55 protein-coding genes (2 of these 55 only partly in view) are annotated in these 54920 nt (G+C 68.6%); 23 read left to right on the top strand and 32 right to left on the bottom strand.

Features of this window, described 5'->3' with window-relative positions:
* A protein-coding gene (locus LHU95_RS02940; RefSeq protein ID WP_248709886.1) for a class I SAM-dependent methyltransferase crosses the window boundary here: on the top strand, nucleotides 1-371 show its 3' portion. The gene continues 253 nt to the left of window position 1, outside the view; the window shows 371 of its 624 coding nt (coding positions 254-624); its start codon lies beyond the left edge, outside the window; the stop codon is at nucleotides 369-371.
* On the opposite strand, the gene LHU95_RS02935 is transcribed toward LHU95_RS02940, so the two are convergent.
* The 3 genes from LHU95_RS02935 to LHU95_RS02925 all read right to left on the bottom strand — a co-directional run bounded on the left by LHU95_RS02935 (nucleotide 350) and on the right by LHU95_RS02925 (nucleotide 3219).
* Nucleotides 350-1399, bottom strand: a complete 1050-nt coding sequence (locus tag LHU95_RS02935) for an alkene reductase (RefSeq protein ID WP_248709885.1) — start codon at nucleotides 1397-1399, stop codon at nucleotides 350-352. The genes LHU95_RS02940 and LHU95_RS02935 overlap by 22 nt on opposite strands.
* A gap of 133 nt (nucleotides 1400-1532) precedes the next feature.
* The gene (locus LHU95_RS02930; protein WP_248709884.1) at nucleotides 1533-2486 is read right to left on the bottom strand and encodes a tripartite tricarboxylate transporter substrate-binding protein; all 954 of its coding nucleotides are present in this window, start codon (nucleotides 2484-2486) and stop codon (nucleotides 1533-1535) included.
* Between the two features lie 16 nt (nucleotides 2487-2502).
* Nucleotides 2503-3219, bottom strand: coding sequence for a SapC family protein (locus LHU95_RS02925; RefSeq protein WP_248709883.1), 717 nt, complete (start codon nucleotides 3217-3219; stop codon nucleotides 2503-2505).
* A gap of 398 nt (nucleotides 3220-3617) precedes the next feature.
* Here LHU95_RS02925 and LHU95_RS02920 point away from each other — a divergent pair, with 398 nt between their 5' ends.
* The 3 genes from LHU95_RS02920 (at nucleotide 3618) to LHU95_RS02910 (ending at nucleotide 5949) form a co-directional block, all read left to right on the top strand.
* A complete protein-coding gene (locus LHU95_RS02920; RefSeq protein ID WP_248709882.1) occupies nucleotides 3618-3974 on the top strand; it encodes a hypothetical protein in 357 nt (118 codons plus the stop codon).
* 263 nt (nucleotides 3975-4237) lie between these two features.
* Nucleotides 4238-4684: a hypothetical protein gene (locus LHU95_RS02915; protein ID WP_248709881.1), complete on the top strand. Its 447-nt coding sequence runs from the start codon at nucleotides 4238-4240 to the stop codon at nucleotides 4682-4684.
* A 125-nt stretch (nucleotides 4685-4809) separates the two neighbouring features.
* Entirely contained in the window at nucleotides 4810-5949 is a 1140-nt protein-coding gene (locus LHU95_RS02910) for a cupin domain-containing protein (protein ID WP_248709880.1), read from the top strand.
* Nucleotides 5950-5979: 30 nt separating this feature from the next.
* On the opposite strand, the gene LHU95_RS02905 is transcribed toward LHU95_RS02910, so the two are convergent.
* Together LHU95_RS02905 and LHU95_RS02900 are read right to left on the bottom strand one after the other, a co-directional pair.
* Entirely contained in the window at nucleotides 5980-6792 is an 813-nt protein-coding gene (locus LHU95_RS02905; RefSeq protein WP_248709879.1) for a PhnD/SsuA/transferrin family substrate-binding protein, read from the bottom strand.
* A 216-nt stretch (nucleotides 6793-7008) separates the two neighbouring features.
* A complete protein-coding gene (locus tag LHU95_RS02900; RefSeq protein WP_248709878.1) occupies nucleotides 7009-7464 on the bottom strand; it encodes an Lrp/AsnC family transcriptional regulator in 456 nt (151 codons plus the stop codon).
* Nucleotides 7465-7576: 112 nt separating this feature from the next.
* On the opposite strand from LHU95_RS02900, the gene LHU95_RS02895 reads away from it, so the two are divergent.
* The 3 genes from LHU95_RS02895 to LHU95_RS02885 are packed head-to-tail and all read left to right on the top strand — an operon-like array spanning nucleotide 7577 to nucleotide 12434.
* The gene (locus tag LHU95_RS02895) at nucleotides 7577-10930 is read left to right on the top strand and encodes an indolepyruvate ferredoxin oxidoreductase family protein (RefSeq protein ID WP_248709877.1); all 3354 of its coding nucleotides are present in this window, start codon (nucleotides 7577-7579) and stop codon (nucleotides 10928-10930) included.
* On the top strand, nucleotides 10923-12059 hold the full coding sequence (locus tag LHU95_RS02890; protein ID WP_248709876.1) for an acyl-CoA dehydrogenase family protein: 1137 nt from the start codon (nucleotides 10923-10925) through the stop codon (nucleotides 12057-12059). Before LHU95_RS02895 ends, LHU95_RS02890 begins: the two co-directional genes overlap by 8 nt.
* 42 nt (nucleotides 12060-12101) lie before the next feature.
* Entirely contained in the window at nucleotides 12102-12434 is a 333-nt protein-coding gene (locus LHU95_RS02885; protein WP_248709875.1) for a hypothetical protein, read from the top strand.
* 3 nt (nucleotides 12435-12437) lie between these two features.
* Here the strand turns inward: LHU95_RS02885 and LHU95_RS02880 are convergent, their stop codons facing one another.
* From LHU95_RS02880 to pstS, 9 genes are all read right to left on the bottom strand, one after another.
* A complete protein-coding gene (locus LHU95_RS02880; RefSeq protein ID WP_248709874.1) occupies nucleotides 12438-13583 on the bottom strand; it encodes an acyl-CoA dehydrogenase family protein in 1146 nt (381 codons plus the stop codon).
* 6 nt (nucleotides 13584-13589) lie between these two features.
* Nucleotides 13590-14792 (bottom strand): acyl-CoA dehydrogenase family protein, encoded by a 1203-nt coding sequence (locus tag LHU95_RS02875; RefSeq protein ID WP_248709873.1) that lies wholly within the window; start codon nucleotides 14790-14792, stop codon nucleotides 13590-13592.
* A gap of 12 nt (nucleotides 14793-14804) precedes the next feature.
* On the bottom strand, nucleotides 14805-16889 hold the full coding sequence (locus tag LHU95_RS02870; RefSeq protein ID WP_248709872.1) for a 3-hydroxyacyl-CoA dehydrogenase NAD-binding domain-containing protein: 2085 nt from the start codon (nucleotides 16887-16889) through the stop codon (nucleotides 14805-14807).
* 130 nt (nucleotides 16890-17019) lie between these two features.
* The gene (gene phoB / locus LHU95_RS02865; RefSeq protein WP_248709871.1) at nucleotides 17020-17736 is read right to left on the bottom strand and encodes a phosphate regulon transcriptional regulator PhoB; all 717 of its coding nucleotides are present in this window, start codon (nucleotides 17734-17736) and stop codon (nucleotides 17020-17022) included.
* A gap of 12 nt (nucleotides 17737-17748) precedes the next feature.
* Nucleotides 17749-18471 carry a phosphate signaling complex protein PhoU gene (gene phoU, locus LHU95_RS02860; RefSeq protein ID WP_248709870.1) on the bottom strand — a complete coding sequence of 241 codons (723 nt, stop codon included), beginning with the start codon at nucleotides 18469-18471 and terminating at the stop codon, nucleotides 17749-17751.
* Nucleotides 18472-18482: 11 nt separating this feature from the next.
* Nucleotides 18483-19325 carry a phosphate ABC transporter ATP-binding protein PstB gene (gene pstB / locus LHU95_RS02855; RefSeq protein WP_248709869.1) on the bottom strand — a complete coding sequence of 281 codons (843 nt, stop codon included), beginning with the start codon at nucleotides 19323-19325 and terminating at the stop codon, nucleotides 18483-18485.
* Nucleotides 19326-19339: 14 nt separating this feature from the next.
* Nucleotides 19340-20251 carry a phosphate ABC transporter permease PstA gene (gene pstA / locus LHU95_RS02850; RefSeq protein WP_248709868.1) on the bottom strand — a complete coding sequence of 304 codons (912 nt, stop codon included), beginning with the start codon at nucleotides 20249-20251 and terminating at the stop codon, nucleotides 19340-19342.
* Nucleotides 20252-20255: 4 nt separating this feature from the next.
* On the bottom strand, nucleotides 20256-21173 hold the full coding sequence (gene pstC / locus LHU95_RS02845; RefSeq protein WP_248709867.1) for a phosphate ABC transporter permease subunit PstC: 918 nt from the start codon (nucleotides 21171-21173) through the stop codon (nucleotides 20256-20258).
* A gap of 106 nt (nucleotides 21174-21279) precedes the next feature.
* Nucleotides 21280-22338 (bottom strand): phosphate ABC transporter substrate-binding protein PstS, encoded by a 1059-nt coding sequence (gene pstS / locus LHU95_RS02840; protein ID WP_248709866.1) that lies wholly within the window; start codon nucleotides 22336-22338, stop codon nucleotides 21280-21282.
* Nucleotides 22339-22752: 414 nt separating this feature from the next.
* Between pstS and LHU95_RS02835 the strand changes: the two genes are divergently transcribed.
* From LHU95_RS02835 to LHU95_RS02820, 4 genes are read left to right on the top strand one after another with little or no spacing between them, the layout of a single operon-like run.
* Nucleotides 22753-23049, top strand: a complete 297-nt coding sequence (locus LHU95_RS02835) for an SH3-like domain-containing protein (RefSeq protein ID WP_248709865.1) — start codon at nucleotides 22753-22755, stop codon at nucleotides 23047-23049.
* On the top strand, nucleotides 23046-23357 hold the full coding sequence (locus LHU95_RS02830) for an SH3-like domain-containing protein (RefSeq protein ID WP_248709864.1): 312 nt from the start codon (nucleotides 23046-23048) through the stop codon (nucleotides 23355-23357). The genes LHU95_RS02835 and LHU95_RS02830 overlap by 4 nt, the downstream gene beginning before the upstream one ends.
* 2 nt (nucleotides 23358-23359) lie before the next feature.
* Nucleotides 23360-23968: a nitrile hydratase subunit alpha gene (locus LHU95_RS02825; protein ID WP_248709863.1), complete on the top strand. Its 609-nt coding sequence runs from the start codon at nucleotides 23360-23362 to the stop codon at nucleotides 23966-23968.
* Nucleotides 23965-25308, top strand: a complete 1344-nt coding sequence (locus tag LHU95_RS02820) for an MFS transporter (RefSeq protein ID WP_248709862.1) — start codon at nucleotides 23965-23967, stop codon at nucleotides 25306-25308. Before LHU95_RS02825 ends, LHU95_RS02820 begins: the two co-directional genes overlap by 4 nt.
* A 44-nt stretch (nucleotides 25309-25352) precedes the next feature.
* Here LHU95_RS02820 and ureG read toward each other — a convergent pair whose 3' ends face one another.
* The 7 genes from ureG to LHU95_RS02785 form a co-directional block, all read right to left on the bottom strand.
* The gene (gene ureG / locus LHU95_RS02815; RefSeq protein ID WP_248711489.1) at nucleotides 25353-26036 is read right to left on the bottom strand and encodes an urease accessory protein UreG; all 684 of its coding nucleotides are present in this window, start codon (nucleotides 26034-26036) and stop codon (nucleotides 25353-25355) included.
* A 128-nt stretch (nucleotides 26037-26164) separates the two neighbouring features.
* Nucleotides 26165-26920, bottom strand: coding sequence for an urease accessory UreF family protein (locus tag LHU95_RS02810; RefSeq protein ID WP_248709861.1), 756 nt, complete (start codon nucleotides 26918-26920; stop codon nucleotides 26165-26167).
* On the bottom strand, nucleotides 26847-27395 hold the full coding sequence (locus LHU95_RS02805) for an urease accessory protein UreE (protein WP_248709860.1): 549 nt from the start codon (nucleotides 27393-27395) through the stop codon (nucleotides 26847-26849). The genes LHU95_RS02810 and LHU95_RS02805 overlap by 74 nt, the downstream gene beginning before the upstream one ends.
* An 11-nt stretch (nucleotides 27396-27406) precedes the next feature.
* Complete coding sequence (gene ureC, locus LHU95_RS02800; RefSeq protein WP_248709859.1) at nucleotides 27407-29116, bottom strand: urease subunit alpha; 1710 nt, start codon at nucleotides 29114-29116, stop codon at nucleotides 27407-27409.
* 55 nt (nucleotides 29117-29171) lie between these two features.
* Nucleotides 29172-29477 carry an urease subunit beta gene (locus LHU95_RS02795; protein WP_248709858.1) on the bottom strand — a complete coding sequence of 102 codons (306 nt, stop codon included), beginning with the start codon at nucleotides 29475-29477 and terminating at the stop codon, nucleotides 29172-29174.
* A gap of 9 nt (nucleotides 29478-29486) precedes the next feature.
* Nucleotides 29487-29789 carry an urease subunit gamma gene (locus tag LHU95_RS02790; protein WP_248709857.1) on the bottom strand — a complete coding sequence of 101 codons (303 nt, stop codon included), beginning with the start codon at nucleotides 29787-29789 and terminating at the stop codon, nucleotides 29487-29489.
* A gap of 24 nt (nucleotides 29790-29813) precedes the next feature.
* Nucleotides 29814-30605, bottom strand: a complete 792-nt coding sequence (locus LHU95_RS02785; RefSeq protein WP_248709856.1) for an urease accessory protein UreD — start codon at nucleotides 30603-30605, stop codon at nucleotides 29814-29816.
* Between the two features lie 48 nt (nucleotides 30606-30653).
* Between LHU95_RS02785 and LHU95_RS02780 the strand changes: the two genes are divergently transcribed.
* The 6 genes from LHU95_RS02780 to LHU95_RS02755 all read left to right on the top strand — a co-directional run bounded on the left by LHU95_RS02780 (nucleotide 30654) and on the right by LHU95_RS02755 (nucleotide 38925).
* Nucleotides 30654-31490, top strand: a complete 837-nt coding sequence (locus tag LHU95_RS02780) for a peptidase (RefSeq protein WP_248709855.1) — start codon at nucleotides 30654-30656, stop codon at nucleotides 31488-31490.
* 60 nt (nucleotides 31491-31550) lie between these two features.
* Complete coding sequence (locus tag LHU95_RS02775; RefSeq protein ID WP_248709854.1) at nucleotides 31551-31709, top strand: hypothetical protein; 159 nt, start codon at nucleotides 31551-31553, stop codon at nucleotides 31707-31709.
* Nucleotides 31709-33277 carry a Na+/H+ antiporter gene (locus LHU95_RS02770; RefSeq protein ID WP_248709853.1) on the top strand — a complete coding sequence of 523 codons (1569 nt, stop codon included), beginning with the start codon at nucleotides 31709-31711 and terminating at the stop codon, nucleotides 33275-33277. The genes LHU95_RS02775 and LHU95_RS02770 overlap by 1 nt, the downstream gene beginning before the upstream one ends.
* Complete coding sequence (locus LHU95_RS02765) at nucleotides 33274-37554, top strand: DUF4011 domain-containing protein (RefSeq protein ID WP_248709852.1); 4281 nt, start codon at nucleotides 33274-33276, stop codon at nucleotides 37552-37554. Before LHU95_RS02770 ends, LHU95_RS02765 begins: the two co-directional genes overlap by 4 nt.
* 119 nt (nucleotides 37555-37673) lie before the next feature.
* Nucleotides 37674-38249 (top strand): peroxiredoxin, encoded by a 576-nt coding sequence (locus LHU95_RS02760; protein ID WP_248709851.1) that lies wholly within the window; start codon nucleotides 37674-37676, stop codon nucleotides 38247-38249.
* Nucleotides 38250-38394: 145 nt separating this feature from the next.
* Nucleotides 38395-38925 carry a carboxymuconolactone decarboxylase family protein gene (locus tag LHU95_RS02755; RefSeq protein WP_248709850.1) on the top strand — a complete coding sequence of 177 codons (531 nt, stop codon included), beginning with the start codon at nucleotides 38395-38397 and terminating at the stop codon, nucleotides 38923-38925.
* 163 nt (nucleotides 38926-39088) lie between these two features.
* Here the strand turns inward: LHU95_RS02755 and LHU95_RS02750 are convergent, their stop codons facing one another.
* The 3 genes from LHU95_RS02750 to LHU95_RS02740 all read right to left on the bottom strand — a co-directional run bounded on the left by LHU95_RS02750 (nucleotide 39089) and on the right by LHU95_RS02740 (nucleotide 42166).
* Nucleotides 39089-40096 carry an aldo/keto reductase gene (locus LHU95_RS02750; RefSeq protein ID WP_248709849.1) on the bottom strand — a complete coding sequence of 336 codons (1008 nt, stop codon included), beginning with the start codon at nucleotides 40094-40096 and terminating at the stop codon, nucleotides 39089-39091.
* Nucleotides 40097-40180: 84 nt separating this feature from the next.
* A complete protein-coding gene (locus tag LHU95_RS02745; RefSeq protein WP_248709848.1) occupies nucleotides 40181-40831 on the bottom strand; it encodes a trimeric intracellular cation channel family protein in 651 nt (216 codons plus the stop codon).
* A 105-nt stretch (nucleotides 40832-40936) separates the two neighbouring features.
* On the bottom strand, nucleotides 40937-42166 hold the full coding sequence (locus LHU95_RS02740) for an MFS transporter (protein ID WP_248709847.1): 1230 nt from the start codon (nucleotides 42164-42166) through the stop codon (nucleotides 40937-40939).
* A gap of 203 nt (nucleotides 42167-42369) precedes the next feature.
* Here LHU95_RS02740 and LHU95_RS02735 point away from each other — a divergent pair, with 203 nt between their 5' ends.
* Nucleotides 42370-42528, top strand: a complete 159-nt coding sequence (locus LHU95_RS02735; RefSeq protein ID WP_248709846.1) for a hypothetical protein — start codon at nucleotides 42370-42372, stop codon at nucleotides 42526-42528.
* Between the two features lie 9 nt (nucleotides 42529-42537).
* On the opposite strand, the gene tsaD is transcribed toward LHU95_RS02735, so the two are convergent.
* Nucleotides 42538-43587 carry a tRNA (adenosine(37)-N6)-threonylcarbamoyltransferase complex transferase subunit TsaD gene (gene tsaD, locus LHU95_RS02730; protein WP_248709845.1) on the bottom strand — a complete coding sequence of 350 codons (1050 nt, stop codon included), beginning with the start codon at nucleotides 43585-43587 and terminating at the stop codon, nucleotides 42538-42540.
* A gap of 25 nt (nucleotides 43588-43612) precedes the next feature.
* Here tsaD and hemC point away from each other — a divergent pair, with 25 nt between their 5' ends.
* From hemC to LHU95_RS02710, 4 genes are read left to right on the top strand one after another with little or no spacing between them, the layout of a single operon-like run.
* Complete coding sequence (gene hemC, locus LHU95_RS02725) at nucleotides 43613-44617, top strand: hydroxymethylbilane synthase (RefSeq protein WP_248709844.1); 1005 nt, start codon at nucleotides 43613-43615, stop codon at nucleotides 44615-44617.
* A gap of 1 nt (nucleotide 44618) precedes the next feature.
* A complete protein-coding gene (locus LHU95_RS02720; protein WP_248709843.1) occupies nucleotides 44619-45314 on the top strand; it encodes a uroporphyrinogen-III synthase in 696 nt (231 codons plus the stop codon).
* Nucleotides 45311-46414, top strand: coding sequence for a hypothetical protein (locus LHU95_RS02715; RefSeq protein WP_248709842.1), 1104 nt, complete (start codon nucleotides 45311-45313; stop codon nucleotides 46412-46414). The genes LHU95_RS02720 and LHU95_RS02715 overlap by 4 nt, the downstream gene beginning before the upstream one ends.
* On the top strand, nucleotides 46414-47664 hold the full coding sequence (locus tag LHU95_RS02710) for a heme biosynthesis HemY N-terminal domain-containing protein (RefSeq protein ID WP_248709841.1): 1251 nt from the start codon (nucleotides 46414-46416) through the stop codon (nucleotides 47662-47664). The genes LHU95_RS02715 and LHU95_RS02710 overlap by 1 nt, the downstream gene beginning before the upstream one ends.
* A gap of 103 nt (nucleotides 47665-47767) precedes the next feature.
* Here LHU95_RS02710 and groL read toward each other — a convergent pair whose 3' ends face one another.
* Nucleotides 47768-49414, bottom strand: a complete 1647-nt coding sequence (groL, locus tag LHU95_RS02705) for a chaperonin GroEL (RefSeq protein ID WP_248709840.1) — start codon at nucleotides 49412-49414, stop codon at nucleotides 47768-47770.
* Between the two features lie 101 nt (nucleotides 49415-49515).
* Nucleotides 49516-49830: a co-chaperone GroES gene (gene groES, locus LHU95_RS02700; protein ID WP_248709839.1), complete on the bottom strand. Its 315-nt coding sequence runs from the start codon at nucleotides 49828-49830 to the stop codon at nucleotides 49516-49518.
* A 292-nt stretch (nucleotides 49831-50122) separates the two neighbouring features.
* Here groES and LHU95_RS02695 point away from each other — a divergent pair, with 292 nt between their 5' ends.
* Nucleotides 50123-50410: an usg protein gene (locus tag LHU95_RS02695; RefSeq protein ID WP_248709838.1), complete on the top strand. Its 288-nt coding sequence runs from the start codon at nucleotides 50123-50125 to the stop codon at nucleotides 50408-50410.
* A 255-nt stretch (nucleotides 50411-50665) separates the two neighbouring features.
* On the opposite strand, the gene LHU95_RS02690 is transcribed toward LHU95_RS02695, so the two are convergent.
* The 5 genes in view from LHU95_RS02690 to LHU95_RS02670 are tightly spaced (at most 1 nt apart) and all read right to left on the bottom strand, a layout consistent with a single transcriptional unit that may run on beyond the window.
* Nucleotides 50666-51835, bottom strand: coding sequence for an MFS transporter (locus tag LHU95_RS02690; protein WP_248709837.1), 1170 nt, complete (start codon nucleotides 51833-51835; stop codon nucleotides 50666-50668).
* Nucleotides 51832-52503 carry a hypothetical protein gene (locus LHU95_RS02685; RefSeq protein WP_248709836.1) on the bottom strand — a complete coding sequence of 224 codons (672 nt, stop codon included), beginning with the start codon at nucleotides 52501-52503 and terminating at the stop codon, nucleotides 51832-51834. Before LHU95_RS02685 ends, LHU95_RS02690 begins: the two co-directional genes overlap by 4 nt.
* Nucleotide 52504: 1 nt before the next feature.
* Nucleotides 52505-53497 (bottom strand): oligopeptide/dipeptide ABC transporter ATP-binding protein, encoded by a 993-nt coding sequence (locus LHU95_RS02680; protein ID WP_248709835.1) that lies wholly within the window; start codon nucleotides 53495-53497, stop codon nucleotides 52505-52507.
* The gene (locus LHU95_RS02675) at nucleotides 53497-54474 is read right to left on the bottom strand and encodes an ABC transporter ATP-binding protein (protein WP_248709834.1); all 978 of its coding nucleotides are present in this window, start codon (nucleotides 54472-54474) and stop codon (nucleotides 53497-53499) included. The genes LHU95_RS02680 and LHU95_RS02675 overlap by 1 nt, the downstream gene beginning before the upstream one ends.
* Nucleotides 54471-54920: the 3' end of an ABC transporter permease gene (locus LHU95_RS02670; RefSeq protein WP_248709833.1), read on the bottom strand. The gene runs 459 nt beyond the window's last position; only the last 450 of its 909 coding nucleotides appear in the window; the start codon falls outside the window, past its right edge; the stop codon is at nucleotides 54471-54473. The genes LHU95_RS02675 and LHU95_RS02670 overlap by 4 nt, the downstream gene beginning before the upstream one ends.

Raw genomic sequence — 54920 nt, 5'->3', positions numbered from 1 at the left:
AGCAGAGCTGGCATCTGGGCGATATGCGGCATCTGGCCCTGGCACAGCGCTTTGAGGGCATCCTCGCCTGGAACAGCTTCTTTCACCTGGACCAGGCGGATCAGCCGGAGATGTTTGCCGTCTTTGCCCGGCACGCAGCACCCGGCGCCGCGCTGCTGTTCACCTCAGGCCCCGAGGCAGGCGTGGCCATGGGGGAATTCGAGGGCGAGCCCCTGTTCCATGCCAGCCTCAGCCCCGGCGAATACCGCGCCCTGCTGGCGCGGCATGGCTTCGAGGTGGTGGCCCACCGCGCCGAGGATCCGGAATGCGGCGGCCACACCATCTGGCTGGCCCGCCGCGCCGGGGCGGATCAGCCGGCCAGCACGGGATAATCCGTGTAGCCCTTGGCGCCACCGCCGTAGAAGCTGTCCTTGTCCGGTGTGTTCAGCGCCGCCCCTGTCGCAAGCCGCGCCGGCAGGTCCGGGTTGGCCAGGAACGGCACGCCAAACGCCACCAGATCAGCCAGGCCCGAGGCGATATCGGCATCGGCCCGCGCCCGGTCATAGCCGCCATTCAGGATCAGCGTGCCCTTGTAATGCGCGCGGATCAGGGCCGGCACGTCAAAGCCCGGGCTGGTGTTGAAGATGTGCAGGTAAGCGAGGTTCCGCTTCGCCAGCTCCGCCGCCACATAGGCATAGGTCGCGGGCGCATCGGGGTCATGGATGTCGTTGAAGACGCCGCCGGGCGAGAGCCGCACACCCACCCGACCAGCGCCGATGGCCGCCACCGCGGAATCCACCGCCCCCAGCAGGAAGCGGGCGCGGTTTTCCACGGTGCCACCCCATGCATCGCTGCGCTGGTTGACATTGGGCGCCAGGAACTGGCCCGGCAGATAGCCATTGGCGCCATGCACCTCCACACCATCCAGCCCGGCTTCCCGCGCGAGCGTCGCCGCACGGCCATAGGTGGCGATCAGGGCGGGGATTTCCGAAGCCTCGAGCGCACGCGGCTTGCCATGCGGCTTCATCCCCGCATGGGTATAGATCTCGCCAGGTGCGGCGATGGCCGAGGCCGAGACCGGCTGCGCGCCATCCAGGAAGTCGGGGTGCGAGATGCGGCCGGTGTGCATGAGCTGCACGAAGACATGCCCGCCCTTGGCATGCACGGCGCTCGCCACCTGGCGCCAGCCCTCGACCTGAGCGTGGTTGTAGAGGCCGGGGATGTCGATGTAGCCGCGGCCCGAGGCATCGGGCGTGGTGCCCTCGGTGACGATCAGGCCGGCGGTGGCGCGTTGGGCATAATACTCGGCATTCAGCGCGTTCGGGGTCTGGCCGGGCGTGCGGTTGCGCGTCATCGGCGCCATGACCACGCGGTTGGGCAGGTTCAGCGCGCCGAGGGTGACCGGGGAAAACAGGGACATGGTGGGAAATCTCCGTGGCATGGGGCGGAACATGCCGCCCCCTTGCAACGGAAGATGGGTACAAGAGGTTGCCGGGGGAAATCAGCGCTGGTGATGACGCTCATTCACCCCCGGTCATCGCCACTGGGGACCTTTACCCCGCCAAACCCAGTTCCTTCAGCACCGTCTCGGTCGCGGCCACATCCGCGGCCAGGAAGCGCTCGAAATCCGCACCGGCGAGAAAGGCATTGTCCCAGCCGCGGGTGGCGAGCAATTCGCGCCAGGCCGGCAGGGCATTCACCTCGGTGATCAGAGCCGTCAGGGCCGCGCGCTGGTTCGCGTTGATGCCGGGCGCACCGAAGACGCCCCGCCAATTGGCCGTCACCACATCCACGCCCGATTCCTTCAGCGTCGGGACGGCGGGGTCGCTGCGCGTTTCGCCGGTGGTGGCCAGGGCCCGCATCCGGCCGGAGCGGATCTGTTCGGCGAATTCGGAATAGCCGGAGATGCCCGCCCTCACCTGGGCGCCGAGGATGGCCGCCTGGGCCGGACCGCCGCCGGCGAAGGCCACGTAGCTCGCCTCCCGCGCATTGCGTCCCAAGGCCTTGAGGATGAGCCCGAGGGTGATGTGGTCCGTCCCGCCCGCGCTGCCGCCCGCCACGGAAGTGCCGCCCGGATTGGCCCGGAAGGCCGCCAGCAGCCCCGCAATATCCTGGATGTCGGATTGCGCGGGTACCACCACGACGCCCACCTCCTGCGTCATCCGCGCGATCGGCGTCACATTGCTCATCCCGATCGGCGATCGGTTGGTGAGCACGGCACCCACCATGACGGAACCCGCGACCATCAGGGCATCCGGCCGCCCGCGCCGCTGGGAGACGAAGCGCGGCAGGCCGACGATGCCGCCGGCACCGCCCACATTCTCGAATTGGAAATTGGCGACCAGCCCGGCCTGGCGGGCCACCTGCTCGATCGCGCGGCCCAGCCCGTCCCATCCCCCGCCAGGGCCGGCGGGGATGAACATGCTGATGTTGTTGAAACGGGCCGGCGATTGGGCCATGGCCCTGCTGGCCAGCAGCGGCGCGAAGCCGGCCGCGGCCAGGAGCATCCGGCGTTGCATCCCCTCAGCCCTGCAACAGCTTGAGCTCGGCGATGCCGCCGAGCGAGAGGAGATGGGCGTAGATGGCGTCAAGCCAGCCCTTGTCGCGCAGCGTGGCCAGTTGCTCTCCCGTCAGCTTGGCCAGGCGCTCGCGGTCCACGGCATGGAAGCCGTCCACGCGGAAGGGCTTGCCGTCGAAGTCGAATTGCGTGGCGGCCGGTTGCAGCAGGCCCATCAGGGAGAGGCCCTCGGCGAATTCCTGCGTCTTGCGGAACGCGGCTTCGACCGAGCGGGTGAATTCCAGCGCCTTGCTGGCAAGGGGCGCCGGCTTGCGCTCGGCATCAAAGATGGGCTCGCCGGCGGAGGCGGCGAATTGCGGGGCCTCGGGGTCAATGCACAGCACGAGCTGGTCGGAATCGGCGGCGGCCCGGACCAGCAGGAAGGGGTAGCGGCGCAGATAGGCCGGCACATAGGTGCCCCGGCGCCAGGCGCCATGCTCATCCACGAAGAGGTTGCGGTCGGGCGCGAGGCCGGTCAGTGCCACCGGCATATGCGGCGCCTGGGAGGCGAAGACCACGGGCATGTGCCGGCCGGCCAGCGCGAATTCCTCGACGGCGAGCGGGATGGACGAAAGATGGCTGGCGAAGCCATGCCCGACATCGCGCAGTTGAAGGGACGCATGGCGCTCGCTGTCGAGTGGCTCCAGCGCGGTGTAGAGGACCGGCAAGGTCGGGGTGTTCATGCGGTGTGTCTCCCGGAATGCGCAGTGTGCGAATTGAGAACGCTATTGGGTTAAACTTCAGACAGCCGGGTTCCCATGTCTTTGAACCACTTGCCTCCGGAGGAAACCATAGCGCAGGATTTAGCCCCAGAGGAAGCGCAAGGCCCAATAAAATGCCGCAACATATGCTTGATGCGCGTTGCGCCGCGGTTCCGTTCAGCGGAGCGGATGGGCTGCTCCCTGCCCTTTCCCTCACGCGTCGTGGACCTCGCTCCGGGGGCACGGGGCGGAATGCGGGGCGATCCGGCCACGGGTTCCACGCTGCACGGGGAATGACCAGGCGGCCTCGAAAGCCGGGCCCGCCAATCCCGGCACATTCCTAGACACGGCACACCCATACAGCATCACAGGAGGGCCCCATGGCCGATCACGACAAGAAAGACCCAAGGCTGAGCCGCCGCCTCATGGTGGCGCGGGCCGCGAGCGGCGCGGGCCTGGTCGCGGCGGTGACAGCCGTGGCGAGCGAAGCCAGCGCCCAGCGCGGCGTCACCGACGCCGACCCGCGCGACGGTGCTGGCCAGGGGCGTGGTTCGGGTGGCGGGCAATACCGCACCAACGCGACCGACCGTGACCCCAGCGATGGTCCAGGCCGCGGACGCGGCACCGGTTCCTCCACAGGCTTCACCGACCGCGATCCGAGCGATGGTCCGGGACGCGGCCGTTCGGGCCGGACCGACAGCGACCCATCGGACGGCCCCGGCCGCGGCCGGCGCTGAGCGCCCAGCGCCCCTGAGCGCGGCGCCCGTGAACCCGGCGCCAACGCCAGATCAAGCATCGGCGCGGCAACCAGCAGGCCGGCCAGGCGTCAACACAGGATGGGCGGTGTTCCGCGAGAGCATGCCGGCCATCCGGCCGGTTGCAAACGCTACGGGATGGATGTCAGACCGCTTGGATATCAGCGTCTTCGGGTGCTAGCGTTTCGCTTTGGTACGCAAGATGCCTTCGCCGCCGGCCAAACTCACTTGCTAGGATAAAAACGATGGAAGAACGTCTTTCCCGGCGCCTCATGGTGCTTCGTGTCGCCGCCATCGCCGGCACCAGCACGGCACTGGCCGGTTGCGTCGCCGCGCCGGCGCCCGCCTATTACTCGGCCCCGGTGGCGCGCGGGACCGGCATCACCGATGCGGATCCCAATGACGGCCCGGGCAATGGCCGCGGCGGCCGGCGTGGTACCGGCATCACCGATGCGGACCCCAGCGACGGCCCGGGCAATGGCCGCGGCGGCCGGCGCGGCACCGGCATCACCGATCGGGACCCCAGCGATGGCCCCGGCAATGGCCGTGGCGGCTATCGCGGCGTCAGCGGCGGGACCGGCATCACCGACCGTGATCCGAATGATGGGCCGGGGCGCGGACGCGGCGGCTATCGTGGCACGGGCCGCACCGATTCCGACCCGCGCGACGCGCCGGGCCGGGGGCGCTACTAGGCGCCTCGCGGGGCGGCCCGCCGCTTCGCAACCCACATCTTCGCAACACCAGACCGGATGATCCGGTGGGCCTGGGCCCGGCTTGCCGTGGTCCAGGGCATCCGGGTCCCATGAACCAGGGCCACATGAACCAGGGAATCACGGAAGCCGCCTTCGGCCTGGCTTTTGAGGGAATGTCCGTGGATGAGGTTCTCGCGCTGCGCGAAGGCCTCGAATGGAAGCATTTCAAGGGCTCCTCCGCCGATCGCTTCGCTGACCTGCTCAGTATCGAGGTGCTCGACGCGCATCTGCGCACGGACGGTGCCCGCACGCCCCGCATCGCCATGGCGGATGAAGCGCGCAGCGGCAGCGCCGGCGTGCCGGAGGCGGAATTCGCGCTCCCCGATGGCCGGGTGGATCTGCCGAGCCTGCTCGCCCGCTTCGACCAGGGCGCCTCGCTCGTGGTGTCGCAATTCCACGAGACGCACCCGCCATTGGCCCGCTTCTGCCGCGGGCTGGAGCGGCTTTTCCTGCATGCCGTGCAGTCGAACATCTACCTGACACCACCCGCCGCCCAGGGCTTCCGCACCCATTTCGACACGCATGACGTGCTGGTCCTGCAGGTGGATGGCCGCAAGCGCTGGCGCATCTGGGATGGCGAACGCATCGAGCGGCCAACACGGCGCACCCCCTGGCCCGGCAACATGGAACCCGTGGGCGAGCCGCATGTGGTGATCCTGGAGCCGGGCGACTCCCTCTATATCCCGCGCGGCGTCATGCATGATGCCGCGACCGAGCCAGGCGGCCGTTCCCTGCACGCCACCATCGGCTTCATGGAGAATTCCTGGGCCCAGGCGATCCGTGCCCTGGTGGACGAGGCCGAGCTGTTCGACGCCGGCCTGCGCGAAAGCCTGCCGAGCTGGCGCATCGGCGAGGCTGATCTCCTGCCCGCCTTGGCCGAAAAGCTCAGCCGCCTCGCGACGGCGGCGCATGCCGAGCGGCTGGCCAACCTCACGCTCGAACAACTGGCGCGGGACCGTCAGCCCCTGCCCGCGCGCGGGCTTTTCGCGCCCCTGCCCGAGGGGCCGCTGCGGCTGACCGAGGGCATGCACACCCATCTGGCGCAGGGCGATGACGGATCGAGCACGCTGTTCTGGACCGGCGGCGCCCTCCCGCTCAGCGCGGCCGAGGCGGCTGAGCTCATGGCCCTGGCCGAAGGCGCCGAGCCGGGCGAATCGGGTTTTGCGCGCAAGCTCTGGGGCATGGGGTTGCTGGAGCCGGCCTGACCGGCGCGCGGGAGACTGGCCAGCGCGCCGTCACCGGAGTTCGGCATAACCCAGGGTGGCCGCTTCCTCCTCATGCCGCAATTGCAGCGGGTAATCCGCGACCTCCGGCGGCAGGATATCGGCCAGCATCAGCCCTTCCCGCACCCCGGCCCATCGCGCGGCCCGTGCCACACGGAACAGCGCGGCCTGGAGCAACTCCACCACGGGCTCGGGCGTGGAGACGGCCGTGACGAAGGGAATGGCCGGTGTTGCGGGCGTGGCGGCGAGGATGCGTGTGCGCGCGCCCAGTTCCGGCCGATGGCGGCAATAAAAGGCGTAGGTCACGCAATCCACGCAAGTCGCATCGGCCGCGCCCCGGGCGACGCGCTCGATATTGCCGGGCTGGCTGTGGGTCTCCGCGATGGACGCGAAGAACGCCCCGCCGCCGGCAAGTTCCGCCAGCGCCCGGCGCGGCAGGTTCATGCCCGAATTGGAATGCCGGCTGTTATAGACGAAATGCGCGCCGCGCAGCTCTCCGAGGCTCCGATAGGGCGCATCGGCGGCCACGATGAAGACGCCCGCATGCAGGCCCGGGCCGCAATGCGGCGCCGTATAGCTGGGCACACCGAGCAGGCGTGCCTGGCCCCGATAGATCGTCTGCAGCGGATAGCCACAGACCTGGGTGAACAGGTTCTCGGGCTCGATCGCGCTGGGCACGGGCAGCCGGTCGAAGCTGAGTTCGTCGGGAAGCTCGCCCGGGACGTCGCCCTGCAGCTCTTCGCGCAGGGCCGCCCAGAAGGCGGCATTCGCTGGCCGCATCTCGGGCAGGTTGTACATGGGCAGGCTGGCGCGCCAGGCGGGCATCACGCAGCCCCCGGATTGCCATGGTCCGACCCGATCCTGTTGCCCATGCGGCCCCCTTCCGGCTGGCGGTCCTGGCAAAGCCAAGGCGCCATGCACCACGTCCAGGCCGCATCAAGATCATCAGTGCCGGCTGATGTCCATGGGATGCGTCCCTGCGCCGGCGCATCCGGGGCGTCGTCCGGGGCGTCATCCGCGCCAGAGGCGGCGTTTGCCGGTTCAGGCCGGCAAGGGCGTGAAGACCTGCTTCAGGCAGCGTATGCCAAAGGCGGTGCGGGTGTGGCGCACCCCCGGCAGGCGATAGATCTTCTCGCGCAGCAGGCGTTCATAGCCCGCCGTGCCGCCCACGGCCGCCTTGAGGATGTAGTCGTATTCGCCGGTGACCAGCCAGGCCTCGATCACCTCGGGCATATTGGCGATGGCCTCCTCGAAACGGGCGAGTTGGGTTTCATCATGCTTTTCCGTCATCACCTCGATGATGACCGTATCGGGCAGGCCGAGTTTGGCCTGGTCCAGCTCCGCCCGGTAGCCACGGATCACGCCCGCCTGCTCCAGCCGCCGCACCCGCGCCCAGCAGGGCGAGGGGGAGAGCCCCGCGCGCTCGGCCAGCTCGGCATTGGTCAGCCGGGCTTCGCCATGCAGGGCGCGGAGAATTCGGCGGTCAATGGCATCCATCGCGGCAGATCCTTCTGGAATTTCGGCGCTGCACAACAGAATGCGGCAAAATCTCCGGCGCTTTCCAGCCCAGTCTCCCATCGTCATACTCGGTCAGGGACCGGAGATTTTCATGAACAGCATCATCCGCGCCGATCTCTCCCTGGAGGAGCGCTGGGAAGCGGCAGGGCGCGAAACCCTGCTGACGGGCACGCAGGCCCTGGTGCGCATCCCGCTGCTGCGGCGCGAGCTGGATGACGCCGAGGGCCTGGATACGGCCGCCTATATCAGCGGCTATCGCGGCTCGCCGCTCGGCGGTTATGACCGGGAACTCTGGAAGCAGAAGGCACGCCTCCAGGACCACCGCATCATCTTCGAGCCGGGCCTGAACGAGGATCTGGCGGCGACGGCCTGCTGGGGCACCCAGCAATTGGGGCTTTACCCGCACGCGAAGCACCAGGGCGTCTTTGCCATCTGGTACGGCAAGGGGCCGGGCGTGGATCGCAGCGGCGATGTGCTGCGCCACGCGAATGGTGCGGGCACCTCGCCCCTGGGGGGTGTGCTGGCGCTGGCCGGCGATGACCCAGCCTCCAAATCCTCCACCGTGACCAGCGGCTCCGAATATGCCTTCGCCGATCTCGAAATGCCCATGCTCGACCCCGCCGATGTGGGGGAGGTGCTGGAATATGGCGTGAAGGCCATCGCCCTCTCGCGCTTCTCGGGCCTATGGGTCGGCATGAAATGCATCGCCGAGACGATGGACGCGACGATGAGCCTGACGGTGGACCCGGCCGCCCTCATGACGATGACGCCCAATGGCGTGGCGATCCCACCCGGCGGTCTGCACATCCGCCTGAAGGATGCGGCGCTGCCGATCGAGGAACGCGTGCGGCACTTCAAGCTGCCGGCGACCCTCGCCTTCGCGCGCATCAATGGCTTCAACCGCATCATGCAGGAAGCGCCGCAGGCGCGCTTCGGCATCGCGGTGCGCGGCAAGGCCTGGTCCACGCTGAAGCAGGCCATGGCCGATGCCGGCATCACGCCGGAACTGGCGCGCATGGGCGGCTTGCGCATCTGGAAGGTAGGCCTGGCCTGGCCACTGGATGCCGAGGCCGCGCGCGCATTCTGCCGCGGCCTGGAAAGCGTCCTGGTGGTGGAGGACCGGCGCAGCTTCCTGGAGTCGCAACTGCGCGAGGCGCTCTACGCCGAGACGGAACGCCCGCGCCTGCATGGCAAGGATGTGCTGAGCGACCTCTCTGAACTCGACGCCGCCATGATCCTGCGCGGCCTCGCCAAGACCCTGCCCGAGGCGTTGCGCACCGAGCGCCTGGCCGCGCGCATCGCCGAACTCGACATGCTGGCCGCCGCCCAGGCCGAGCCGCTGGATGTGCGCCAGCCCTATTTCTGCCCGGGCTGCCCGCACAACACCTCGACCCGCGTGCCGGAGGGCAGCCACGCGCTGGCCGGCATCGGTTGCCACTACCTGGCCAAGGACATGAATCGCGAGAGCGACCTGTTCAGCCATATGGGCGGCGAGGGTGCCGCCTGGATCGGCCAGCATCACTTCACCGAAACGCCGCATGTCTTCACCAATATGGGGGATGGCACCTATGGCCATTCCGGCGTGCTGGCGATCCGCGCCGCGATCGCGAGCAAGGCCAACATCACCTACAAGATCCTGGTGAACTCGGCCGTGGCGATGACCGGCGGCCAGGCACTGGAAGGCGAGATGACTGTGCCGCGCATCGCGGCCCAGATGGCGGCCGAAGGGGCCGAGCGCGTGGTCATCGTCGGCGATGACCCGGAGCGGCATCGCGGCGATCCATTGATCCCGCGCGGCGTCGCCTTCTTCCCCCGCGCCGAGCTGGATGCCGTGCAGCGCATGCTGCGCGACACACCAGGCTGCACCGTGCTGATCTACGACCAGCAATGCGCCACGGAAAAGCGCCGCCAGCGCAAGCGGGACCTGGCCCCCAAGGCCACCAAGCGCGCCGTCATCAATCCGCGAATCTGCGAGGATTGCGGCGATTGCTCGGCTGCCTCGAACTGCATCGCGATCGAGCCGATCGAGACGGAATGGGGCCGCAAGCGCCGCATTGATCAATCCGGCTGCAACCAGGATTTTTCCTGCGTCGAAGGGTTCTGCCCTTCCTTCCTGACGCTCGAAGGCGCCGAACCGGTCAAGCCGCCGATGCCTGTCATCGCCACCGAGGCGCCGTTGCCGGTGCTGCCCGAAGCGGCGCCGGGCGATGCCTGGAACATCGTGCTGGCCGGTGTGGGCGGGCAGGGCGTCACGGCACTCTCCGCCATCCTGGCCATGGCGGCCCATGCCGAAGGGCGGCCCGTGCGCACGCTGGACATGCTGGGCCTCGCGCAGAAGGGCGGCGGCGTCTACGCGCAGTTGCGGATCGGCCGGGTGGGGGAAGCCGTGCTGAGCCCTCGCATTGGCCAGGGCCAGGCGGATGCGATGATCGCGGCGGACCTCGTGGGCGCGCATGGCCGCACCGCACGGCCGCTGCTGGGCCGCGAACGCACCCGCGTGGTGGTCAGTGGCGATGTCTCGCCCACCGGCCGCTTCGTGCTGAACACTGAAACCAGCGACGACCCGGCCGCCATGCTGGAGAGCGTGCGCGCCGTGGCGCGGGAGGTGGTGGCGCTGCCGGCCGCGCGCACCATCGAGCATGATTTCGGCGACCTGATCTTCCTGAACATCTACCTGCTCGGCGCCGCCTTCCAGCGCGGGCTGATCCCCATGTCGCGTGAGGCGCTGCGCCGCGCCATCGAACTCAATGGCGCTGCGGTGCCCAAGAACCTCACCGCCTTCGAGGCGGGGCGCCTGGCGGCAGAGACGGCGCCCAGGCCGCCCGAGACGTTGCAGGCCATGATCGCGCGCCGCGCCGAAGACCTTACCGCCTATCAATCGGCGCGCTATGCCGCGCGCTACAGCGCCTTCCTGGCGCGGGTGCAGGCGGCGGAGCCGCCGGGTGAGACGCGGCTGACGCGCGCGGTGGCCGCGCAGCTGTATCGCCTCATGGCCTATAAGGATGAATATGAGGTGGCGCGGCTGCACACCGACCCCGCCTGGCAGGCCAAGCTGGCCGAGGGCTTTGCCGGCACCACGCGGATCAACCTGCATCTGGCACCGCCGCTGCTGGCCAAGCCCGGCAGCGATGGCCGCATCCGCAAGATCAGCTTCGGCCCCTGGATGCTGCGCGCCATGGGCCTGCTGCAGCACGGCAAGGCGCTGCGAGGCACGCCGCTCGATCCCTTTGGCCGCACCGAGGAGCGCCGGGTGGAACGCGCGCTGATCGGCGAATACCGCGCCGGCATCGAACGCCTTCTGGCCGGGCTGCACCCCACCAACTACGCCCGGGCCTGCGAATGGGCCGAGGCGGCCGCCGGCATCAAGGGCTTCGGCCCGGTGAAGCTGCGCAACATCGAAGCCACACGTGCCCGTTGGGCCGCCATGGACGCCGCACATGTTTGAACTCCCCGAGGACACCCTCGCCTTGCGCGACACCGCGCGGGATTTCGCGCGCGAACGCATCGCGCCACACGCCATCCAATGGGACCAGGACCGCCACTTCCCGCTGGACGTCTTCCGCGAGGCCGCCGCCCTGGGCATGGCCGGGCTTTATGTGCGCGAGGAGAGCGGCGGCTCCGGCCTCACGCGGCTCGATGCGGCCGTGGTGTTCGAGGCGCTGGCAACGGGCTGCCCGACCATCAGCGCCTTCCTGTCCATCCACAACATGGTCGCCTGGATGATTGACCGCTGGGGGGATGCGGCGCAGCGCGCCCAATGGCTGCCGCCGCTGCTGACCATGGAGAAGATCGCCTCCTACTGCCTCACCGAACCCGGCTCGGGCAGCGATGCGGTGGCGCTCTCCACCCGCGCGCGGCGGGACAATGCGGGTTATGTGATGGATGGCGTGAAGCAGTTCATCAGCGGTGCCGGCGTCTCGGACCTCTATCTCACCATGGCGCGCACCGGGGGGCCTGGTGCGGATGGCGTCTCGGCCATGCTGGTGCCCAAGGAAGCACCCGGGCTCAGCTTCGGTGCCAATGAAAAGAAGATGGGCTGGAACGCCCAGCCGACACGCCAGGTGATCTTCGAGGAGACCCGCCTCCCCGCCGAAGCCCTGCTGGGCGAGGAGGGCCAGGGCTTCCGCTATGCCATGGCCGGGCTGGATGGCGGGCGGCTGAACATCGCCGCCTGCTCCCTTGGCGGTGCGCAGGCGGCGTTGGATATCGCGCTCGATTATGTGAAATCCCGCCGCGCCTTCGGCAAGGCCGTCGCCGAATTCCAGGCGACGCAATTCCGCCTGGCCGACATGGCGACGGAGCTTGAAGTGGCGCGCAGCTTCCTCTGGCGGGCCTGCGCCAAGCTGGACGCAAAGGCGCCCGATGCCACGCTGTTCTGCGCCATGGCCAAGCGCTTCGTCACCGATACCGGCCACCGCATCGCCGATGAGGCGCTGCAATTGCTGGGCGGCTATGGCTACCTGGCCGATTACGGCATCGAGAAGATTGTCCGGGATCTGCGGGTGCACCGGATCCTGGAAGGGACCAATGAAATCATGCGGGTGATCATCGCCCGGCAGGTTCTCGGGCGCTGAAGGGGGTTGCCTCACCCCAGCAGGATGCCGCTATACTCAACCATGCGTTGCATTCCGCTCATCGCCTTCGCCCTTTCCGCTGTCACCGCGCCTGCGGCGGCGCAGCAGCGCGTGGTGGTGGTGCCAGCCGGCGCCGAGATCGTCATCCCGCCCCGCGGCGCCGAGGGGCCGAGCCTGGTGCGCGCGCCCCGGCCACGCATTCCGGGCCCCGGCCAGCCCATGACGCGGCCCATGCTGGAAACCAGCGGCGCGGCAGGCGGCCTGGGCCTGGCTGCCCCTGCCCTGATCGCCCTGCCGCTGATCGCCGCCGCCTATCTGGCGGGCAGCGTGCCGGGCAGTTCCAGCTCGACCTCCGCCCCGGCGCGCACCCGCTGAGGCTCAGGCGGCCTGGAGCAGGCCGCCGGCATCGGCCAGGGCGCGCAGGTGATGATCGGTATCGCCGAACATCGCCTCATTCACCGTCAGCCGCTTGAAGTAATGGCCAGCGCCATATTCCATCGTCATCGCGATGCCGCCATGCAGCTGGATGCTCTGCTGGCCGACGAAGCGCTGTGAGCGGCCGATCTGCGCCTTGACCGCATGCATGTTGCGCCGGCGCTCCGCCGGGTCGCTCCCCTGCCCCGCCATGGTGGCGAAATAGGCCATGCTGCGGGACTGCTCCAGTGCCACCAGCATATCCGCCGCCTTGTGCTGCAAGGCCTGGAAGCTGCCGATGGCGCGGCCGAATTGCTGGCGCGTCTTGAGGTAGTCGAGCGTCATGTTGTGCACGACATCCATGGCGCCGATCGCCTCGGCCGCCAGCACGGCGATGGCCTCATCCACCACGCGGTCCACCAGTGGCAGGCCGCCTTCGGCATCGCCCAGCACATGGGTCGCGCGGGCTGCGGTGAAATCCACTTCCGCCGCACGGCTGCCATCCACCATGCGGAAACCGCGCACGGAGACGCCCTCCGCCGTCGCCGGCACGACGAAGACACCGATACCGCCGTGATCCCGTGATGCGCCGGAGACACGGGCCGTCACGAAAAACTGATCGGCCGTATCGCCATGCAGCACCATGCCCTTGCGGCCGGTGATCACCCAGCCGGCGCCATCCTTCTTCGCCGTGGTCTGCACGTCGAACAGGTCATAGCGGGACTGGCGTTCCACCTGCGCGAAGGCGAGCAGCGTTTGGCCCGCGGCCACACCCTCCACCATCTGCTGGCGAAGTCCGGCATCGGCACCATGGCGCAGGAAGCCACCGCCCAGCACCACCGTGCTGAACCAAGGTTCCAGCGTGATGTGCCGGCCCATCTGCTCGGCCACCAGCATGGTTTCCTCCGGGCCACCGCCGAAGCCGCCATCCTCTTCCGAGAAGGGCAGGCCCAGCAAACCCAGCTCGGCGTATTGGGCCCACATCTCGCGGCTCCAGCCGGTTTCGCTGGCCATGTAAGCCTTGCGATTCTCGAAGCCGTATTTCGCCGTCAGCGTCTTGCGGATGCTGTCCTGCAGGAGCGACTGGGATTCGTTGAGATCAAAATCCATGATGCATCACAATCCCAGAAAGGCTTTCGCCATGATGTTGCGCTGGATCTCGTTGGATCCACCGTAGATGCTCTGCTTGCGCCAGTTGAAATAGACGCCGGCCAGGCCGAAGGCCCAGTCGGGCGCCACATCCCAGTCATTGCTGCCCTCGGCATCGGGGTCCCCATCCACCCAGGCATAGGGGCCGGCGGCCTTCATCAGGAGTTCCGACACACCCTGCTGGATCTCGGTGCCCTTGATCTTGAGCACGGAGGTCGCGGGGTCCGGCTTGCCGGTGCCGGCGCGCTTCGTCTCATTCGCGATGACGCGCATGACCGTCATCTCCAGCGCCTTCAGCTCGATCTCCATCTCCGTCACCTGGCGGCGGAATTCCGGATCCTCGATCAGCGGGCGGCCGCCATCCATGGTGTCCCTCGCGATCATCTTCAGGCGGCGAATGCGCTCGCGGCTGGCGCCGACGCGGGCCTGGCCAAAGCGCTCATTGCCCAGCAGGAATTTCGCGCAATCCCAGCCCTTGTTCACCTCGCCCACCAGCTGGTCGGCCGGGACGCGGACATCGTCGAAGAAGACCTCATTCACCTCATGCCCGCCCTCGATCGTGATGATCGGGCGCACCGTGATGCCGGGCGTCTTCATGTCCACGAGGAGGAAGGAAATTCCCTCCTGCTTCTTCGCCGCGAAATCGGTGCGGGCGAGGACGAAGATCCAGTCGGCATGCTGCGCCAGCGTGGTCCAGGTCTTTTGCCCATTGATCACCCACTCGCCGTTTTCGAGAACGGCCTTGGTCTTCAGCCCCGCAAGGTCGGAGCCGGCACCCGGCTCCGAAAAGCCCTGGCACCACCAATCATCGAGGTTGCGCATGCGCGGCAGGAAGCGGGCCTTCTGCTCGGGCGTGCCGAATTCGATGATGACCGGGCCGCACATGTTGATGTTGAAGCCGAGCGGCGAGGGTGCGGGCCACATCTGCAGCTCCTCGCGGAAGATGTATTTTTGCGCGGGCGACCAGCCGGGGCCCCCATGCTCGACCGGCCATTCGGGTGCCGCCCAGCCGCGGGCGTTCAGCTTCTTCTGCCACTCCACCACCATCGCCTTGGTGGGGGATTTGCCGGCGACCATATGGGCGCGGGTTTCGGGCGGGCATTCAGCGGCGAGGAAATCGCGCACCTCCTGCCGGAAGTTCAGCTCGGTCTCGGTGAAACGGAGTTCCATGGCGGAGTTTCCTTATGCCGCGCTCTTGGCGCTGCCCGTGGCGAAGCTGCCCCCGGAAGCGGCGAGCGTCTCGATCAGCGCGGCGGGTTTCATGTTGGGATCATTCGTCGCGGCGGCGTAATGCGCCAGCTTGTCGCGCACGGCCTTGAGGCCGATGCGGTCGGCCCAGAACATCGGGCCGCCGCGCCATGCGGGCCAGCCGAAGCCGTTGCAGAAGATGACGTCGATATCAATGGCGCGGGAGGCCACGCCCTCCTCCAGGATTCGCGCGCCCTCATTCACCATGGGCAGCAGCATGCGCTCCAGGATTTCGCCATCCTCGATCTTGCGGCGGCGGACCTGCATCTTCTCGGCGATGTCGAGGATGATGCGCTCCACCTCGGGGTCCACGATGCGGGTGCGCTTTTCGTCATACATGTACCAGCCCTTGCTGGTCTTTTGCCCGTAGCGGCCGGCGGCGAACAGCGCATCGGCGATGGGCGCCACCGTGCCGCGCGCCTTGCGCACGGCAGCACCGATATCGAGCCCGGCGAGATCGCCCGTGGCACAAGGCCCCATGGCCATGCCATAGGCCTCCATCACCCGGTCGATATCCTGCGGGAGCGCGCCTTCCAGCAACAATTTCTCCTGCTGGGGGCCGCGCTTGCCGGTCATGCGGTTGCCGACGAAACCGTCGCAATTGCCGACCAGGACGGGCAGCTTGGCGATGCGCTTGCCCACCTCCGTCGCCGTCGCGATGGCCACATGGTTGGTCTTGGCGCCGCGCACATTCTCCAAAAGCCGCATGACATTGGCGGGCGAGAAGAAATGCATCCCGATCACCAGTTCCGGCCGAGACGTGGCCGAGGCGATCTCGTCAATGGAGAGGGTGGAGGTGTTGGAAGCCAGCACCACGCCAGGCCGCGCCAGCTTATCCAGCTTGGCGAAAAGCTCCTTCTTCGCGTCCATATTCTCGAAGATCGCCTCGATCACGAGGTCGGCCTCCTTCACCACATCCAGGCTGGTGCTGCCCTTGAGGAAGGAGCGGCGCTTCTCATACTCGGCCTGGTTCATGCGGCCTGAGGTGACGCTGCGCTGCCAATTCGCCTCGCAGCGCGCCAGGCCCTTGTCCAGCGCCTCCTGCGTGGTTTCCACGATGGTGACGGGGATGCCGGCATTGGCGAAATTCATCGCGATCCCGCCGCCCATCGTGCCGCCGCCGATGACGACCGCGTTGTTCACGGGCGTGCCCTTCACATCCTCGGGCAGGCCCGGGACGCGCACCGCCTCGCGCTCGCCAAAGAAGATGTGGCGCAGTGCGAAGCTCTGCTCGCCGGCGACGAGTTTCTGGAACTGCTCGCGCTCGATGTTCAGCCCATCCTCGAAGGAATGGGTGATGGAGGCGCGCACGGCGGCAACACAGCCCTTCGGGCTTTCCTGGCCGCGTGTGCGCTTCAGCAGGGTCGCGGCGGCGGCGTCAAAGGCTGCCAGGTCGGCGCCCTTGATCCTGTCCTCGCGCTTACGGGCCAGGGTGAAGCTCTCCCCGGCATGGGCGCGCGCCCAGGCCACCGCGGCAGCCTCCAGCGGGCCCTCCACCACGGCATTGATGGCGCCGAGCTTCAGCGCCTCGGCCGCCGAAATCGGCTCCCCCGTCACGATGATCTTGAGGGCCGCCTCGGGGCCGATCAGCCGTGGCAGGCGCTGGGTGCCGCCGGCGCCGGGCACGAAGCCGCGCTTCACCTCGGGCAGGCCGACCTGCGCGCTGGCCAGCGCCACGCGCGCATGGCAGGCCAGTGCCAATTCCAGCCCGCCACCCAGCGCCGAGCCATGGATGGCGGCGATGACGGGCACCTTGCAATTCTCGATCGCGTCGAACACCTCGGGAAGGCTGGGGGGTTGGCGCGGCTTGTTGAATTCGGTCATCTCCGCGCCGGCGCAGAAAAGGCGGCCTTCGCCGATCAGGACAATGGCGCGGGCCCCCTCCTTGAGGGCCGCGCCGATCCCGGCATGCAGCCCGGCGCGCACGCCGGTCCGCAGCGTATTGACCGGCGGGTTGGCGATGCGAAGGATGTGAATATCGCCGTCACGCGCGTGCTCGACGAACCGCTCTTCGGCCATGGACTGCTTCCCCTGCTCGGTACTGTTTCCCCGATTGTCCGGCCGGGGGTGCTCCCCTGTCAACGGGGTGCGGGGCAGCAAGGCGGGAGGCAGCCATCCGGGCGGAGGCGCCCGCCCAGGGTGCCGCAGGTCAGCCGTTATCCGCGTCCAGCGCATAGCCGGCGGAGCGCACGGTCCGGATCAGGTCCAGCTCGCCATCCGTGTTGATCGCCTTGCGCAGCCGGCGGATATGCACATCCACCGTGCGCAATTCCACATGGATATCGCGCCCCCAGACCGCGTCCAGCAGCTGTTCCCGCGTGAAGACGCGGCGCGGGTGGGAGAGGAAGAATTCCAGCAGCCGGTACTCGGTCGGCCCCAGATGCAGCGGGCGGCCATTGCGCGTGACGCGATGCGCATCCTGGTCCATCGCCAGGTCGAGATAGGCGATGCTGCCCTTGGCCGAGACATTGGAGGAACGCCGCAGCAGCGCCCGGATGCGCGCCAGCAGCGCCTCCACTGCGAAGGGCTTGGCGATATAGTCGTCAGCGCCGGTATCCAGGGCACGCACCGCGTCCTGGTCCTCGGTGCGGGCGGTCACCATGATGACGGGCAGGTCCCGCGTGGCGGGGCGGCGGCGGATCTGCCGGCAGACCTCGATGCCCGACATGGCGGGCAGCATCCAGTCGAGCAGAACGAGGTCCGGCTTGGCTTCGGCGATGCGCAGCAGCGCCTCCTGCCCGTCGGTCGCTTCCTCGACGTTGAAGCCCTGCCGTTCCAGATTGTAGCGCAGCAGGGCGAGCAGCGCCGCCTCATCCTCGACGACGAGGATGGTGGGCTTGCCGCCCCCGTTGAAGCCTTCGGGCATGGCCTTCACTCCTTATGCCGGCGGATTGACCACCGCCGAGGAGGAGTTGTCCGCCTTGGGGCGATCCTCGGTCAGTGGAGTCCCGAGCACGGCGAAATGCACACGCTCGGCGATGTTGGTCGCGTGGTCGCCGATGCGTTCCATGTTCTTCGCGATGAAGAGCAGATGCGTGGCGGCGGTGATGTTGCGCGGATCTTCCATCATGAAGGTCAGCATTTCTCGGAAGATGCCGTTGTAGATGCCGTCAATCGGCTCGTCATTCGCCCAGACGGCATCGGCCATGGCGCTGTCGCCCTCGACCAGCGCGTCAATCGCGCCCTTGAGGTTCTCCTGCACCAGCTCCGCCATCCGCTCAAAGCCATTGAGGCTGCCCAGGATCGGCTGCTGGGAGACGACGATGGCGCGCTTCGCGCCATTGCGCGCGTAATCGCCGATGCGCTCCAGATCCTGGCTGATCTTCATGCAGGCGATGATCAGGCGCAGATCCTGCGCCATGGGCTGGCGCAGCGCCAGCAGGCGCACGCAGAACTGCTCGACATCGCGCTCCATGTCATCGAGCAGCTTGTCACGCGCCACGACCTCACTGGCGAGCTTGGTGTCACGGCGGACCAGCGCATCGGCCGCATCCGCCACCTGGCGCTCGGCGAGGCCGCCCATGCGCGCGATCATCTCGCGCAGGCGCTTCAGATCCTCTTCGTAGGATTTCACGATATGGGAGGGGGACGTGTTGGGCATGGCCATGCTCCTCAGCCGAACCGGCCGGTGATGTAATCCTGGGTCTTCTGCTGCTTGGGGGCCGTGAACATCTCCGCCGCCGGCGCCACCTCGATGAGTTCGCCCAGGTAGAAGAAGGCCACCTGATCGGCGCAGCGCGCCGCCTGCTGCATGTTGTGCGTGACGATGCAGATGGTGAAATCGCGCTTCAACTCGTCAATCAATTCCTCGATCTTGAGGGTGCTGATGGGATCGAGCGCCGAGGTCGGCTCGTCGAACAGGATCACCTCGGGGCGCACCGCGATGGAGCGCGCGATACAGAGGCGCTGCTGCTGGCCGCCCGAAAGGCCCATGGCGTTGGTCTGCAGCCGGTCCTTCACCTCGCCCCAGATGGCCGCACGGGTCAGCGCCCATTCCACCCGCTGATCCATCTCGGCCCTGGACAGCTTTTCATGCAGGCGCACGCCGAAGGCGATGTTCTCATAGATCGTCATCGGGAAGGGCGTGGGCTTCTGGAAGACCATGCCGATCTTGGAGCGCAGCTCGTTGATGTCCACCTTGGGGTCGATCAGATTGACCCCATCCATCATCACCTCGCCCTCGGCGCGCTGCCCGGGATAGAGGCTGTACATGCGGTTCATCACCCGCAGCAGGGTGGATTTGCCGCAGCCCGAGGGGCCGATCATGCCCGTCACCTGGCGGTTCGGGAATTTCAGATTGATCCCCTTCAGCGCCTTGGGCAGCGTCGGGCCATAGTAGAAATCAAGGTTGGAGATGGTGATGCGGTTATCCGTGTTGAGCGCCGCCTCGGATCGCACCTGGACGCCGCCGAAGCTGCCGGGAGTGGCGATGTTGGTCTGGGTTTCGGAATTCATGGGCCTGCCCCTGCTCAGATGCGTTTGCGCAGCAGCGTGCGCGCGATGATGTTCACGAACAACACGCCGACGGTGATCATCAGCGCCCCGGCCCAGGCGATCTCGATCAAGTCCGGGAAGCCGGAATTGGCCTGCTGGTAGATCGCCACCGGCAGGCTCGCCATCGCCTTGCCCAGATCCCAGGTGACGACGTTGTTGCCGAAGCTGGTCAGCAGCAGCGGCGCCGTCTCGCCGGCGATGCGCGCGAAGGCCAGCAGGATGCCCGTCACCATGCCGGACAGCGCCGCGCGATAGGCGACCAGCGTGATCATCTTCCACTTGGGGGCGCCCAGTGCGACCACGGCCTCCCGCAGCGTGTTCGGGATCAGGGAGAGCATGTCCTCGGTCGTGCGCACCACTACAGGGATCACGATGATGGACAGCGCCAGCCCGCCCGCAATCCCGGAGAAGCCCCCCATCGGCAGCACAACCAGCTGGTAGATGAAGAGGCCCACCAGGATCGAGGGGGCGGAGAGCAGCACGTCCGAGACGAAGCGCACCGCATTGCCGAGCGCCGTCTGGCGGGCATATTCGGCGAGGTAGGTGCCCACCAGGATGCCGATGGGCGTGCCCACCGTCACGCCGATGCCGGCCTGCACGAAGCTGCCCAGGATGGCGTGCAGCAGCCCGCCTTTCTCGGCATCGGGGTCCCCATAGGTGGTGGGCCGGAAATCGGTGATGAAGATGGTCAGGTCAATCGCCGGCGCGCCGCGCCACAGCAGCGTGATCAGGATGGAGGCGAGGAAAAAGACGCCGATCGCCGTCGCGATCAGGCAGAAGAGGCGAACGGCCTGATCCACCAGATGGCGGCGGCGGCCGCGGGCGCGGCGGGCGCGTTCGTCGCGCGGCCGCATGGCGATGGCGTGAAGCTCGGTGGTGGCGCTCATGGCCTCAGCCTTTCAGCCGCGAGCGCAGCAGGTAGCGCGACGAGGCGAGCACGATGAAGGAGATCAGAAAGAGCAGGAAGCCCAGCGCGAACAGCGAGGATTGCTGCAGGCCACCGGCCAGGCTCTCCGGGAATTCCATGGCGATGACCGAGGCGATCGTCGTCGTCGGGTCGAAGAAGGAGGTGGCGATGCGGTTGGCATTGCCGATGACGAAGGTGACCGCCATGGTCTCCCCCAGCGCACGGCCCAGCCCCAGCATGATGCCGCCCACGACGGAGATGCGGGTATAGGGGATCACCACGCCGGTCATCACCTCCCAGCGGGTACCGCCGAGCCCGTAGGCGCTTTCCTTGTAGACCGGCGGGACCTGCTCAAACACGTCGCGCATGGTCGCGGCGATGAAGGGCAGGATCATGATCGCCAGGACGAGCGAGGCCGCGAAGATGGAGGTGCCGGCGAAATTCGTGCTCTGGAACAACACGCCGATCAGGGGCAATTCGCTGAGCGCATCGCCGAAGGGCAGCTGGATGTTGCGCTGGACAAACGGCACCAGGACGAACAGGCCCCACATGCCGAAGATGATCGAAGGCACCGCAGCGAGCAGCTCGATCGCCGTGCCCATGGGGCGCCGCAGCCACGGCGGCGCCAGCTCGGTCAGGAAGAAGGCGATGCCGAAGGCCACCGGCACCGCGAAGATGATGGCGAGGATGGAGGACATCAGCGTACCGATGATGGCGACGGCACCGCCGAATTGCTCGCGCCCTTCCACCGGGTCCCAGCGCGTGCTGACCAGGAAATCGAGACCGAATTGCCGGAAGGCCGGCAGCCCGCCGATGAACAGCGTGACGATGATGCCGCCCAGCAGCAGCAGCACGAACAGGCCCGCCCCCCGGCACATCCATTCGAAGACGAGGTCGCCCATGGAGCCGGAGCTCCGGCGCGCCGGGGCGGTTGTCGTTTGCTGCACGAGGTGACCCTTGCAAGAAGAACAATGGGCCAGGCCTGCGCCTGGCCCCGGGGGAAGCGCCTCAGGCGGCGGGGGCGGTCCAGACGGGCGCGCCCGAAGGGTCACGCACCTGCTGTGCCCAGGCGGCACGGATCAGATCATGCGCAGCGCTCGGCAGGGCGATGTATTCCAGGCGGCGCGCGATGTCACTGCCGTTGCGGAAGGCCCAGTCGAAGAAGCGCATGGTGTTCCGGCTGCCGGGAACCTTGTCGGCCGGGGGGTCCATCGGCAGCAGGATGTAGGTCGGGCTGGTGATCGGCCAGGCGGCGGGGTCGGCCAGGTCAATCGTATCCGCGGCGAAATTCGGCACCGTCCAGTCGGCCGCGGCGGCGGCGGCGAGGAAGGCCGGCATTTCCGGGGCGATGAAGCGGCCGCCCTTGTTGCGCAGCTGCGTCGTCGTCATGCGGTTCACGACGGCATAGGCGTTCTCGATATAGCCGATGGCGCCGGGCGTGTTGCGGATGATGTTGGAAACGCCCTCATTGCCGCGCGCGCCATTGCCGGCCGGCCAGCTGATCGCGGTGCCGGCACCCGGACCATTCTTCCAGGCCTCCGACACGCGCGAGAGATAGGTGGTGAAGACCCAGGTCGTGCCCGAGCCATCGGCGCGATAGCAGGGCGAGACCGGCAGGTTGGGCAGCCGGATGTCGCGGTTGAGCTCGACCAGGCGCGGATCATTCCAGCGCGCCACGCGGCCCATGAAGATGTCCACGATGACCTCGGGCGTCAGCTTCAGCGCGTTATCCGCCACACCGGGCAGATTGGCGCTGAGCACCACCGAACCGAGCACCGAGGGGAATTGCATCAGCTTGCGCTCGGTGAGCTGGGCGGTGGTGAGCGGCGCATCGGAGGCGCCGAAATCCACCGTGCGAGCGGTGATCTGGTTGATGCCGCCACCCGAGCCGATGGACTGGTAGTTCAACGTTACGCTCAGCGGCTCACGCGCGGCCTGGGACCAGCGCTCATAGAGCGGGCGGGGGAAGGTGGCGCCGGCACCCGTGATCGTGGTCTGCTGGGCGAAGCCCGCGCGGGGCAGCATGGGAAGGGCGGTACCAAGGGCGAGAAGCGAACGTCGGTTCACGGAAGTCTCCATCATGATGGGGCGGACAGCGTGAAGGACTGCCACCCCGGCTGGCCGAGCGGTTAGGCCCTGCCAGCGACTAGGGTGTTTCACTTTTATGAAGCTTCGATGACATGGACCTTGACCCCAACTTGTCTGTGCCCAGGCATCCTATTTCACCCCGTCAACCGGCCATAATCCTCATTCGGCATGGATCCCAGCCGCCGCATCCGCTGCCCACCGCGCATCGCGCATGGGGGCGCGGACGACCCGCTGAACCGGCGCCGCCAGACTCTCGGCGTGCAGCATCACTCCCGCGTGCAGGGCCATGTTGGGCTGGGCCATGGCGCGGAAAGGCCGGGCGGGCTTTGGCGGACCATGACGGCCAGCGCATCCCGGTTGCGAGCGCGCGGCAGGCGGGCGTAGGCTTACCCGATGGATATGCCAGAACCCGCGCCCGCCCAGCATGACCTTGGCGGCAACCCCCGCTTCCGCTGCACGCCGGTGGAGCCCGATGCCGATGCGCCGCCGGATGATTTCGGCAAACGCGTGGATGCGCTGCGCCTGGTGCTGCGCGAGAAGGGCCTGCTCACCACGGATGAGCAGCGGCTGAACATCGAAAGCCTGCCCGAGGCGGAGTATTTCGGCCTCACCTATTACGAGAAATGGCTGCGCGCCATCGCCGCCGTCATGCTCGCCAAGGGCGCCGTGACCTGGGAGGATCTGCAGTGAGCACGGGTGTCGGAGAGACCGCCGCGGCCCGCTTCCAGGCCGGGCAGCGGGTGCGGGTGAAGGATGCGCGGCCGGAGCGCATCGCGCGGCTGCATCTGCGCACGCCGCATTACGTGCGTGGGCGGCTGGGCATTGTGGAACGGGCCCTCGGCACCTTCCCGAATCCGGAGGATATCGCCTTCAACCGGCCGGCCGAACCGCGCGTGCTGTATCATGTGCTGTTCGATCAGCCGCCGGTCTGGAACGAGGGTCAACCCGGAGACACGCTGCTGATCGAGCTGTTCGAACATTGGCTGGAGGAAGCGTAGTCATGGCCGGATATGACCCTCGCCCGGAAAGCGTGGCGCTGCTGGAAAAGCTGGTCACGGCGCTCAAGGCCCGCGGCATCGTGACCGAGGCGGAGATCACGCTGCGCCAGAACATCGCCGAGCGCGCCAACCCCGAGACGGGCGCGCGCATGGTGGCCCGCGCCTGGGTGGATCCGGAATGGCGCGAATTCCTGCTGCGCGACGGGACCGCGGCGGCCGAGGCGATGGGTGTTTCGATGCATGGCAACCCGCCGTTGGGCGTGCTGGAAGACACACCCGGCGTGCATCACCTGGTCGTCTGCACGCTGTGCTCCTGCTATCCGCGCGCCATCATCGGCTATCCGCCGCATTGGTATAAATCCGCCGCCTATCGCAGCCGCGCCGTGCGTGAGCCGCGCGCGGTGCTGGCCGAATTCGGGACCGTCCTGCCGGCCGGCATCCAGGTCCGCGTCGTGGACAGCACGGCCGATTTCCGCTGGATGGTCCTGCCGCTGCGCCCCGAAGGCACCGAGGGCTGGAGCGAGGAGCAACTGACCGCGATCGTCTCGCGCGATCACCTGGTGGGGGTTTCCCTGCCCAGCGCGGCGCAGAAGGTCTCGCGCGCGGCGTGAGCCCCCAGAGGGTGGTGGTCCAGGCGGAGGCGGACGGCCTCCCGGAACCCCGCAGGACCCAGGCCGCCGCGTGCATTGCGGCCGGCATCTCGCTCACCGTGCTCGATGCGGCGATGGTCAATATCGCGCTGCCCTCGGCCGCGCGTGACCTTGGGCTAACACCGGCGGATGCGGTCTGGGTGGTGAACGCCTATCAGATCACCGTCGTCGGCACGCTGATCCCCTTTGCCGCGCTGGGGGAAATCCTGGGCTTCAAGCGGGTCTGGAACTGGGGGCTCGCGCTGTTCCTGCTGGCCGCCCTGTGTTCCGCCCTGGCGCCGAATTTCGAGGCGCTGCTGGCCGCGCGGATCGCGCAGGGGCTGGGTGGTGCCGCGGTGATGAGCCTGATGTCGGGCCTGGTGCGGCACACCTATCCCAGCGCGCAGCTTGGCCGCGCCATCGGCTTCAACGCGATGGTGGTCGCGCTGTGTTCCGCGACAGGGCCTTCCGTGGGGGCGGCCGTGCTGGCCCTGGCGGATTGGCCGGCGGTGTTCCTGGTGCATCTGCCGGTCGGCCTCGCAGCCTTGGTCTTTGGTGCCCGCGTCCTGCCCGATGTGCCGCGCCAGCCCCGCGCCTTTGACCTCGGCGCGGCCGCCATGAATGTCGCGGCCTTCGGGCTGGTGTTTCTCGGGCTGGATCTGGTGCTGCATTGGCCCGTGCTGGGCGTGGTGGCCTTGGCCACCGGCATCGTGATCGGTGCGGCGTTGATCCGGCGCGAAATGGCACGCTCCGTGCCCCTTCTGCCGCTCGACCTGCTGCGCATCCGCACCGTGCGGCTGGCGATCGGCGCGTCCGTCTGCATGTTCTCGGCGCATATGGTGACGGTGATCTCCATGCCCTTCCATCTCTCGGCGGCGGGATTTTCGCCCGTGCAGATCGGCCTGATCATCACGCCCTATCCCATCGCGGTGGGGCTGCTGGCGCCCATCGCCGGGCGCTTCGCGGACCGCACCGCCTCGGCCCTGCCGGTGGCGGCGGGGGGTGGCGTGCTGGCGCTGGCGCTGGTCCTGCTGGGCAGCTTGCCCGCGACGGCCACGCCCTGGGTCTGCGCCGCGTTGATGCTGGCCGGCATCGGCTTTGGCTGCTTCCAGGCGCCGAACAACCGCGCGATTCTCTCGACGGCGCCACGCCATCGGGCCGGCAGCGCGGGGGGCATGCAGGCGACGGCGCGGGTGCTGGGGCAAAGCCTGGGCGCCACGACGGCCGCCGCGTGCTTTACGCTCGCGGGGCCATGGATGGGTTTCTATTGCGGGGCGGTGCTGGCGGTGATGGCGGGGCTGCTGAGCTTGGCTCGACGGTGAGGAAAAGGGCCTCCGGCGGCTGGGGCCATTGGCCCCAGACCCCTTCAGTTGCCGGGGGGCTCTGGCAGCTTGCGGGACTCACGCGTTGCCAAGCCACCCTGCTCCAGGATGAAATCGGCGATCTCGGTGACACCCTTGTCCACCTTCAGATTCGTGAAGATGAAGGGGCGCTTGCCACGCATGCGCCCGGCATCGCGGTCCATCACCGAAAGGTCGGCGCCGACCAGCGGGGCCAGGTCAATCTTGTTGATCACAAGCATGTCCGAGCGCGTGATGCCAGGCCCGCCCTTGCGGGGAATCTTGTCCCCGGCCGAGACGTCAATCACATAGATCGTCAGGTCCGCCAGCTCCGGGCTGAAGGTTGCCGCCAGGTTGTCGCCGCCGCTTTCGATAAACAGCAGCTCCAGCCCGGGGAACCGCGCGGACATATCCTCCACCGCGGCCAGATTGATGGAGGCATCCTCCCGGATCGCCGTGTGCGGGCAGCCGCCGGTCTCCACCCCCATGATGCGATCCGCATCGAGCGCGCCGGCGCGGGTCAGGAATTCGGCGTCTTCCTTGGTGTAGATGTCATTGGTGATCGCCGCGATGTCATGCGTCTGGCGCAGCATCCGGCACAGGCGCTCGACCAGCGCCGTCTTGCCGGAGCCGACGGGCCCGCCGACACCGACGCGGAAGGGGCCGTGCCCCGCCCGATGACTGGAGGGCTCTTGCCCGGAAGTCTGAATCGGTCGGGCAGCATCCCCCCGATGACTGGAGGGCTCTTGCCCGGAGGTCTGAATCGGTCGGGCAGCATCCCCCCGATGACTGGAAGGCTCTTGCCCGGAGGTCTGAATCGGTCGGCTGGCAACATCACTCATGAGCGGAACAGCCTTGTGTATTGGGTTTCGTGGCGCATGGAGAGCATGTCGAGCAGCGGTGAGGCCGTGCCGAGTTCATCCAGCGACGTGGTCAGCGCCGCATCGGTACATTCCGAAATGATGGGCAGCAACGCAGCCGTCGCGATCTGGCCATCCGTCTGGCCGAGCGGGATCAGGCGCACGCCGGCACTCACCAGATTGCCGCAGAAGCCTTGCAGGAAGGCAAAGAGCGCCGGGCGCAGGGGTATGCCCGCCATGCCGGCCGCCGCGCCGAAGGCCACGGAATGGGAAAGCCGCCCGCCATGCCGCGCGGCAAAGGCGGCGTAGCGCGCCTCAGGCCAGCATCGGATGGTGACGCTGGCAAAGCTGCCGCCCTGCTGGGCGGCTTCAAGCGCGCTCTCCGCCGTGCCGCGCCAGGCGGCGGCGAGCTCGGCAATCTCGTCCAGCCGCGCCTCGTCCGAGGCGCAATGGGCCTGCGCAAACAGCACCGCATCCACCCGGCCAGCGCCCTGCCGGAGCACGCTGGCGATATAGGCCACCAATTCGGCCTGCTTCATCAGCCGGCCTTCCTCCACCGCCATCTCGATCCCGTGGCTGTAGCTGAAGCCGCCCACCGGATAGGCGGGCGAGGTCCAGGCCATCAGCCGGAAGAGGTCTGCATCCTGCATGGCCGGTGGATCAGTCGCCGGGGTGATGATGATGATGCCCGTCATCGTGATGATGGTCGTCATCGTGATGATGGTCGTGACCATGGACGTGACCATGATGATGCTGATGCGTGGAGCGGTTGTGCTCGCCATAGGCGCCGCCCTCAGGGTTGAATGGCGCGCGGACCTTCTGGATTTGCGCGCCCAGGCCGCGCAGCATCTGCTCGATCACGTGATCCTCGCGGATCAGGATGCGCGCCTCCTGCAATTCGGCGGGCAGGTGCCGGTTGCCGAGATGCCAGGCGAGGCGGATCATCTCCGCCGCATTGGCGGCGCGGATTTCCACTAAAGGTTCCTCGGCGGCGCGGACCAGGATGAAGCGGCCATCATCCAGGATCAGGCCATCGCCCTCGCGCAGCACCTGGGCTTCGGCCAGGTCCAGTACGAAGGGGATGCCGCCGGCGGACTCATAGCGCTTGCGGCGGCGGAAGCGGTCGTCGAAATCGAGCATCACTTCCGCATCGGCGGTAAAGCTGCCGGGGGGGGCGACGCGCGTGGCGCGGGGGAGGGTGTCATGCATCGGCGTGAACCTCAGAACAGGAAATAGCGCTGCGCCATGGGCAGCACCTTCGCGGGCTCGCAAATCAGCAATTCGCCATCCGCGCGCACCTCATAGGTCTCGGCGTCAATCTCCATGACCGGTGTCGCGTCGTTCAGCACCATGCTTTTCTTGGAGATGCCGCCGCGGGTGTTGCTCACCGCCAGCATGGGCCGCGTGACACCCAGGCTTTCGCCAAGGCCAGCCTCCATCGCCGCCTGCGAGGTGAAGGTCACGCTGCCGAACAACCTGGCCCGGCTGAAGGCGCCGAACATCGGGCGGTAATGCACCGGCTGCGGCGTGGGGATGGAGGCGTTGGGGTCGCCCATGGGTGCCATGGCGATGGTCCCGCATTTCAGCACCATCTCCGGCTTCACGCCGAAAAACGCGGGGTTCCACAGCACGAGATCCGCGAGCTTACCCACCTCCACACTGCCGACATGCGCGGAAATCCCCTGCGCGATGGCCGGATTGATCGTGTATTTCGCGATGTAGCGGCGGGCGCGCAGATTGTCGTTCTGGCCCGTCTCGCCCGGCAGGGATCCGCGCTGCACCTTCATCTTGTGCGCCGTCTGCCAGGTGCGGATGATCACCTCGCCCACGCGCCCCATCGCCTGGCTGTCCGAGGACATCATGGAAATGGCGCCGAGGTCGTGCAGGATATCCTCCGCTGCGATGGTTTCGCGCCGGATGCGGGATTCGGCGAAGGCCACATCCTCGGCGATGCGCGGGTCGAGGTGATGGCAGACCATGAGCATGTCGAGATGCTCATCCACCGTGTTCACCGTATAGGGCATGGTGGGGTTGGTGCTGGAGGGCAGGACATTGTTCTCCCCCAAAAGCTTCAGGATATCCGGCGCATGCCCGCCGCCGGCACCCTCGACATGGAAGGCGTGGATGGTGCGGCCCTCGAAGGCGGCGATCGTATCAGCGACGAAGCCGCTTTCGTTCAGCGTGTCCGAGTGGATCGCCACCTGCACGTCGAAGCGGTCCGCCACATCGAGGCAGTTGCGGATGGCCGCCGGCGTGGTTCCCCAATCCTCATGCAGCTTGAGGCCGGCGGCACCGGCGCGGATCATTTCCTCCAGCCCTTCGGGCCTGGTGGCATTGCCCTTGCCGAGGAAGCCAAGATTCATCGGGAAGCCCTCGGCCGCCTGGATCATCCGCGCCAGATGCCAGGGCCCGGGCGTGCAGGTGGTGGCCAGCGTGCCATGCGCGGGGCCGGTGCCGCCGCCGAACATGGTGGTGATGCCGCTGGCCAAGGCTTCTTCGATCTGCTGCGGGCAGATGAAATGGATATGCGCGTCAATCCCGCCGGCCGTGAGGATTTTCCCCTCGCCCGCGATGATCTCGGTCCCCGGGCCGATGATGATGTCCACCCCCGGCTGCGTGTCCGGGTTGCCGGCCTTGCCGATGGCATGGATGCGCCCGTCACGCAGCGCGACATCGGCCTTCACCACGCCCCAATGATCCAGGATCAACGCATTGGTGATGACGGTATCGGCCGCGCCGGCCGCCCGTGTGACCTGGGATTGCCCCATGCCGTCGCGGATCACCTTGCCGCCGCCGAACTTCACCTCCTCGCCATAGGTGGTGAGGTCGCGCTCCACCTCTATGAAGAGGTCCGTATCGGCCAGGCGCACGCGGTCCCCCACGGTGGGGCCATACATGCCGGCATAGGCGTGGCGGGAGAGGCGCGCCATCAGACGCGCCCTGCCGGATGAGGGCGGAGCCCGAAGGCGATCAGCAGGTCCCGCATCACAGCTTGCCTTCCACGTCGCCACGAAATCCATGCACCACACGCGCCCCGCGCAGCGGGATCAGCCGCACCTTGCGCGACTGCCCCGGCTCGAAGCGCACGGCCGTGCCGGCCGCGATGTCCAGCCTTTGGCCGCGCGCCGCCGCGCGGTCGAATTCCAGCGCCGGGTTGGTTTCAAAGAAATGGTAATGGCTGCCGACCTGGATCGGCCGGTCGCCGATATTCGCGACCTCCAGCTCCGTCACCGTCTGGCCCGCATTCAACTCGATCTCGCCCGCGGCGCAGATCACTTCACCTGGGATCATGGGCGCCACCTAGCGGATCGGGTTGTGGACGGTGACGAGCTTGGTGCCGTCCGGGAAGGTCGCTTCCACCTGGATGTCGTGGATCATCTCCGCGATCCCCTCCATCACCTGGTCGCGCGTGATGACCTCGCCGCCGGCGGCCATGAGTTCGGCCACGGAACGGCCATCGCGCGCGCCCTCCACCACGAAGTCGCTGATCAGGGCGATGGCCTCGGGGTGGTTCAGCTTCACGCCACGCTCCAGCCTTCGGCGCGCCACCTGGGCGGCCATGGCGATGAGCAGCTTGTCTTTTTCGCGGGGGGTCAGGTGCATTGCAGCATCATGGAACGGGTTGCCTCAGCACGTCCACAGCCTTGGCAGCCTGGGCGGCAGGCCGAGTGCCGCCGCGCGCAGTGCCGGAATCGCCTCGGCCATCGCACCGCGCACCCCCCCGGCCGAGCCGAGAAAGCGAAGCAGCAGCAATCCGGGCCGCACGAGCGAGGCGGCGCCCGCGGTCAATTCCCGCGCCAATTCCCGATGCGCCGCCGCATTCTCGGCCAGCAGCAGGATCATGCCGAGCGAATCGGCCCCATCCAGGCCGAACTCCGCGTGCCGGGTGGTGGCTTCGAGGTGCAGCGCATCGGCCCAGATGAGCCGCTCGCCCTGATACAGGCGCCAGCTGTCGCGCAGGGAGCCGTGCCGCCAGACCTCGCCACGGGCGATGCGCCCCAGCACCACCGATTCGGCGGCGAGCAGCGTGCCGCCCGGCGCCACCCGCGCCTCCATGCCGCGGTTCAGCCTGGCACCGTCGAACAGGATCGCCTCCTGCGGCAGGAACTCCAGCACGGCATCCGCCGCGACCGCGATGCGGGTTGCGATGCCTGAGGTGTCACCCAGGCTGCGATAGATCTTTTCGGCCGCGGGGGTGGTGATCTGCGCCCGCGCTCCCGCCCGCAGCGCCAGCGTGACCGCCAGGGAATCCCCCCCGGCAAGCCCCCCCGCGACATTGACGAGGGCCGCTTCCAACGGCGCGCCAGGCTCTGGCGTCGGAAAGAGGATGCGCAGGGGGGAGGCCTGGGACAGCCGGGCCAGCCCATGGGAAGCCACTTCCATGGACGCGGCGCCGATGGCGCGTTGGTGTCGAATCATGCGGGAAGAAGCTTGGCCGCCAAGCCGCGCGCGTGGCAAGCTCGCGTCATGGAACTTTATGTCACGCTCGGCGCGCAACGCTACCGCATCCAACGCCCCTGGGGCGCCGTCCCCGACGGGGCCGGCCGCGTCTCCGATGTGGCGACGGATGCGGAGGGGCGCATCTTCGTCCTGCTGCGCGCGGACCCCTATGTGGATTCGGCCGTCGCCACCGTCATCGTGCTCGATGCCCAGGGCAAGCGCCTGGATGCCTGGGGCGAAGCCGTAGCCGATGGCCACATGCTGGCCGTGGGACCCGATGGCTGCGTGCATGTGGTGGACCGCGACGCGCATGAGGTGATCCGCTTCGAGCCGGATGGCGAAAGGCTCGGCGCGCTCGGCACGCGCCACGCCCCTGGCGCGCCCTTCAACAGTCCCTGCGATATCTGCTTCGCGCCCGATGGCACGGCCTTCGTGGGGGATGGCTATGCCGCCTCGCGCATTCATCGGTTCAAGCCGGATGGCACGCCGGATGGCGGCTGGGGTGAGCCGGGGCGCGGGCCCGGGCAATTCTGCACGCCGCATGCCGTCTGGCTGAACAATGCCGGCGAGCTCGCCGTGGCCGACCGCGACAACAGCCGCGTGCAGATCTTCACGCAAGCCGGCGAATTCCTGCGGGAGATCACTGACGTCCACAAACCCATGGACATCACCTCCGACGCCGAGGGCAATTGGTGGGTGACGGACCAGGTGCCCAGGCTCTCGATCTTTTCGCGCCAGGGCGCGCTGATCGGCCGGGCGCGGGCGGTGCTGAACGGCGCACATGGCCTGGCGCTGCACCCGGATGGCAGCGTCCTGCTGGCGGAGATCAACCCCTCGCGCCTCACGCGCCTGATGCCTGTCTGAGGGCGGGGGCCATGGCGAGCGGCCGGGGCGCATGGCATTCTGTCCAGCGGAGGTGATGCCATGGCCTGGATTTTGCGAATTGCGATGCTGGCCGGGGGCGCTGTCGCCGCCTGGTTCGTGGCGCCGGATGCGCCCAACTACACCGTCGTCCAGGGGATGATGACGGTGGCGATCATCGCCGTCTGCGTTGTGGCTGCCGCATTGATCCGCCGCCGCTGATGGAAACCGTCGAGGCCGTCCTGGCCCTCATGGCCGCCTGCGTGGCTCTGGCGGTGCTGGCGCGCTTTGCCGGGCTTCCCTATGCGGTGGTGCTGATCCTGGCGGGCTCGGTCATCGCCTTCATCCCGGGCCTGCCGCAGATCGCGCTGGACCCGGCGCTGGCGCTCGCGTTTTTCCTCCCGCCGCTGCTGCAGGCCAGCGCCTATCGCACGGATTGGCCCGCCTTCCTGCGCAATATCCGCGCCATCCTGCTGCTGGCGGTGGGCTGCGTCATCTTCACCGCCTTCCTGATCGGGCTGGTCGCACGGCTGCTGATCCCGGAGATGCCCTGGGCCGCGGCCATCGCGCTCGGCGCCATCCTCGCCCCGCCCGATGCCGTGGCCGCCGCCGCCGTGCTGCAACGCCTCAACCTGCCGCGCCGCATCGTCACCGTGCTGGAGGGCGAGAGCCTGGTGAATGACGCTTCGGCGCTGGTCATCTACCGCGTTGCCATCGCGGCCATGGCGGCAGGGAGCTTCGTGCCGCTGGAAGCCGTCGGCAGCTTCTTCCTGCTGGGGCTGGGCGGCATCGCGGTGGGCTGGGCGGTGGGCCGGGCGACACTCTGGGCCTTTGTGCGGCTGCGCGACACGCTGCTGGAAACGGCCCTCTCCTTCCTGGCCGGCTATGCGGCCTTCCTGGCGGCGGAGATGGCGCATCTCTCGGGCGTGATGGCGGTGGTGACGGCCGGGATCATGCTGGGGCGGGCCCAGCACCGCGTCTTTTCCGCCCGGACGCGGCTGGAATCCCGGGCGGTCTGGCAATTCATCGAATTCGTTCTGACCTCGCTGATCTTCATCCTGATCGGGCTGGAACTGAACGACATCCTGGAACGCCTGGGAAACCGCAGCGTCTGGCAGCTGGCCGGCCTTGCGGTGGCGGTTTCGCTGGCACTCATCGTCTCGCGCTTCATGTGGGTGTTTCCGGCGCTCTGGCTGCCCCGGCTGATCCGCAGCCTGGCGGGGCGGGCTTCCCCGCCACCGGTCGCGCATATGGTGATCCTGTCCTGGGCAGGCATGCGCGGGGTGGTTTCGCTCGCCGCCGCACTCGCCCTGCCGCTGGGATTCCCCGAGCGCGACCTGATCATCTTCCTCGCCTTCTGCGCCATCCTCGCGACGCTGGTGCTGCAGGGCACCACCCTGGAATGGATGATCAAGCGGCTGGGCCTGGTGCAGCCGCCCCACCCGAACGGCATTGACCCGGAGGAGGCACGCGCCCGGCACATCGCGGCCCAGGCCATGCTGGAGGCCATCCGCAAGCGCGCCAGCGATGTGCTCTATGGTCCGATCGCGAGTGACCTCCTGGCCGAGCATGCCGACCGTGCGGCGCATCTGGAGCGGGTGACGCAGGGTGGCGGCGCGGCGGCGGCCGAGCGCGCCGCGCGGCGGGCCGTGCGGCTGGAGGCGATTGACGCGGCGCGCGCCGCCATTCTCGTCCTGCAAGCCCAGGGCGAATTGACCGAGGAATTGCTGACCAAGCTGGGTCAGGAGCTGGATTTTGAGGAAAATCGGCTGCGGAACGCGCTCGGATGAGTCTCGCGGCGCAGTTGGAACAGGCGCGGCGGGCGCTGATTGACCTCTCCACCCGCAACCGGCTGCTCAGCCTGCCGGCGCAAGGGCGCTCACGCGGGGTGATCCGCATCGAGGATGAGGATGCCGGCTTCGTCGTGGCGCAGCTGGCCGCCGGCAAGGCGTTCGGCTTCGAAGCGGGCATTGCCACCGAAGCCAGGTCCCGCAAGCGGGCCGAGGGCGTGGCCACCGCGAGCGCCAGCGCCACGCGCGAGGAATGGCAGCGCGACACCCAGCTGCGCGTCGCCCTCCCGGCCGAGGAACTGACGCGCCGCCTGCGCGATGTGATGGGCGATGCGCGCAGCGCACGCGAGGAAAGCGGCGTGCCGAGCCTGTTCCTCGCCATCGGCGCGTTGGTCTGGCGCGATCCGGGCACGCCAGGGACGGAGCGCGCGGCCCCCCTCGCGCTGATCCCGGCCACGCTGGAGCGCGAGGGGGTCAGCAACCGCTTCCGCCTCCGCGCAAGCCCCGAGGATGTGGTGGAAAACCTCTCGCTGCGGGAAAAGCTAGGGACGGATTTCCGCATCACCCTGCCGGATTTTACGGGCGAGACCCCGGCGGATTGGGCCGCGCGCATGCAGGCGGCGACCGCCGGGCGCGAGGGCTGGCGCGTGGAGGCCGATGCGCTGGCGCTCGGCATCTTCGCCTTCGCCAAATTCCTGATGTGGCGCGACCTCGACCCCGTGGCACATCCGGGGCTGCTGGCGCATCCCATGCTGCTGCGCCTGCTCGACCCCGCCGCACCACCGCCCGAAGCTCCGCTTTTCGCCGATGACGCCGACGTGGATGCGGCGATTCCGGTGGAAAAACTCGATCACGTGGTGGAGGTGGATGGCAGCCAGGCGCTGGCGGCGGAAGCCGTGCGGCGCGGCCGTTCCATGGTGATCCAGGGCCCGCCCGGCACCGGCAAGAGCCAGACCATCGTGAACATCCTGGCCCAGGCCGTGCTGGATGGGCGCAGCGTGATCTTCGTGGCCGAGAAAGCGGCGGCGCTGGAGGTGGTGAAGCGCCGCCTGGAACAATTCGGCCTGGGTGCGGCCGTGCTGGAATTGCACAGCGAAAAGCAATCCAGACGCGCCGTGCTGGACGAACTCCGCGCCACCCTAGCCCTGCCGCCCCCCGCGCCTCCACAGCGCGAGGCGGCGGTGCAACGCCTGGGCGATCTGCGCGGCCGGCTCAACCGCCACGCCGCCGCCATGCGCGCCTTGGTGGGCGAGACGGGTATCGCGGTGCAGGAGGTGGTGGGCCGGCTGGCAGCCCTGCGGGCCTCGGGCGCCAAGCCCCCGCCATTCCGGCTCGACCCCACCGGCTGGGATGCGGCGCGGCTGCGAGCCCTGCGCGAGGCGGCGCGGGACATGGCCGCCAGCATCGCCGGCGCCAGAAGCCCCTGGCGCGGGGTTGCGGCGGCGATGGATGCCATCGCGGCGGCACGGCTGCTGGGCGAGTTGCCCGGCGCGATCCGCATCCTGGCCGCGGCACCAGGTGGCGTGGCCGAGGTGGAAGCCGCGCTGGCCGCCGAAGCGCTGCGCGCCACGGCGCCGCTGCGGCCCGAGGATGTTCCCGCCGCCGAGGCGCGGCTTGCGGATCTGCGCCTGCTGGCCACGCCCGATCCGCGCTTCCTGCCCGGGGCGCTGGAGCAGCCCGGCCTCGCCGCCGCGCGGGACACGCTGGCCAGGCCCGGCGGCATGCTGGGCTTCCTCGACGGCGCACGGCGCGCGGCGAAGGCGACCCTGGCCGCCGCGCTGCGCGATCCGGAGGATGCGGCGGCGCTTGACGCGCTTCTGGCGGCCCAGGCGGCGCGCGCGCGGCTTGGCCCCGGCCCGGATGCGGCGGAGCTGAGCACGCAGCTGGCCTGGATCGCGGCGAATGCCGATGCTTTCACCACCCTGGCTGCCAGCCCGGCACAGCGCCAGGCGCTGGCCGCCTGGGGCGCAATCCGTGACGCCACCGGCCTGACACCCGATGCCAGCTTTGCCGCCACCGCCGAGCGCCTGGCCGCCATGGCGGCCGAGCCAGAGGCGCTCGCTCCCTGGCAGGCATGGGCCCGCGCCGCGGCCGCGCAGCCAGGCCTCGCCCCCCTGGCGGAGGCGCTGAGCAGCGGCGCCCTGCCGCCCGATACGGCCGAGGCGGCGCTGGACTTCGCCAGCCTTGAGGCGCTGCTGCGGGTGGCGATGCGCGAACACCCCGAACTCGCGGCCTTTGACGGCGCGGCGGCGGATCGCTGGGTGCTGGATTTCCGCGCGGCCGACGCCGCCCGGGTCCGCCTGGCCCGCGCCGAGGCGGCGGCGATCCATGCCACCCGGGTGGACGCCCTGCGCAAGGGCGAGGAGGCCGCCAGCCTCGCTTTCCTGCGCGGCGAATTCGAGCGCAAGCGCGGGCATGCGTCCTTGCGCATGCTGCTCTCCCGCGCAGCGCCGCTGATCCGCAAGGCCAAACCGATCCTGATGCTCAGCCCGCTGAGCCTGGCGCAGTTCCTGGCCAATCCGCACCATGCGACACAGCCGGGCTTCCCGGTCTTTGACCTGCTGGTGATGGATGAGGCGAGCCAGATCGAGCCGGTGGATGCGCTGGGCGCCATCGCCCGGGCCAACCAGATCGTCGTCGTCGGCGATGACAAGCAGATGCCGCCCACCCGCTTCTTCCAGCGCATGACGGAAGACAGCGAGGACGCGGTGGATGGGGATGACACCCTTGATGCACGCGACGTGGAGAGCATCCTCGGCCTCGCCAATGCGCGCGGCATCCCGACCGCCCTGCTGCGCTGGCACTACCGCAGCCGGCACGAAAGCCTGATCGCCACCAGCAATGCGGAATTCTATGGCAACCGCCTGCTGGTGCTGCCCTCGCCCCGGCCGCGCAGCCCGACCCTCGGGCTCTCGCTGATTAAGCTGGACGTTGATGATGACAATGCTGGACGGCGTAGGCAGGCAGAGGCAGTCGCGGCGGCCGTTATCGACCATGCCAGGAGAACCCCGGGCGATAGTCTGGGCGTTGCTGCTTTCTCTGAGCGTCAGCGAGACTTGATCATCGACGCCGTCGAAGCCGCTCGCAAAGAAGCGCCAGATGCGGAGCTCTTCTTCAGCGCGAATCCGGCGGAACCGTTCTTTATCAAGAACCTTGAGAATGTCCAAGGCGACGAGCGTGACGCGATCATGATCTCCATCGGATATGCTCGAACGAAAGGCCAAGCCCTCCGAATGAATTTCGGTCCGGTTTCGGCGGAAGGAGGTGAGCGCCGCCTCAACGTCTTGATCACCCGTGCCAAGAAGCGGTGTGTTGTTTTCAGCGACATCACTGCGGAGGACATCGATCTCTCTCGCAGTGATGGTATCGGTGGTGAGAAGTCGCTCAAGGCCTTCCTGGGCTTCGCCGCCGATGGCGCCACGGCGCGGACGGAAGCTGGCCAGGGCTCGGCCATTGCCAGGCTGATCGGTGGCCTGATCACCCAATCGGGGCGGGAGGCGGTGCCACGCATCGGGCTGTCCGGCCTGTTCCTCGATGTCGCGGCGCGGGGGGAGGCTGGCTTTGACCTGGGCGTGGAGGTGGATGGCGCCGACTGGTCCGGCCTGCGCTGCGCGCGGGACCGCGATCGCGGGCGGCAAATGGCGCTGGAGGGCATGGGCTGGGCCTTGGCGCGCAGCTGGTCGCTGGATTGGCTGAACCAGCCCGAGGCAGCGGCGGCGAAGCTGCGCGCGCCCCTGGGCCTGGCCGCGCCGGCCATGGCCGCGCCACTGCCGGCGGCCCGGCTGGCGCCTGCCTATGTCGAGGCAACCATGGACGAGGCTCCCACCAAACGCGCCGAACTGGCCGCGCTGATCGCCAGCATCGTGGCCACCGAGGCGCCGGTGCATGGCGATGCCGTGCTGGAACGCCTGCGCCTGCTGCTGGGCCAGGGCGCGCCGGACGCCACGGCCTTCGCCGCCGCGCTGAATGAGGCGCGGCTGCTGCACGGAATCGTCGAATCATCCGGCTTCTGGTTTCCGGAAGCGCGCGGCCCCGTCACCCCGCGCGACCGCAGCGCCGCAGCCCCCCACCTGCGCCGCCCCGCGATGATCCACCCCGAGGAGGTCGCCGTGGGCGCAAGCCTGCTCCTGGAACTGGATGCCGGGGCCGATGAGGCGGAGCTGGCGGCCGGCCTGGTCCGGTTGTTCGGCCTGGATGCGGCCGCCATGCCCGGCATCGCCGCACGGCTGGCCATGCTGATCGGCTCCGGGCAATGGGTGCCCAAGCCGCGGGCATAAGCGATGCTGCATCGCAAAATATCATGGAATACGCCCTGGAAAATCCATGGTGCGCCGCAATATGTCTCTCCGTGGCTGGAATGACCTGCCGCCTTTTTGATCCCCCAGGAGATGATTTCATGCTGACCGTCGGCGACAAATTCCCGAGCTTCGACCTCACCGCCGTGCAGGGCGGCCCCGAGGGGCTGAAGGGCCCGGGCAAGTCCTTCATCCAGGTGACGGACCAGAGCGATGCCGGGAAGTGGAAGGTCGTGTTCTTCTGGCCGAAGGATTTCACCTTCATCTGCCCGACCGAAATCGCCGCCTTCGGCAAGCTGTCCGGTGAATTCGCCGACCGTGACACCGTGATCTACGGCGTCTCGACCGATAGCGAGTTCGTGCACCTCAACTGGCGCGTCTATAACAACGACATCAAGGACCTGCCCTTCCCGATGCTGGCCGATGTGAAGCGCGAGCTGAGCACGGCGCTGGGCGTCCTCGACAAGACCGCCGGCGTTCCGCTGCGCGTCACCTTCGTCGTGGACCCCGAGGGCACGATCATGCATGTCTCGGTGAACGGCCTGAATGTCGGCCGCAACCCCCAGGAGACGCTGCGCATCCTCGACGCGCTGCAGACGGATGAGCTGTGCCCCTGCAACTGGACCAAGGGTGAAGAGGCGCTGAAGCCGCAGGAACTCTTCGACAAGGCGGCCTGAATCATCTGTCGCTTGCGGCGGTAGCCGCCACACCAACGCTACCGCCGCAAGCGAAAGGGGGGCATTCAGCCCCCCTCATACCCCCCGGTCGCTGCGCGACGGGGCGGTTTTCTCCCCAACATTTGTTTCTTTTGGAGCCCGCGCCATGTCGCTGGAATCGCTGCGCAATGCCCTTCCTGAATACGCCAAGGACCAGAAGCTGAATCTCGGCTCCCTGGCAGCCGAGCCGGCGCTGACCGTGCAGCAGCGCGCCGGCACCTTCATCGTCTCGGCGCTGGCCAGCCGCAACGCGACCACCACCCGCGCCATCCTGGCCGAATTCGGCCCGCAGTTGAGTGCCGAGGCGCTGGTGGCCGCCAAGGGCGCCGCCTCGATCATGGGGATGAACAATATCTACTACCGCTTCACCCATCTGGTCGGCGGCGATTACCCCTCGATGCCGGCCAAGCTGCGCATGAACATCATGGCCCGGCCCGGCGTGGAGAAGGCGGATTTCGAGCTTTGGTCCCTCGCGGTCTCGGCCATCAATGGCTGCGGGATGTGCATGGAAAGCCACGAGAAGGTGGTGAAGCATGCCGGGCTGACCAGCGAGCAGGTGCAGGCCGCCGTCCGCATCGCCTCCGCCGTGCATGCGGCGGCGGTGACGATCGAGGGCGAGGAAGCGCTGGCCGCCTGATCGCGGCATCGCAAGGGGCCTCCGGCGGCTGGGGCCATGGGCCCCAGCCGCCGTTCCTTGCCGCCTCAGCGGGAGAGAGATCGTCAGCGCGGCACAACACGAATGGGGTCTGGGGCCCATGGCCCCAGCCGCCGGAGGCCACTTCCACTCCCCTATCCCAGACCTAAGCCGCGCCCGGCCGCCCCTCGATCCGATAGGCCGGGTCGTTATAACCCGGCGTGGCCGCATGGCCGGGTGAGACCAGCGCGCTGATCACCGCCTCATCCGCGGCGGTGTAGGGGCAGTCCAGGGCGGCGATGTAATCCGCCAGTTGCGCTTCGGTGCGCGGGCCGACGATGGCCCCCGTGATCATCGGATTGTGCAGCACCCATTGAATGGCGAGATGCGCCGAACTCACCCCCCGCGCCGCCGCATGCTGCGCGAGGCGCTGGGCAAGCGCGATCGAAGCCGGGTGCCATTCCGCTTCCAGCATGCGCTTGTCACCGCGGCCGGCGCGGCTTTCGGGTTCGGGCGCCGCCTCGGGGTTGTATTTCGCCGTGAGCACGCCGCGCGCCAGCGGGCTGTAGGGGAAGACGCCAAGGCCGTAATGCGCCGAGACGGGCAGCACCTCCACCTCCACCATGCGGTTCAGCGCGTGGTAGAGGGGCTGATTGGCCACGGGCCGGTCCACGCCCAGCCGGTCACAGGCCTCGCAGAGGGCCGCGATGCGCCAGGCGCGAAAATTCGAGAGGCCGAAGGCGCGGATCTTGCCCGCGCGGATCAGGTCGCCCAGGGCCGCGACGGTGACCTCCAGCGGGGTGTCATGATCCTCGCGGTGCAGATACAGCAGGTCGATATGGTCCGTGCCGAGGCGCTTGAGGCTGCCCTCCACGGCGCGGGTCATCCAGGCGCGCGAGAGGCCCTTCTCATTCGCTCCGGCCCCCATCGCATTGCCGAGCTTGGTGGCCAGCACCCAGTCATGGCGCGTGCCCGCGAGAGCGGCGCTCACCACCTCCTCCGAGGCGCCGCGCGAATAGACATCGGCCGTGTCGAGGAAGTTGAACCCGGCCTCCCGGGCCGTGGCGATCATGCGGGCGCTGGTGGCCGCATCGGTTGGCCCGCCGAACATCATGGCGCCGAGGCAAAGCCGGCTGACCCGGACGCCGCTGCGCCCCAAGATACGATATTCCATGCTCTGTCCTTCAGCCGGAGGTGCCGGGATCTTGTGAGAACCAGGCAGGTTTTCACCCTGCCGGGGCATCGGGGGCAAAGCCCCTCAGCCGTCCCGGTCAGGATAATCCCGGCCCGGCCGGCCGCGATACCCCGGCAGGCTCCATCCGAGCTGGATCGCCGCCGCGCGGATGGCAAAGCAGGTGAGGGCGCCGGCCAGGAAGGCCGGTTCGCGCCAAATGCCCTCCAGCCGCAGCAGGATGAACATGGTTGCCCCGGCGGCGGCGGCCGTGACGTAGATCTCCTTGCGCAGGATCAGCGGGATCTCGTTGCAGATCACATCGCGCGCGATGCCGCCGAAGGTGGCGGTGATCACGCCGAGGATGACCGCCGCCCAGGCATGCGCCCCGGCCAGCAGCGCGATTTCGGCCCCCAGCACGGCATAGATGGAAAGGCCCACGGCATCGGCCCAGAGCAGCGCGCGAAAGCGATTCTGAAAGCGGTGCGCCGTGAAGAACACCACCACCGCCGCGACCACCGCAACGCCCACCAGCTCCGGCGCGCGCAACCAGAAGACCGGCGTGCGGCCCAGCAGCAGATCCCGCAGCGTGCCGCCACCGAAGCCCGTGACGATGGCGATCAGGATGAACCCCACCGCATCCATCTGCTTGCGCGAAGCGACCAGCGCGCCGGAAATGGCAAAGACGGCGATGGCCGCGTGGTCAATCCAGTAGAGCCAGGCGTCAAACCCGGTCACCTAGGGCATGTCTCGTTCGCGGGGGTTCAAGGCACAGCCTCCGGCTTTGGGGTGTCTGGGCGCGTCCAGCATCATTCAAGCATGACTGCCGGAAACGGCGATGCCCTATTCCGCCGGCTGCGCCCTGGGGCTGGGCATCGGCGCCATGGCGCGCGCGCTGCCAGCGCAGAGCAATGAGAGGGCCAGCAGGATGGCCACCACCGGCAGCACCATCCAGGTCAGGCCGAAATCAATGAGCAACCCCATCGGCACCGGCATCAGCGCGGAGCCCAGCGGCAGGCCGGCGCTGACAAAGCCGAAGACCTTGCCGATTTCCCCGGGCGGGCAGGCTTCCTTCAACATCACATCGCGCGGCGTGCGCGAGGAGCCGAGGCAAAGCCCCGCCACCAGCGCCACCAGGGGCAACAGCCACTCCTCATAGGGAATGAGGCCGAGCGAGAGGATCAGCGCAATGGCGCACAGCGTCAGCACGGTGACGAAGCCCAGCAGGTTGCCGCCCTTCTTGTCCGCCCACCAGCCACCCACCAGCGTGCCGCCGGTGGCCCCCGCCATATAGCCCGTCAGCGCGAGGGAAGCCGCGGCGATCGGCGTATCCCAAAGCTTGCCGAGCACGGTGATCAGGAAGGCCGTCATGCCTGAACCCGCCATGGCGGAGAGCAGGAAGAAGGCGAAGAAGGCCAGGATGGGCTTGCTGGTCAGCAGCCGGGCACCGCTTTCCTTGCGGGCGCCGCGCGCCTTGGGCTGGTCGCTCAGGATGCGCGATTGCCAGAGGATCAGCCCCACCACCGGCACGCCGAGCAGCCCCACCAGCAACAGCGCACCGCGCCAATCCATCGCCAGCAGCAAGAGCGCGATGGTGGGCGGCGCCAGGGCGAAGCCCAGATTGCCGGTGAAGGTGTGCAGGGCAAAGGCGCGGCCAATGAACTCCTTGCGGATGGAGCCGGCGAGAATGGCGTAATCGGCCGGGTGGATCACCGAATTGCCGATGCCCGAGAGCACCGAAAGCAGCAGGATCAGCCGGAAATCATGCACGAAGGCCATGGCGCTGATGGAGAGGGCCATCAGCAGCGTCCCGCCCACCAGGAAGCGCCGCGCGCCGTGCTTGTCCACCAGGAAGCCGACCGGCGTCTGCAACAGCGCCGTGGTGCCGCTCATCAGCGCGAGCGATGCGCCGAGCATGGCGAAGGAGACGTCAAACTCCGCGCGCCAGACCAGGAACAGGGGTGGCAGGCACAGCATGTAGAAATGGCTGAGGAAGTGGCCCGTGCCGATCAGGGCGCAGATCTGGGCGTCACGGCGCGGTGACAGGACCGCTTCGTGATGGGATGCCGGCATGGTTTCGCTCATTCACCGAAATTGAGGGCGGGGCGGGGCGGCGTCAATGCGGGGGATTGGGCCTTACCGCCATTTCATGCCGCGCGACGCGACAGACATGACGCAAACACCCCCGGCGCGCGATCGGGGCGCGACACGGAGAGGGCATGATGCCTGCAAGACGCCGGGACGATCCGGCGCCACCCCATCCAGGACGAGACATCATGCGCCAGATCCTTTGTATCGCTGCCTGCCTCACCCTTGCTCTGGCCAGCCAGGCCCAGGCGAATTGGGGCAGCGCCATCACCAGCCATGGCATGGGCGTACAGGGCATCCCCCTCCCCGGCGCCCTGGCGCGCCAGGGCGTCATGACCACGGAGTGACGGGCTCCCTCAGGGCGGGCTGAGTTCGCCCAGCGGCCAGCGCGGACGCGGTGCGATTCCCAGGGGGTCGCGCTGCCCGGCGCGCAGCCGCTCCAGCCCGGCCCAGGCCACCATCACGGCATTGTCACCGCAGAGCCGCAGCGGCGGCGCCAGCAGCGGCAGCGGTGTTGCTTCGGCCAGCGCCGCACGCACTGCCTGGTTGGCGGCGACGCCACCCGCCACCACCAGGGCCGTCGCCTCGGGCAGCATCGCCGCCGCATGGCGCGCGCGGTCACTCAGCACGGCGGCCACGGCTTGCTGGAAGCTGGCGGCGATATCCTCACGCCGGAACCCCTTGCCGACCGCCTGGGCCACGGCGGTCTTGAGGCCCGAGAAGGAGAAATCGCAGCCCACGCGGCCCAGCAGCGGGCGCGGCAGCTTCACCGCGCGCGCATCGCCCTGTGCGGCCAGCCGCTCCAGATGCGCGCCCCCCGGCCAGGGCAGGCCCAGAAGCTTCGCCGCCTTGTCGAAGGCCTCGCCCACCGCGTCATCCAGCGTGGTGCCGAGCCGGCGGTAGCGGCCCAGGCCCTCCACCGCCACGCATTGGCAATGCCCGCCCGACACCAGAATCAGGAGATACGGGTAAGCGGGCGGGTGCGGGAAAAGCCCCGGCAGCCGCGCCGTCAGCGCATGGGCTTCCAGGTGGTTCACCGCCAGGAAAGGCAGGCCAGCGCCGAGTGCGAGCCCCTTGCCGAAGCTCGCCCCCACGATGAGGCCACCGATCAGCCCCGGCCCCGCCGTCGCCGCCACGCCGCTGAGATCGGCGGGCGAGAGCGCCGCCTCGGCCAGCACGCCGCGCACCATGCCGCCCAGCCGTTGCAGATGCGCCCGGGCGGCGATTTCAGGCACCACGCCGCCGAACCGCGCATGCTCGGCCGATTGGGTGAAGACCGCCTCGCCCAGGATGCGGCCGGCGCCGTCCAGCACGGCGACCGCGGTTTCGTCGCAGCTGCTTTCGATTCCCAGGACAGGCCCCGGATTCGGGCGCGGCTGATCTGCGGGGGTGCGGGTTTCGTTCATCACCTGCGCCCTATATGACGCGCGCATGTCTTCCGCCACGTCCAGCCCCCATCAACCCGTCACGGCCAAGCATTCCCGCATGCGCGCCTTGCCGCTGCGCGTGGGCACCCGCGCCTCCCCCCTCGCCTTGTGGCAGACGCGGCACTTCCTGGAGATCATCACCGGCTTCTGCCCGGTGCTGCGCGGCGTGAACGCCTTTGAGGAGCACGCCATCGCCACGACAGGCGACCTGGTGCAGAACCGGCGCCTGGCGGATATCGGCGGCAAGGGGCTCTTCGCGAAGGAAATCCATGAGGCGCTGCTGGATGGCCGGGTGGATTTCGCCGTTCATTCGCTGAAGGATCTGGAGACGGAAATGCCGCCCGGCATCGTGCTGGCCTGCACGCTGCGGCGGGAGGATGCGCGGGATGCGCTGATCCTGGGCCCCGGCTGCGGCACGCCCGATGCCAGCGACCCCTATGCCTGCCTCCCCCGGGGGGCCGTCATCGGCTCCTCCTCGCTGCGCCGACAATCGCAGCTTCTGGCCGCCCGGCCCGATCTGCAATTCGTGACCCTGCGCGGCAATGTGCAAACCCGGCTGGACCGCGTGGCCCGCGGCGAAGTCGCCGCCAGCCTCCTGGCGCTGGCCGGGCTGCGGCGCCTGGGCCTGGAGCATCATGCGGCGCTGGCGCTCGACCCCGAGGCGATGGTGCCCTCGGCCGGGCAGGGCATCGTGGGCATCACCACCCGCGCCGATGACGTGGAACTGCGCGAGCTCCTCTCCGGCATTGAGGATCGTGAGGCTGCCTGCGTCTCGACCGCCGAACGCGCCCTGCTGGCGGCGCTGGATGGCTCCTGCCGGACACCGATCGGCGGGCATGCGCGGCTGCTGCCCGATGGCCGCCTGCACCTGACCGGGCTGGTCGCGCGGGAGGATGGAAGTTTCCTGCACAAGCAGCACATCCAGGGCCCGGCCAGCGAGGCGGCGCAGCTCGGTGCCAAGCTGGGCGCCGCGCTGCGGGCCGCGAGCCCGGCCGATATCTTTGGCTGACATGGCGCGCGGCGTCCTCGTCACCCGGCCGGAACCCGGGGCAGCCGAGACCGCCGCACGGCTGACCACCCTCGGCTGGACGCCGATCCTGGCCCCCGCGCTGCGCCTCGCGCCACGCCCGCTGCCCCACCCGCCCCGGGCCCAGGCCCTGTTGCTGACCAGCCGCGCCGCCGCCCGCGCGCTGACGCCCTGGCCCATCCCGGTGCTCGCCGTGGGCAACGCCACGGCTGAGACGGCCCGTGCGCAGGGCTTTGCCCAGGTGCGGGCGGCCGAAGGGGATGCCGCGGCCCTGGCCGCCCTATGCGCCAGGACGCTCGACCCCGCCGATGGGGCGCTGCTGCTGGCGGTCGGCGCCGCCTATTCGCTCGACCTCACGGCCCTCCTGCGCGCCCGGGGCTTCCGGGTGATCCGGCGCGTCGTCTATGCGGCCGCCGAGGCCCCCGGATTGCCCGAATCGGCGGCAAGGGCGCTGCTCGGGGGTGAAGTGTCACACGCGATGTTCTTCTCCCCGCGCAGCGCCGCGTGTAGCCTTGCGGCGATCTCGGCGGCGGGGCTCACCGCTTCGGTCGCGGGGGTCGAGGCGCTGGCGATCAGCCCGCGCGTGGCGCTGGCGCTGGAAGCCTTGCCCTGGCGGCGCATCCGCGTGGCCCGGCGGCCGGATCAGGACCATCTTCTGGAGTTGCTCGGCACGCCATGACCCCCAATCCCCGCAAGCTCGATCCCGCCTGGTTGGCGCTGCTGGGGGCGGCGGGCGTGTTGGTCCTGGTCATCCTTTGGTTGATGAGCGGCCGCGCGCCGCCCCCCGCCCCCATCGCCACGGCCGAGCCCGACCGGATCGCACCCATGGCGGAGCGGCTGGACGCCGCCCTCATCCGCCTCACCGCCGCGGAGGCCACCCTGCGCCTGCTCAGCGACCGGCCGGCCGGCGATCCGGCCGCGCTGGTGGCGCTGGAGCGCCAGACCGCCGCCAACCGCGCGGCCGGCGACGCGGCGCTGGCCGAGCGGCTGGCGGCGCTGGAAGCGACGCTCAACGCACGCATCAGCCAGGCCATCGCCACGCTGGACGCAGGTGGCGCAGCGCGGCTGGATCAGCGCCTCGCCACGCTGGAGGCCGGCCTCACCGGCCGGATCGGCGCGGCCAGGGCCGCTGGCGAGGCGGCGGAACAGGCGCAGGCCACCCGGCTGGCCGCACTGGACCAGGCCCGCCTGACGGGCGAGGCCAGCCTGGGCCAGCGGATGACCAATCTGGAATCCACGCTGCTGCAGCGCCTTGCCGCCATCGAGGCGAGCGCGGCGCAGCGCCTTGCACCGCTGGAGCAGGCCCTGCAGCGCCTGGGCGCGGCGGAGGCGCGGACCGAGCGGCTGGCCGCCATTGATGCATTGCGCGCCCTGCTCGATGCGGGGCAGCCCCTGGCCCCGGCCCTCAGCCGGCTGGGCCAGGCGCCACCGCCGGCCCTTGCGCGCTTCGCCAGCCTGGCGCCGCCTACGGAACCCGCGCTGCGCCTCAGCTTCGAGGAAGCCTTGCGCCAGGCCCGCAGCGCAGCACAGGAGGGCGCGCTGCCGCGCCTCAACAGCCTGCTGACCATTCGCCGGGGCGAGGATGTGGTCTGGGGCGACGCGACCGAGGCCAATGTGGAACGCGCCCGCCGCGCCCTGGAAGCCGGCGATGTGGAGGGCGCGCTGGGGCATCTCAGCCGCCTGCCGGAGAGCTTGCGCCAGGGCATGCGCGCCTGGCTGGATGAGGCCCAGGCCCTGGCCGCCGCGCGCTTCGCCTTGCGCGCCCTGGCCGGCGGCTGATGCGGCTGGTCCTCAAGCTGCTGCTGGTCCTGCTGGCCGGCTTCGCCAGCGTCATGTGGCTGGCGGAGCTTGGCGGCAGCGTCGAAATCCGCCTGGCCGACCTCTGGATCGGCATGCCGCTCGCCGCGGCCATCCTGGCGCTGATCGGCGGATTTCTGCTGCTGCATGGGCTGCTGCGGCTCTGGTCCTGGCTGCTGGCCTGGCCGGAGCGCCGGCGGCTGCGGCTGCATCTGGAACACCGGGCGGAGGCGGATCTTGCCCTCACCCGCGGGCTGGTGGCGCTGGCCGCCGGGCGGCCCGATGCAGCGCGCATCGAGGTGGCGCGGGCCCGGCGCCTCATGGGCGATACGCCGCAATTGCTGCTGCTGGCCGCCGAGGCTGCGCGGGCCGAGGGTGATGAACCCGCCGCGACCCTGGCCTTTGAGGCCCTGGCGGCGCAACCGGAAGCGCGCTTCCTCGGGCTGCGTGGCCTGCTCCGGCAGGCCGAGGCGCGTGGCGATTGGGATGCCGCGCGCGACATCGCCGCCGAGGCCCAGGCGAAGGAGCCCGAGGCCGAATGGCTGCGCGCCGAACGCTCCGAAGTGGCGCGGCGGCGGGAGGATTGGAGCGAGGCGCTGGCGCTGTCCGGCGCGGATGCACCGCGCGCCGCCCTCAGCCTCGCCGCCGCACGGCAGGAAGGGGACCCGGTGCGGGCGGGGGAACTGGAACGCCAGGCCTTCCTCGCCGAACCCGGCTTCACGCCCGCGGTCCTGGCCCATGCCAATCGGCTGCTGGATGCCGGCCATCCGCGCCGGGCGCGCGGGGTGCTGCAACAGGGCTGGAATGCAGCCCCTCACCCGGACATCGCAGAAGCCCTGCTGGCCCTGGAAACCGACCGCATCCGCCGGGTGCGCCTGGTGGATGAATTGACGCGCCAGACCATGGCGCATCCGGAAAGCCGGTTGCTGCGCGCGCGCGTGGCGCTGGATGCCGGACTGACCGGCCGCGCCCGGCATGAACTCACCCTCTGGCGGGAGACCGGCCAGGCGGATCGGCGCTGCTACGCGCTGCTGGGCGAGGTGGAGCGGGCAGAGCATGGGCCGGATGCCGCGCGGGAGCGGGAGGCCGGCTGGCTGCGCGAGGCGGCGCAGGCGCCGCTGGAACCTGTGTGGCGCTGCGGCCATTGCGGCGCCGAGCACAATGCATGGAAGCCGCTCTGCCAGGCCTGCGGCACCGCCGGCGCGATCGTCTGGAGCGGTGCTGCGCGCTGAAGGTGGCGCGGCCCAGGGTTCGATCTCCGCCCGAAGTCGGGCAACACAAAAAAAGGGGCGGCCCTTGCAGGCCGCCCCCTTCCATTCGCCAAGGCGTTTGGACTTAGAAGTCCATATCGCCCATGCCGCCCATGCCGCCGCCCGGGCCGCCCTGCGGAGCCGAGGACTTCGCCGGACGCTCGGCCACCATCGCTTCCGTGGTGATCAGCAGCGAGGCCACCGAAGCCGCATCCTGCAGCGCGGTACGCACAACCTTGGTCGGGTCGATGATGCCGGCCTCGACCAGGTTCTTGTACTGGTCGAGCTGCGCGTCGTAGCCGAACTCCCAGACGTCGCTGCGGAGCACTTCGCCCGCAACCACGGCGCCGTCCTTGCCGGCATTGGCGGCAATCTGCTTCGCCGGGGCCTGGATGGCCTTGCGGACGATCTCGATGCCGACCTGCTCGTCGGAGTTCAGGCCCTTCAGCGTGTGCAGGTTGGTGCTGGCGCGCAGCAGCGCGGTGCCACCACCCGGAACAATGCCTTCCTGAACGGCGGCGCGCGTCGCGTGCAGCGCGTCGTCCACGCGGTCCTTGCGCTCCTTCACTTCCACTTCGGTGCTGCCACCGACGCGGATGACGGCCACACCACCGGCGAGCTTCGCCAGGCGCTCCTGCAGCTTCTCACGGTCGTAGTCCGAGGTGGTCTCCTCGATCTGCGCCTTGATCTGCTCGCAACGGCCCTGGATCGCGGACTTGTCACCAGCGCCATCAACGATGGTGGTGTTTTCCTTCTCGATCCGGATGGTCTTGGCCTTGCCGAGCATCGCCAGCGTGACGGTCTCGAGCTTGATGCCGAGATCTTCGCTGATCAGCTCGCCACCGGTCAGGATCGCGATGTCTTCCAGCATCGCCTTGCGGCGATCACCGAAGCCAGGCGCCTTCACGGCCGCGATCTTCAGGCCGCCACGCAGCTTGTTGACCACGAGTGTCGCCAGAGCCTCGCCTTCCACGTCCTCGGCGATGATGACGAGCGGACGGCCGCTCTGCACCACGGCCTCGAGCAGCGGCAGCATCGGCTGGAGCTGAGAGAGCTTCTTCTCGAAGATCAGGATGTAGGGCTGATCCATCTCCGCGATCATCTTCTCCGCATTCGTGATGAAATACGGGGAGACATAGCCGCGGTCGAACTGCATGCCCTCGACGACGTCGAGCTCGGTCTGGATGCTCTTGGCTTCCTCAACCGTGATCACGCCCTCATTGCCGACGCGCTCCATGGCGGAAGCGATCATCTCGCCGATCTCGGTCTCGCCATTGGCGGAAAGCGTGCCAACCTGCGCGACTTCGGCCGAGGTCGTGATCTTCTTCGTCTTGGCTTCGAGTTCCTCGACGATCTGCTTCACGGCCTTATCGATGCCGCGCTTCAGATCCATCGGGTTCATGCCGGCGGCGACAGCCTTGGCACCCTCGCGGATGATGGCCTGGGCCAGCACCGTCGCGGTGGTCGTGCCGTCACCGGCCGTGTCGTTGGTCTTCGAGGCCACTTCGCGCACCATCTGCGCACCCATGTTCTCGAACTTGTCGGCCAGCTCGATTTCCTTGGCGACCGTCACACCGTCCTTCGTGATGCGCGGAGCGCCGAAGGACTTGTCGATCACCACGTTGCGGCCCTTGGGGCCCAGCGTCACCTTCACGGCGTCGGCCAGGATGTCCACGCCACGGATCATGCGCTCACGCGCGGAAGCGCCGAATTTAACGTCTTTGGCAGCCATTATATCACCTCAATATGTTGTGGAGAGCGGATGGAGAGGAGCCGGAAGTGAGCGGGATTCGGCGTTTTCAGCGATTTCGCCTTGACGCATCCCGCTCAGGATCACGCCGCCTTCTTCGCCGCGGCCGGAGCCTCGACGATGCCCATCACGTCGGATTCCTTCATGATCAGCAGCTCTTCGCCGTCGATCTTGACCTCGGTGCCGGACCACTTGCCGAAGAGGATGCGGTCACCCGCCTTCACGTCCAGCGGGCGGACTTCACCCTTGTCATTGATGGTGCCGGCGCCGACGGCCAGGACTTCACCCTCCTGGGGCTTCTCCTTGGCGGTGTCGGGGATGATGATGCCGCCGGCGGTCTTCTCTTCGGCCGTGATGCGGCGGACGAGGACGCGGTCGTGCAAGGGGCGGAACTTCATGTGGGTTCTTTCCTCCTGGTCTGAGCAGGCAATGGGAACCTCCCCGCGCGTGCTGCCTGTTGGCACTCACTGGCGAGGAGTGCCAGCTACCTAGGCGGGGGCCCGGAGAGAGTCAAGGCAAATGGCAGCACTCTCTGAGTGCGAGTGCCAATGACCTGAAATCACTGACGATTTTTCTGGCGAAGCCCCTTCCGATCATGTCAGCCTGACGACAGACGACCAGCCCGCGCGACGGGCCGGCAGGAGGATCAGCCGGTTCCGCGGGCTTCATTGACCCCAAGGAGGCTGCTTGATGCTGGATGTCTTGAACCCCATGATCCGCCAACCCGCCCAGCACATGAAGGACTGGCGGCTGACCACGGCGGAGATCCTGTACCACCTGCCCGATCATCCGGCACTTCTGCAAAGCTTCGTCTGGCAAAAACATGACCTGGCACCCGCCTTCCCGGAGCTGACCCGCTTCCTGGACTTCTGGAAGCGCGAGATCGAGGGCGCGCTGCATTCCGTGCGCGTGGCCAGCGCCTCGCTCATCAAGCCGGCCGAGCTGCGCTATTCCAACGGCGTGTTCCTGCTGCACTGAGCGGCCGGCCAAGGCTGCAGGCGCGGGCACCTCGCCGGACGCCCATTGAAGCTGAACCGGTTCCGATACGAGGCGGGTGACAGTCCAACAAAGGGGCCTCCGGCGGCTAGGGCCGCGGGCCCCAGACCCCATTTACATGGGTTATGTCACAATGATTTGATCATGGCTTGCCTACGAAAGGGGTCTGGGGCCAATGGCCCCAGCCGCCGGAGGCCCCTCTCGCGCGCGCCACCCACCCCTTTGGCCGCGCGGCTCCTAGTCGCGATCCCGCAATGCCAGGGAAAAGCTCGCCGCGCCCAGCAACCCCACACCCGCCAGCAACCAGGGAATTGCCCCGTAGCCGCCATTCGCCTGCCAGATCAGCGCCAGCGTGATCGGCCCCAGGGTGCGCGGCAGAACCGCGATCAGGCTGAGCGCGCCGGTCACCGCCCCATAGCCATCCCGCCCCAGGATTTCCGCCGTCCCCGCCGCGCGGACAATGGTCAGCAAGCCATCCGCCACGGCCCAGAACAGCACGAAGGGCAGCAGCCAGATGAAGGTCGCCGGGGCGCCCGCGAGCCAGAGCAGCGCGAGCGGCAGCAGCAGCATCGCCCCCATGCCGACCCAGCGCATCGAGGCCCGGCCGCCCGCCACATAGAGCCCGGCACGCGCCGCCACCTGCAGCGGGCCATGCAGCGCCACCAGCAGGATCACGCTGCCCTCGGGCAGCCCGGCCTCGCGCAGCAGGGGAACCAGATGCGCGCCGAGCCCGACGCCGATGAAGGCATGCGCGGCAAAGCAGAGTGCCAGGCCCCAGAAGGCCGGGCGGCGCAGCGTGCGCGCGAAGGCGTCCTCGCCGCGGTTGCGTTGGGGGGGCATGGCCGGCGCGGCGCCCGCGAATTGCCACCAGGCCACCAGGGCCGGCAGCAATTGCAGCCCGGCCAGCGCCCAGAGCGCCCCCCGCCAGCCCATCACTGAAATCAGGGCGGCCACCAGCGGGATGAAGATGGTTCCGGCGAAACCCGTGATGAAGGTGATGGCGGTGATGACGCGCATCGGCTGCCGCGCCAGCGCGACCACCACCGCCATGGCCGGCCCCCAGAGCGCTGTGGCATGGGCGATGCCCAGCCCGAACCAGAGCAGGTAGAACATCCACAGCTGGTCCATCACCGCCCAACCGGCCAGCAGGGCGCTGCCCAGCACGCTGCCCCAGGCCAGGGGCGCGCGCCCGCCATGCCGGTCCACCCAGCGCCCCACGGGAATCGCCAGGATGCCGGACATGAGGATGCCCAGGGTGAAGGCGCCATTGATTTCTGCCCGGCTCCAGCCGAGCTCGGCCTCCATCGGCTGGACCATCAAGGCGAATGGAATGAACAGCGTGCCCCAGCCGATGGTCTGGGTCAGGGCGGTGCCAAGGGTCAGCGCGCGATCGGAGATGCGGTTCACAACGGGATGAGGATGCCCCGATCCGCGTGAAAGCGCGAGAAGGCCGCGGGCGAGAGCCGCACGTCACGCTGTTGCGCCACGCCGATGCCCGAGGGGTTGTGGAAACGCCAGCGCCCGGCCTCATCCGCGCCGAAGACCAGCACCAGGTGGCCGCCCTTGCGCGGCGGCTCCACCTCCGGCGTGCGGATCGCGGCATGGACGGACGCGATGTAGAATTCGCCCCGGCCAAGGGCGGGCATGGGCTCGTCCAGCACGATGCGCGCGGCGATGCCGCGGTCATTCAGCCAGCGCACCGCGCCCGCATAGATCAGCCCCCGGATGAAGCCACCCGGTTCCTCGACATACCCGCCCAGCGGCTGCACGGCGCGGCGCAGATCATGGATGGTCAGGCTTTCGCCACGCGCGGCCATGGCCATGCGCAGGCAGGCCATGCCGCAGAGATGCTCGGCCCAGCGGGCATATTCGGCGGCGTCCGCCGCGCCGGATTCGGCCCAGCGCGGGTCGGTCGCGGCGTCGCGCCCGTTCAGGAAAGCCTCGACCAGCTCCGGCGATTCCCACTGCGCGAAATAGGGCGGGATCATCGTGCCGGGCGGCGCGGCGGGTGGCTCATGCGCGCAGCCGGCCAGCGCGGCTGCGCAGAACCAGCGGCGGGGCAAGGCCGCGCGCATCTCACCCGTTCAGGTGGCATGCCGAGAAATGCCCGGGCGCGATTTCGCGCAGCTTCGGAACCTCGGCCCCGCAGCGCGGCATCGCATGCGGGCAGCGCGGGTGGAAATGGCAGCCGCTGGGCGGATTGAGCGGGGAGGGAATTTCACCCTGCACCACGGCGAAGACCCGCTTGCGCGCCTCGATCCGCGGCACGGCGGAGAGCAGCGAGGCGGTGTAGGGATGGTTAGCGCGGGCAAAGACCTCCTCGCTCGGCGCCTGTTCCACCACGCGGCCGAGATACATGATCACCACGCGGTCGCTCAGATGCTCCACCACGCCCAGATCATGGCTGATGAAGAGATAGGTGAGATCGAGCTCGGCGCGCAGCTGCATGAAGAGGTTGAGGATCTGCGCCTGGATGGAGACGTCGAGTGCCGCCACCGCCTCGTCGCAGACCAGGAATTCCGGCTTCACCGCCAGTGCGCGGGCGATGCCAATGCGCTGGCGCTGGCCGCCCGAGAATTGATGCGGGTAGCGCTTCTTGAAGGCGGGATCGAGGCCGGCGCGGCGGATCTGCTCATCCACATATTCATCGAAGCCGGAGCGCGTGGTGATGCCATGCACCAGCGGCGCCTCGCCCACGATATCCTGTACCTTCATGCGCGGATTGAGCGAGGCGTAAGGGTCCTGGAAGATCATCTGGGCGCGCAGCTGCGCCTCTTTCTTCGCGGCCCCGGTCAGCGCGTTCACATCCGTCCCGCGCCACAGGACAGTGCCTTCGGAGGGCGGCAGGATGCCGGCGACCACACGGCCCAGCGTGGATTTGCCGCAGCCGGATTCGCCCACCAGCCCCACCACCTCGCCCTTGCGGATGGAGAGGTTCACGCCGTCCACGGCATGGACGATTTCCTCGCGGATGGGAGCCCCCAGCCGCTTGGCGATCTTGCCGGCGAAGTCGAGCTTCTTCTCGAAGCGCTTCGTGATGTTGCGCAGCTCGATGATCGGCGTGTCCATCAGGCCGGCACCTCATCACGATGCGGATGCACGCAGCGCGCGTGGCGGCCGGGCAGCAATTCCTCCAGCGTCTGTTCCGCGCGGCAGGCCTCGTCCGCGCGCGGGCAGCGGGCACGGAAGGCGCAGCCCACGGGGAGGTTCAGGAGGGAGGGCGTCATGCCGGGAATCTGCCGCAGCGGCTCGCCGCGCTTGTTGCGGCTGGGGACGGAGCCGATCAGCCCGTGGGTATAGGGATGCAGCGGCCGGTCCAGCACCTCGGAAACCGGGCCGTCCTCGACCACGCGGCCCGCATACATCACGGCGATGTCATCCGCCAAACCCGCGACGACGGAGAGATCATGCGTGATCCAGATCAGGCTGGTGCCGGTATTGGCGGCGAGCTTCTGCACCTCCGCCAGGATTTGCCCCTGGATGGTGACGTCCAGCGCCGTGGTGGGTTCATCCGCGATGATGAGTTCCGGCCGGTGCAGCAGCGCGATGGCGATGGCCACGCGCTGGCGCATGCCGCCCGAGAATTGATGCGGATAGGATTTCAGCCGTTCATCGGGCGATGGGATGCCGACCATGCCGAGCGCGTCGCGCGCCCGCTGGCGGGCTTCGTCCTTGCTGACCTTGTCATGCGCCAGCACCGTCTCGATCATCTGGGTATCCACCCGGAGCACCGGGTTCAGCGTCATCATCGGGTCCTGGAAGATCATGGCGATGCGGTTGCCGCGCAGGCTGCGCATCTCCTCCTCGCTCAGCCGGGCGAGATTGCGGCCCTGGTAGAGGATTTCCCCCTCCACCACCCGGCCGGGTGCATCCACCAGGCCAATGATGGAAAATCCCGTGACCGTCTTGCCCGAGCCGGACTCCCCGACCAGGCCCATCACCTTGCCGCGCCCCACGGTGAAGCTGACGCCATCCACCGCCTTCACGACGCCGGCGCGGGTGAAGAAATGCGTCCGCAGATTGCGGACTTCCAGCGTGGCGCTCACTTCTTCAACCTCGGGTTCAACACGTCCCGCAGATGATCGCCCATCAGATTGATGCTGACGATGGTCACCAGCAGCGCGATACCCGGATAGAAGCTGATCCAGTATTTCCCGCTCAGCATGTACTCGTAGCCATTGGCGATCAGCAGCCCGAGCGAAGGCTCCGTGATCGGCACGCCGAGGCCCAGGAAGGAGAGTGTCGCCTCCAGCGCGATGGCGCGGGCGATCTGGATGGTGCCGACCACGATCAGCGGCGGCAGGCAATTCGGCAGCAAATGCCGGAACAGGATGCGCGAGGTGGGCAAAGCGAGGCATTGCGCGGCTTCGATGTATTCGCGCCGCCGCTCGACCAGGGCGGAGCCGCGCACGGTGCGCGCATAATAGGCCCATTCGACGACCACCAGCGCGATCACCACATTCGTGATGCCCTTGCCCAGGAAGGCCAGGAT

It is taken from the genome of Sediminicoccus sp. KRV36, from assembly GCF_023243115.1.
GTDB lineage: Bacteria > Pseudomonadota > Alphaproteobacteria > Acetobacterales > Acetobacteraceae > Roseococcus.
The sequence above is the reverse complement of the archived record's forward strand: the minus strand, read 5'-3'. Positions and strand labels throughout refer to the sequence as shown.

Coding starts and splice junctions, on each gene's coding strand:
- LHU95_RS02935 (WP_248709885.1), bottom strand. CDS start 1,399: ATGTCCCTGTTTTCCCCGGTCACCCTCGGCGCGCTGAACCTGCCCAAC.
- LHU95_RS02930 (WP_248709884.1), bottom strand. CDS start 2,486: ATGCTCCTGGCCGCGGCCGGCTTCGCGCCGCTGCTGGCCAGCAGGGCC.
- LHU95_RS02925 (WP_248709883.1), bottom strand. CDS start 3,219: ATGAACACCCCGACCTTGCCGGTCCTCTACACCGCGCTGGAGCCACTC.
- LHU95_RS02920 (WP_248709882.1), top strand. CDS start 3,618: ATGGCCGATCACGACAAGAAAGACCCAAGGCTGAGCCGCCGCCTCATG.
- LHU95_RS02915 (WP_248709881.1), top strand. CDS start 4,238: ATGGAAGAACGTCTTTCCCGGCGCCTCATGGTGCTTCGTGTCGCCGCC.
- LHU95_RS02910 (WP_248709880.1), top strand. CDS start 4,810: ATGAACCAGGGAATCACGGAAGCCGCCTTCGGCCTGGCTTTTGAGGGA.
- LHU95_RS02905 (WP_248709879.1), bottom strand. CDS start 6,792: ATGCCCGCCTGGCGCGCCAGCCTGCCCATGTACAACCTGCCCGAGATG.
- LHU95_RS02900 (WP_248709878.1), bottom strand. CDS start 7,464: ATGGATGCCATTGACCGCCGAATTCTCCGCGCCCTGCATGGCGAAGCC.
- LHU95_RS02895 (WP_248709877.1), top strand. CDS start 7,577: ATGAACAGCATCATCCGCGCCGATCTCTCCCTGGAGGAGCGCTGGGAA.
- LHU95_RS02890 (WP_248709876.1), top strand. CDS start 10,923: ATGTTTGAACTCCCCGAGGACACCCTCGCCTTGCGCGACACCGCGCGG.
- LHU95_RS02885 (WP_248709875.1), top strand. CDS start 12,102: ATGCGTTGCATTCCGCTCATCGCCTTCGCCCTTTCCGCTGTCACCGCG.
- LHU95_RS02880 (WP_248709874.1), bottom strand. CDS start 13,583: ATGGATTTTGATCTCAACGAATCCCAGTCGCTCCTGCAGGACAGCATC.
- LHU95_RS02875 (WP_248709873.1), bottom strand. CDS start 14,792: ATGGAACTCCGTTTCACCGAGACCGAGCTGAACTTCCGGCAGGAGGTG.
- LHU95_RS02870 (WP_248709872.1), bottom strand. CDS start 16,889: ATGGCCGAAGAGCGGTTCGTCGAGCACGCGCGTGACGGCGATATTCAC.
- phoB (WP_248709871.1), bottom strand. CDS start 17,736: ATGCCCGAAGGCTTCAACGGGGGCGGCAAGCCCACCATCCTCGTCGTC.
- phoU (WP_248709870.1), bottom strand. CDS start 18,471: ATGCCCAACACGTCCCCCTCCCATATCGTGAAATCCTACGAAGAGGAT.
- pstB (WP_248709869.1), bottom strand. CDS start 19,325: ATGAATTCCGAAACCCAGACCAACATCGCCACTCCCGGCAGCTTCGGC.
- pstA (WP_248709868.1), bottom strand. CDS start 20,251: ATGAGCGCCACCACCGAGCTTCACGCCATCGCCATGCGGCCGCGCGAC.
- pstC (WP_248709867.1), bottom strand. CDS start 21,173: ATGGGCGACCTCGTCTTCGAATGGATGTGCCGGGGGGCGGGCCTGTTC.
- LHU95_RS02835 (WP_248709865.1), top strand. CDS start 22,753: ATGGATATGCCAGAACCCGCGCCCGCCCAGCATGACCTTGGCGGCAAC.
- LHU95_RS02825 (WP_248709863.1), top strand. CDS start 23,360: ATGGCCGGATATGACCCTCGCCCGGAAAGCGTGGCGCTGCTGGAAAAG.
- LHU95_RS02810 (WP_248709861.1), bottom strand. CDS start 26,920: ATGGTCACGACCATCATCACGATGACGACCATCATCACGATGACGGGC.
- LHU95_RS02805 (WP_248709860.1), bottom strand. CDS start 27,395: ATGCATGACACCCTCCCCCGCGCCACGCGCGTCGCCCCCCCCGGCAGC.
- ureC (WP_248709859.1), bottom strand. CDS start 29,116: ATGGCGCGCCTCTCCCGCCACGCCTATGCCGGCATGTATGGCCCCACC.
- LHU95_RS02795 (WP_248709858.1), bottom strand. CDS start 29,477: ATGATCCCAGGTGAAGTGATCTGCGCCGCGGGCGAGATCGAGTTGAAT.
- LHU95_RS02790 (WP_248709857.1), bottom strand. CDS start 29,789: ATGCACCTGACCCCCCGCGAAAAAGACAAGCTGCTCATCGCCATGGCC.
- LHU95_RS02785 (WP_248709856.1), bottom strand. CDS start 30,605: ATGATTCGACACCAACGCGCCATCGGCGCCGCGTCCATGGAAGTGGCT.
- LHU95_RS02780 (WP_248709855.1), top strand. CDS start 30,654: ATGGAACTTTATGTCACGCTCGGCGCGCAACGCTACCGCATCCAACGC.
- LHU95_RS02775 (WP_248709854.1), top strand. CDS start 31,551: ATGGCCTGGATTTTGCGAATTGCGATGCTGGCCGGGGGCGCTGTCGCC.
- LHU95_RS02770 (WP_248709853.1), top strand. CDS start 31,709: ATGGAAACCGTCGAGGCCGTCCTGGCCCTCATGGCCGCCTGCGTGGCT.
- LHU95_RS02765 (WP_248709852.1), top strand. CDS start 33,274: ATGAGTCTCGCGGCGCAGTTGGAACAGGCGCGGCGGGCGCTGATTGAC.
- LHU95_RS02760 (WP_248709851.1), top strand. CDS start 37,674: ATGCTGACCGTCGGCGACAAATTCCCGAGCTTCGACCTCACCGCCGTG.
- LHU95_RS02755 (WP_248709850.1), top strand. CDS start 38,395: ATGTCGCTGGAATCGCTGCGCAATGCCCTTCCTGAATACGCCAAGGAC.
- LHU95_RS02750 (WP_248709849.1), bottom strand. CDS start 40,096: ATGGAATATCGTATCTTGGGGCGCAGCGGCGTCCGGGTCAGCCGGCTT.
- LHU95_RS02740 (WP_248709847.1), bottom strand. CDS start 42,166: ATGCCGGCATCCCATCACGAAGCGGTCCTGTCACCGCGCCGTGACGCC.
- LHU95_RS02735 (WP_248709846.1), top strand. CDS start 42,370: ATGCGCCAGATCCTTTGTATCGCTGCCTGCCTCACCCTTGCTCTGGCC.
- tsaD (WP_248709845.1), bottom strand. CDS start 43,587: ATGAACGAAACCCGCACCCCCGCAGATCAGCCGCGCCCGAATCCGGGG.
- hemC (WP_248709844.1), top strand. CDS start 43,613: ATGTCTTCCGCCACGTCCAGCCCCCATCAACCCGTCACGGCCAAGCAT.
- LHU95_RS02720 (WP_248709843.1), top strand. CDS start 44,619: ATGGCGCGCGGCGTCCTCGTCACCCGGCCGGAACCCGGGGCAGCCGAG.
- LHU95_RS02715 (WP_248709842.1), top strand. CDS start 45,311: ATGACCCCCAATCCCCGCAAGCTCGATCCCGCCTGGTTGGCGCTGCTG.
- LHU95_RS02710 (WP_248709841.1), top strand. CDS start 46,414: ATGCGGCTGGTCCTCAAGCTGCTGCTGGTCCTGCTGGCCGGCTTCGCC.
- groL (WP_248709840.1), bottom strand. CDS start 49,414: ATGGCTGCCAAAGACGTTAAATTCGGCGCTTCCGCGCGTGAGCGCATG.
- groES (WP_248709839.1), bottom strand. CDS start 49,830: ATGAAGTTCCGCCCCTTGCACGACCGCGTCCTCGTCCGCCGCATCACG.
- LHU95_RS02695 (WP_248709838.1), top strand. CDS start 50,123: ATGCTGGATGTCTTGAACCCCATGATCCGCCAACCCGCCCAGCACATG.
- LHU95_RS02685 (WP_248709836.1), bottom strand. CDS start 52,503: ATGCGCGCGGCCTTGCCCCGCCGCTGGTTCTGCGCAGCCGCGCTGGCC.
- LHU95_RS02680 (WP_248709835.1), bottom strand. CDS start 53,497: ATGGACACGCCGATCATCGAGCTGCGCAACATCACGAAGCGCTTCGAG.